Origin of the sequence: Streptomyces marinisediminis (assembly GCF_026262575.1) — a bacterium.
GTDB classification, from domain to species: Bacteria; Actinomycetota; Actinomycetes; order Streptomycetales; family Streptomycetaceae; genus Streptomyces; species Streptomyces marinisediminis.
The window spans coordinates 170,878-228,548 of record NZ_JAPKFL010000002.1 but is presented as its reverse complement, the minus strand read 5'-3'; the positions used below and the strand labels follow the sequence as shown (position 1 = coordinate 228,548).

Genomic DNA, 57,671 nt, shown 5'->3' with positions numbered 1-57,671 from the left:
ACCGGCTCGACGCGCGTCGAGGTGCGCTCCCTGGACTCCGGCGCCAACCCCTACCTCGCCTACGCCGTGCTGCTGGCCGCCGGGCTGAAGGGCGTCGAGGAGGGCTACGAGCTGCCCGCGGGCGCCGAGGACGACGTGTGGGCGCTCTCGGACGCCGAGCGCCGCGCGCTGGGCATCAAGCCGCTGCCGCAGAATCTGGGCGAGGCCATCGACCTGATGGAGCGCAGCGAGCTGGTCGCCGAGACCCTCGGCGAGCACGTCTTCGACTTCTTCCTGCGCAACAAGAAGCAGGAGTGGGAGGAGTACCGCTCGGAGGTCACCGCCTTCGAACTCCGCAAGTCCCTGCCCGTCCTGTGACGGCCGGACCCGCCGACGCCCCCGGCCCGCCCACCGGTGGCGGCCGCCGCCGCAGCGCCTCCGGGCAGCTCCTGCGGTACGGCTTCACCGACCCGGCCGCCGCCGCCCGGCTGCTGGCCGCGCCGGAGCTGGCCGCCCAGCGCGACCACCCGCTGCTGCTGGACGCGCTCGGCGCCACCGCCGACCCCGACCAGGCGCTGCGCGGCCTGCTGCGCCTGCTGGAAGCCCAGCCCGAGGGCGGGGCGCAGGTGCTGCTGGACGCCGTGCTGTCGGCCAAGCCGCTGCGGGACCGGCTGCTGGGCGTGCTCGGCGCGTCCGAGGCGCTCGGCGACCACCTCGTCGGGCACCCCGGGGACTGGCGCTCGCTGCTCACCTACGAGGCGGCCGCCGACCTGCACCCGGGCGTCGCCGAGTTCGAGTCCGCGCTCGCCGGGGCCGACACCCCCGACGCGCTGCGCGTCGCCTACCGCCGGGCGCTGCTGGCGATCGCCGCCCGCGACGTGTGCGACACCACCGACGTCGCCCAGGCCGCCGCGGAACTCGCCGACCTGGCCACCGCCACCGTGCGCGCCGCCCTGGCCATCGCCTCCGCCGCCGCCCCCGAGGACGCCGCGGCCTGCCGGCTGGCGGTCATCGGCATGGGCAAGTGCGGCGGCCGGGAGCTGAACTACGTCTCGGACGTGGACGTCGTCTTCGTCGCCGAGCCCGCCGAGGGCCACGAGGAGACGGCGGCGCTGCAGGCCGCGACCCGGCTCGCCGCGCACCTGATGCGGGTGTGCTCCGACACCACCGCCGAGGGCACCATCTGGCCCGTCGACGCCAACCTGCGCCCCGAGGGCCGCAACGGCCCGCTGGTGCGCACCCTCGCCAGCCACCTGGCCTACTACCAGCGGTGGGCCAAGACCTGGGAGTTCCAGGCGCTGCTGAAGGCCCGGCCCGTCGCGGGCGACGCCGAACTGGGCGCCGCGTACTGCGCCGCCGTCGCGCCGCTGGTGTGGCACGCGGCCGAGCGGGAGAACTTCGTCACCGACGTGCAGCAGATGCGCCGCCGCGTCATCGCGGGCATCCCCGCCGCGCACGTCGAGCGCGAGCTGAAGCTCGGCCCCGGCGGGCTGCGGGACGTGGAGTTCGCCGTGCAGCTCCTCCAGCTCGTACACGGCCGCACCGACGAGTCCCTGCGCAGCGCCACCACGCTGGAGGCGCTCGGCGCGCTCGCCGCGGGCGGCTACGTGGGCCGCCAGGACGCCGGCGACCTCGACGCCGCCTACCGCTTCCTGCGCACCGTCGAACACCGCATCCAGCTCCACCGCCTGCGCCGCACGCACCTCATGCCCGAGGACGAGGAGGCCCTGCGGCGGCTGGGCCGGGCGCTGGGTCTGCGGACCGAGCCGGTCAGCGCGCTGAACCGGGCGTGGAAGCGGCACGCCGCGGCCGTGCGGCGCCTGCACGAGAAGCTGTTCTACCGCCCGCTGCTGGACGCCGTCGCGCAGCTCGCGCCGGGGGAGACGCGGCTGTCGGCCACCGCGGCCCGGCAGCGCCTGGAGGCCCTCGGCTACGCAGACCCGGCCGGTGCGCTGCGCCACCTGGAGGCGCTGTCCTCCGGCGTCAGCCGCAAGTCCGCCATCCAGCGCACCCTGCTGCCGGTGCTGCTCGGCTGGTTCGCCGACTCCGCCGACCCCGACGCCGGGCTGCTCGGCTTCCGCCAGGTCTCCGACGCGCTCGGCAAGACCCCCTGGTACCTGCGGCTCCTGCGCGACGAGGGCGCGGCGGCGGAGAACCTCGCCCGCGTCCTGTCGGCCGGGCGGCTCGCGCCGGACCTGCTGATGCGCGCCCCCGAGGCCGTCGCGCTGCTGGGCAACGCCGAGCACCTCGCGCCGCGCAGCCGGGCGGCGCTCACCCAGGAGGTGCTGGCCGCCGTGGGCCGGGCCGACGACGCCGAGCAGGCCGTCGTCGCCGCCCGCGGGGTGCGCCGCCGCGAGCTGTTCCGCACCGCCGCCGCCGACATCATCGCCGCCTACGGCACCGAGGAGTCGCCCGTCGCGGACGACCCCGGGCCCGCGGTGGACCGCGTGGGCCGGGCGATCTCCGACCTCAACGCCGCCACCCTGGCCGGCGCCCTGCGCGCGGCGACCCGCGAGCGCTGGGGCCCGACCCTGCCCACCCGGTTCGCCGTCATCGGCATGGGCCGCTTCGGCGGGCTGGAGCAGGGCTACGGCTCCGACGCGGACGTGCTGTTCGTCCACGAGCCGCGCGAGGGCGTGGACGAACGGGAGGCGTCCGAGGCGGCGCTCGCCGTCGCGGGCGAGATGCGGCGCCTGCTCCAGCTCCCGACGGCCGACCCGCCGCTGGTCATCGACACCGACCTGCGCCCGGAGGGCAGGTCGGGCCCGCTGGTGCGCAGCCTCGCCTCCTACGCGGCGTACTACCGGCGCTGGTCGCTCACCTGGGAGAGCCAGGCGCTGCTGCGCGCGGAGCCCGTCGCCGGGGACGCGGAGCTGGGCCGCCGGTTCATCGAGCTGATCGACCCGCTGCGCTACCCGGCGGGCGGGCCCGGCCCCGACGCGGTGCGGGAGATCCGGCGGCTGAAGGCGCGCATGGAGTCCGAGCGGCTGCCGCGCGGCGCCGACCCGACGCTGCACGCGAAGCTGGGCCGCGGCGGCCTGTCCGACGTGGAGTGGACGGTGCAGCTCGTGCAGCTCCGGCACGGGCACGAGGTGCCGGAGCTGCGCACGCCGCGCACCCGGGCCGCGCTGGCGGCCGCCCGCGAAGCGGGGCTGGTCGCCGCCGCCGACGCCGAGGTGCTGGACGACGCGTGGCTGCTGGCCACGCGCGTGCGCAACGCGGTGATGCTGGTGCGCGGCCGGCCCGGGGACACCTTCCCCTCCGAGCCGCGCGAACTGGCCGCGGTGGCGCGGTACCTGGGGTACGAGCCCGGGCACGCCGGGGAGCTGCTGGAGGACTACCGCCGCACGACCCGCCGGGCCCGCGCCGTCGTGGAGCGCCTGTTCTACGAGTGAGCCGCAGGGGTCCGGCCGGTGAGCGCACGTCTGCGGCGGGTGGGCGCACGCCTGCGACGAGCGAGCCGCCCGCGCCGCCCGCGTGACGTGCGCCCGCCCGGTGCGCGACGCCGGGCCGGGCCCGGCCCCCCGGCGGCCTCGCGGCTACGACGCGGGCGGCGGCTCCGTCTCGTGCACCGTGGCCACGTCGGCCAGCCCGGAGATGGTCAGCACCGGGGCCAGCAGCGGCGTCGCGAGCAGCTCGATCCGCTCGGCCCGGGCGAAGAACACGCTGAGCCCCGCGCTGTCGAGGTAGTCGACGCCGGTGAGGTCGACGACGACCAGGCCCGGCGCGGCGTCCAGCGCGTCGGCGAGGGTGTCCGCGTTGCTCATGTCGATCTCGCCCACGGCGGTGAGCGTCGCGGCGCCGTCCGGGCGGCGACCGGGGGTGAGGGCGAGCGGAGTGGTCATCGGCTGATCCTCGTGTGCATGTCGACGGTGGTACCGGTCGGCCCGGGGGTCACGGTGACCTGTTGCATCAGCGCCCGCATGAGGCGCAGGCCGCGGCCCCGGTGGGCGGTTCCGTCGGGCTGCGGGGGCCGCGGGGGCTTCCAGCGGCCGCTGTCGGTGACGGTCACCGACAGCTCGTCGACGTGGGCCTCGGCGCGCAGCCGCACGGTCTGGCCGGGCGCGTGGCGGTGGCCGTGCTCGACGGCGTTGGCGCACGCCTCGCCCGCGGCGACCAGCACGTTCTGCACCGTCTGCCGGGGCAGGCCGCACCGGTCGAGCCAGCCGCGCAGCGCCGTGCGGACCGGGGCGAGCTGCGCGGAGCGCGCCGGGAAGGACACCTCCAGCGGGGCCGGGTGCCGGTAGAGCAGCAGGGCGACGTCGTCGTCGAAGCCGCCGGAGGGGGCCAGCCGGGACATGACGTGCGTCGCCAGGTGCTCGATCGCGGTGTCCCGGCCCTCCTGGAGCGCCCGGCCGGCCTCGTCGATGCCCACGGTCAGCGAGCGGCGGCGGCGCTCGACCAGGCCGTCGGTGTAGAGCAGCAGCGTGGCCCGGGGCGGGAGGGTGCACTCCGCCTGCGGGCGCGGCGCCCCGGGCCGGACGGCCAGGGGCACGAACCGGCCGCCCCGCAGCAGCTCGGTGGAGCCGTCGGCACCGGCCAGGATGCCGGGCGGGTGCCCGGCACTGGAGTAGGTGAGGCGGCCGCTGTCCGGGTCCAGTACGCCGCAGAAGACGGTGGTGCACGCCGCGCCCGGTGTGGTGGCGGCGAAGTGGTCCAGCGCCATCAGCGTGCGCGCCGGCTCGGGGTCCTGGAGCAGCAGCGCCCGGCAGGCACTGCGCAACTGGCCCATGACGGTGGCCGCTTCCAGCCCGCGGCCCACGCAGTCGCCGACGACGATGCCGATGCGCCCGTCCGCCAGCGTCACGGTGTCGTACCAGTCGCCGCCCACCTCCAGCGGGCGCGCGGCGGGCTCGTAGCGGACGGCGAAGCCCGCGGGCAGCCGGGCGGGGCCCAGGATGGCGCGTTGCAGGGTGACGGCGGCCTCGCGGTGCTGGTCGATCTGGTGCGCGCGGACCAGGCCCTGCGCGAGATGGCCGGCGAGCAGGGACAGCAGCGTCTGGTCCTGGTCGGTGAAGGGGCGCCGGTGCCCCAGGTCGAGCCAGAGGACCAGCCGCCCGTGCGGGTGGTCCAGCGTGACGCCCGCGCCCCCGGCGTCGGCGACCGGGGACAGCGGCGGCCTCTCCCGCAGCGCGGTCACCGCCGCACGGTGCGGGGCGGGCAGGTCCGCCCACGCCAGGCCGGGCTCGGTGGCGGTCAGCCCGGGGTCCCCGGCGCCGTCGAAGAGGACGGCCAGCACCCGCTGGGCGCGCCACTGCTCCCTGAGCTCCCGCAGCGCCCCCGCGACCGTCTCGGGCAGGCTCGCGGCCCGGGACAGCCGCACGGTCAGCGCCGCCACCGCGGTGTCGCGCTGGATCGCGTGGTGCTCGGCGGTGACGTCGCGGAAGGTGCCGACGACCACCTCGCGGCCGGAGTCGGGGTCGCGCACCTGGTTGTAGGTGGCGCTGACCCACAGCCGGTGCCCGTCGCGGTGGGAGACGGGAATGGTGTAGCTGCCGCGGGGCTGCGCCAGCAGCTCGGCGAAGGCCACCTCGACCTGGCGGTGGGCCTCCGGGTCGCCGACCGGGTCCGGCCACCAGGGGTGGCGCGGGGGGTACGGCAGCCCCTCGGGACCGTAGCCGAGGATGTCGGCGAAGGTGGCGTTGATCTCGATGACGGCGCCCTCCTCGTCGCAGACGAAGAACGCCTCCTGGAGCGAGTCCACGAGCGCCGTGCGCCAGCGGGCGTGGTGGTTGCGCAGGTGCGCCAGCTCCACGCTGGCCCGCACCCGGGCGAGCAGCTCCGCCGCGGTGAAGGGCTTGACGAGGTAGTCGTCGGCCCCGGCCCGCAGCCCCTCGATGGAGGCCTCCTGCCCGGCCCGGGCGGACAGCAGCAGCACCGGCACGGCCGCGGTGCGCGAGTCCGCGCGCAGCTCGGCGACGAGCGACAGGCCGTCCAGGCGCGGCATCATCACGTCGCTGACCACCAGGTCGGGGGCGTGGGCGCGGACGGCGGCCAGCGCCTCCACGCCGTCGGCGACCGCGGCGACGCCGTACCCGGCGCCGGTGAGCAGGCGGGTGAGGTACTCGCGCATGTCGGCGTTGTCGTCGGCGACCAGCACGTGCGCCGCCGGGGCGCCCGGCGCCTGACCCGGGTGGCCCGGGTGGCCCGGGCCCGGGGCCCCGTCGGCGGCCCGGTCGGCCGGATCGCCCGGCAGCCAGCGCAGCGCCTCGTGCACGTAGGGGTCGGCGGAGGCGGTGGCCGGCGCGGACGCCTCCACCACGGCGTCGGGCGGCAGGTGGGCGGAGCCGAAGGGCAGCCGGATGGTGAAGCAGGTGCCCTCGCCCTCGGCGCTGTCGGCGGTGATGGTGCCGCCGTGCAGGCCGACCAGCTCCCGCACCAGGGCCAGCCCGATGCCGCTGCCCTCGTTCGAGCGCGACCGGGCGTTCTCGATCCGGTGGAACCGCTCGAACAGGCGCGGCATCTCGTCCGCGGGCACCCCGACGCCGGTGTCGCGGACGGTGACGACCGCCTGCCCGTCCCGCTCGCGCACCGCGACCCGCACGGTTCCCTCGAAGGTGAACTTCAGCGCGTTGCTCAGCAGGTTGAGCACGACCTTCTCCCACAGGCTCCGGTCCAGGTACACCGGGCGGCCCAGCGGCGGGCAGTCCACCTCGAAGGCCAGGCCCGCCCGCTCGACGGCGGAGCGGAAGACGCTGGCCAGGTCGGCGGTGACGGCCGACAGCTCGGCCGGGCCGTAGCTCGCCCGCATCCGGCCCGCCTCGATGCGGGAGAAGTCCAGCAGGGTGGTGACGAGTTTGCCCAGGCGCAGCCCGTTGCGGTGGATGACCTCCAGCTCCTCGCGCACGCGCTCGTCGGCCGTGCCGAACCGGCTGCGCAGCTCCTCCAGCGGGCCCATGATCAGGGTGAGCGGGGTGCGGAACTCGTGGCTGATGTTGGAGAAGAACGCCGTCTTGGCGCGGTCCAGCTCGGCCAGTTCCTCCGCCCGCCGCTGCTGCTCCCGGTAGCTTCGGGCGCTGGCCACCCCGGTCGCGACGTGTCCGGCGGCCAGCTCGACGAACCCGCGGTAGCCGTCGTCCAGCGGCCGGTACCGGTTCAGCGCGGCCACCAGGAAGCCGTAGGGCGGGCTGCCCTGCTGGAGCAGCGGCACCACCAGCGCCCGGGTGGGCGGCTCCGGCCAGTCCCCGGTGGGCAGGGCGGTGAACGGGGCGCCGTCGAGCGCCACCAGCGCCGACTCGCCCCGGGCGAGCGTCGCCGTGGGCCACACCGCGCCCGCGGCCCGCGGCGGCCCGGCGGCTGCCGCGCTCCCTTCGTCGGCGTGGGCGTGGGCGTCGGCGTGGGCCCCGGCGGGGTCGGCGGCCGCCGTGGGGGCGGGCAGGACCGGTGGCGCGGCCGGGTGGCCGTCGGGGAGCCCGCTGGCGCCCGTCAGCCGGGCGGAGCCGTCGGGCTCGAACAGGTAGGTCGCGGTGAACGGCAGGTCCCGGGGGTTGCGGCCGAGCTGCCGACTGGCGAAGGCCAGCATCTCCTGCTCGGTGCGCACCACGCTGGGGTCGGAACCCAGGTCCCGCAGCGTGGCCATGCGCCGCTCGCCGATGACCCGCACGGTGTCCTCGCTGACCACGCACAGCATGCCGACCACCGAGCCGGCGTCGTCCCGCAGGGGGCTGTAGGAGAACGTGTGGTAGGTCTCCTCCGGGTAGCCGGAGCGCTCCAGGAACAGCAGCAGCGCCTCGTCCCAGGTCGCCCGGCCCGTGGTGAGCACGGTGCGGATGCGCGGGCCGATGTCGTCCCAGATCTCCGCCCACACCTCGCTCGCCGGACGGCCCAGTGCCCAGGGGTACTTGCGGCCCAGGGTGTCCCGCCGGTAGGAGGCGTTGCAGAAGAACGTCAGCTCCGGTCCCCACGCCATCCACATCGGGAAGCGGGACGAGAGCAGGATGCTCACCGCCGTCCGCAGGCTCTGCGGCCAGTTCTCGGGGGGCCCGAGCGGTGTCGCGGTCCAGTCCACCCGGGCCAGGTCCAGCCCGACCTCGCCGCCCGCGGTGAAGACACCCGGCACCGGGGAGGCCGTCGGTCCGTCCGTGGCGTCATCGGATCGTGTCACTGCGCACCCCTGCCGTTCCGCCTGCTCCGCCCCGCCTGCCCGTGCCACGGACGCCAGTCCGGTGACGCGGTACGTAGGATAGGTCAGTCGCCCGGCCGGGCGAGCACCGCACGACCGACCGGAGAGGGGCGGGGGATGAGGGGGACGGACGCCACCGCCGCCGCCCGACCCGCGGATTCGGCCCCCGGGCCGACCGGAACGGACGAGGAGCGGCGCGTCGCCGCGACCGGCCGACCCACCGCAGCCCCGGCCCCCGACGGCGCCCCCCACCGCGCGGAGGGGACGGCGGCGGCCCCGGCCGGAACGCCCCGGGACGAGGCCGTCGGCCCGCCGACCGCCGTGCGGAAGTTCCCGGCCGACCCGGTCGGCGGCGTGGGCGACGAGACCGCCGCGCGCCCCCCGGCCGCCCCAGCCCACCATGACGCCCCCACCCGAACAGGAGACCCGGTGTCCGAGCGCTCCCTGACCGTCGCGACCCAGCCCCATCCCGCCGGAGCCCGGGTGGTGACGGTGACCGGCGAACTCGACCTGGACACCGCACCCCGGCTCCGCGACACCGTGGAGGAGCTGGCCTTCCACCCCGGGGCCCGCACCGTCTTCGACCTCACCGGCCTCACCTACTGCGACTCCACCGGCATCACGGTCCTCGTCACCGCCCACCAGCGCGCGCAGGCCGCCGGCAGCTCGCTGCACTTCGTCGGCCTCAGCTCGGACCTGCTCCGCGTGTTCCAGATCGTCGGACTGGACCAGGTCTTCTCCCTGCACCCGAGTCTCGACCAGGCACTGGCCTGACCACGGGGGCCGCCCCCGGCCACGGGGCCCGCCGGGGCGCCGGGCGGGCCGGCGCCGGGCGGTGCCGCCGTCGTCACACCGGGTGCCTGGCCAGGGCCGGTTCCTCGCGGGGGGAGGGGATCGTGCGGGGCAGGGCCGGGAGCTGGGCTCCGTACCACCACCAGGCGAGCGCGAACCCGACGGCCAGGCACAGCACGCCGCCGACCGCGTCCAGCCAGAAGTGGTTGGCGGTGGCGACGATGACCACGAGCGTCAGCACCGGGTAGAGCGCCCCGAGCGCCCTGACCCACAGCGGACGCGCCAGCAGCACCAGCAGCACCCCGCACCAGGTGGACCACCCGATGTGCATGGACGGCATCGCGGCGTACTGGTTGGAGACGTTGGCCATGTTGCCCGAGGCCATCGAACCCCAGGTGTCGTGGACGAGCACGGTGTCGACGAAGCCGCCGCCCGTCATCAGGCGCGGCGGGGCCAGCGGGAAGAAGTAGTAGCCCAGCAGCGCGACGCCCGTGGTGACGAACAGGGCCGTCCGGGCGGCGGCGTAACGGCCGGGCTGCCAGCGGTAGAGCCACACGAGCACGCCGATCGTCACGACGAAGTGGAGCGTGGCGTAGTAGTAGTTCATCGTCACGATGAGCCACGTCACGCTGTTGACGGCGTGGTTCACCGCGTGCTCGAACCCGAGCCCCAGGGCGCGCTCGACGTCCCAGATCCAGTGGGCGTTGCGCATGGCGATGGCCTGGTGCTCGGGCACCGCGTTGCGGATCAGGGAGTACACCAGGTAGCTGACGGCGATGAGGGCGAGTTCGAACCAGATCACCGGTCGCCCGGGGGCGCGGCGTACGGCTCGCCCGTCCTGCGGTGTGTCTGCCGCGTCCGCCTCCGGCGGCGTCGCCGTGGCCACTCGGTCGTCACCCTCGCGTCGCGTTGTCGGTACCCCCATGTCGGGTCAGTCTGCCAGACCGCCGCGCGGCCCCGATCATCCTCCCGGGGGGTTCGGGCCGCACCCGGTCCTCCCCAGGGGGTAGGGGTGCCGTGCGGGTTCCCCGGGAACACCGCGCAGGCCCGCGGCGGACGCCGCACGGGTCCCGCCGCGGGCGCCGCACGGGTCCCGCCGCGGGCGCCGCACGGACCCCGCCGCGGACTCCCGGCGGACGCGGGCGGGTCCCAGGGCCGCCCCCGCGGTGGCGCCTCCCACGGCAGCCGTCGGCCGTACCGGGGTCGCCGTGTGTGTTCGCGGCAACCGGACCACCGGGCGTAGCGTGGTGCAGAGCTGGACCGCACGTCGCCGAGCGCGGAAGGACGGACCTGATGACCGGCGCCCTGTCTCCTCCGCTCCCGCCCCGCACCCGCCCAAACGGGCCCACCGTGCGGACCGCTGCCGATGCCTGAGGGTCCCCCCGTGCCCGCCGCCGGACTCTCCCCTCCGCCCGAGCCCGCCCCCAGCGGCGAGCCGGGCCGTCCGTCCGGCGCCGCGGCGCCGGACTCCCGCCGCTGCCCGGACCACGGCACCCCGCCCCCGCCCGCCGGGGGCGGCGCGCCGGAACCGGAACTGCTGGACCTGGTGGACCAGGCCGTCGTGGTGTGCGACGCAGCCCGCGTCGTGGTGCGGCGCAACCGCAGCGCCGCGGAGCTCTTCCCGCGCCTGTGCGTCGGCGAGGTGCTCAGCGAACCGGTGGCCGGACCCCTGGCCCGCGCGGCCGCCTCCGGCCGGGAGCGCTTCGACGCCGACTTCGGCGGGCGGCGGCTGGCGGGGCACGTCCGCCGCTGGCGTGGGCAGCGGGTGTGGCTGGTCCGCGACGACAGCGCCGTGCGCGAGCGCGAGGACGCCCTGCGGGCGGAGCGCTCCCGCGCGGCCTTCCTCACGGACGCGGGCAAGCGGCTGGGGGCCACCTTGCACCACGGCCGCACCGCCCGCACGGTGGTGCGCCTGGCGGTGCCGGTGCTGGCCGACGCCGCCACGGTCGTCCTGCCCCTGCACGGTCGCCGCACCGCCTGGCACCGCTACGACGGCGCGGAGACCGGCGGCAGCCTGGGCGGTCCCGCCCTGCGGCGGGCGCCGCGGCTGGCGGACGCCCTGTCCGGCCTGGACCCCCAGCCGGTGGAGTGCACGGCTGCGGAGCTGGCCCCGCTCGGCGACGCGGTGCCCGGTGCCCTGGCCGACGGCGGCCAGGGCCTGGTGGTACCCCTGCCCGGCAACGGCGTGCCCGCCGGCGCGCTGCTGCTCGTGCGCGGCCCCGGCCGGGAGGCGTTCTCCGAGACCGACCACCAGCTCGCGGGCCGGTTCGCCGCGCGGGCCGGGATCGCGCTCGCGGCGGCGGCGTTCTACACCGCGCAGTCCCACACCGCGTCGGTGCTCCAGGCCGGACTGGAGCCCGAGCCGCTGCCCCGCGTCCCGCGCCTGCGCCTGGGCGCCGCCTACCGTCCCGCCCAGGTGGCCCTGTACATCGGCGGCGACTTCTACCACGTGACGCCCAGCGCCGCCGGGGGAGTGGACTTCTTCTTCGGCGACGTGTGCGGCAAGGGCGTCGAGGCGGCCGTGCTCACCGGCCGGGTCCGGCAGAGCCTGGCGGCGCTCGCGCTCGTGGAGACCCGCCCCGTGCGCAGCCTGCACCTGCTCAACCAGTCGCTGCTGGACAGCGGGAACGAGCGCTTCACCACGCTCGTGACCGGCTCGGCGCGCCCGGCCGCGGACGGCGGCGTCGAGGTCACCGCGGCCGGCGGCGGGCACCTGCCGCCGCTGGTGCTGCGGGCCGACGGCACCGTGGAGGCCGTGGAGGTGGGCGGCACCCTGGTCGGCATCCTGCCCGACCCGGTGTTCGACCAGGTGCGCGTCCGCCTGGCGCCGGGCGAGGTGCTGGTGCTCTACAGCGACGGCGTCACCGAGGCGCGCGGCGGCCCGGAGGGCGACCGGATGTTCGGGCAGGAGCGGCTGACGCGGCACCTGGCCGAATCCTGCCGCGGGCTCCCGGCCGGTGCGGTGGCCGAGCGGGTCGAGCTGCTCACCACCGAGTGGCTGGGGGACCGGCCGCACGACGACATCGCCGTCCTGGCCCTCCAGGCCCCGCCCGCGCGGGGGGCCCGCCCGTGACGGCCACCCCGGCGCCGGACGGCGCTCCGGACGCCGCCGTGGTGGCGGCCGCCCCGGTGGACGCCGGCGGACCCGTGGTCACCGACGCGGTGCGCGCGGCCTTCGACGCCTGCCTGGCCGACGCCGACGAGGACGGCGCCCGCGCGCTCGCCCTGGAGCTGCTGGACCGGGGCAGCGGCGCGGAACGCGTGCTGCTGGAGCTGGTGGCCCCGGCCCAGTTCAGCGTGGGCGAGCGGTGGGCGGCCAACGAGTGGAGCGTGGCCCAGGAGCACGCGGCCACCTATGTCAGCGAGCAGGTCGTCGCCGCCCTGGCCGCCCGGACCCGCGCCCGGCCCGCTACGGGCGCGGTGGGCAGCGTCGTGGTGACCTGCGCGGACGGGGAGTGGCACGCGCTGCCCGCCCGCATCCTGGCCGAAGTGCTGCGGCTGCGCGGCTTCGCCGTCCGGTTCCTGGGCGCCCACGTCCCGGCCGCCCACCTGGTGTCCTACCTGCACCAGCACGGCCCCGACCTGGTGGCGCTGTCCTGCATGCTGCCGGTGCGGCTGCCGGCCGCACACCGCACGGTCCAGGCCGCCCGGCTGACCGGCGTGCCCGTGCTGGCCGGGGGCGCGGGCTTCGGCCCGTCCGGCGTGTGGGCCCGCACGGTGGGCGCCGACCTGTACGCCACCGGCGCCGCCGAGGCCGCCGACCTGCTGAGCGCCCGGTGGCCGCCGCCGCTGAGCGGCCACCCCGCCCTGGCGCACCTGGCCGACGACGAGTACACCCGGCTCGCCCGGTCGCGCGGCGACCTCCTGCGGCAGCTCACGGAGGGCCTGGAGGCGCGCCTCCCCGCGATGCGCCACTACGACGAGCGGCAGCGCGAGGCCACCGTGGAGGACCTGGGCCACCTGCTGGACTTCCTGACGGCGGCCGTCTTCGTCGACGACGCCCGGGTCCTCACCGCCTTCCTCACCGCCAGCGCCGGCATCCTCGCCGCGCGCGGCGTGCCCCCGGCCGGCCTCGACTTCGCGGTGGCCGGTCTGCGGGAGCCGCTGCGCGCCTTCCCCCGGTGCCTGGGCATCCTGGACGCCGCCCACCGCCACCTGGCCGACGCCGGGCACACCCACCCCGCCCCCTGAAACCCCGACGGGATCGCCCGTCCCGCCCGTGGACGGCACCGCGCCGCGCTCCGCCGCCCGGCCCGCGCCCCGCCCGCCGCCTCCCGTCCTGACCCGGCGGCCCGGACCCGGCGCGTCCGCCCCGTGCGGTGTCCGTCCCGGCCCCGCGCCGCGTCCGCCCCGCCGCTCGCGGTCCACCGAGCGCGACCGCGCCCCGGGCCCGTCAGGGCGCGACGGCGGCCCAGACCTCCTTGCCGTCCGGCAGGTGGCAGACTCCCCACGCGCTGCTGAGCCGCTCCACCAGGTGCATGCCGAAGCCGCCCTGGAGCCCCGGCTCGCGCACGGCCGGCGCCCGCACGCTCGCGTCCCCGACGGCGACCCGCACGAGCCCGTCCCGCAGGCACAGCTCCAGTTCCGCCGGGCCGCCCGCGTGCCGGTGCACGTTCGTCACCAGCTCCGAGACCAGGAGCACCACCGTGCCCGTCTGCTCGCGCGGGCAGCGCCACTCCGCCAGCACCCGGCGCACGTGCTCCCGGGTGCGGGCCAGCGCACCGCGCTCGTGCGGCACCCGGCACCGGAAGGGGGGTACGTCGAACGGGTGGGCCATGGCGGAGTCAGACATCGCGGACCGCTTCCCCGACGGTGGCGTACCGCGGCAGGCGGCCCCGCACGCCCGTGGTGGCCAGTACCGTGTCGATCTCCGGACGGACGCCCACCAGCGCCACCCGCCCGCCACCGGGCACCACGGCACGCCACGCGGTCATCAAGGTGTTGATCAGCGACGAGTCACCGAACTTCACACCGGAGGGGTCCACCACGAGCCGGGTGGACCCGGCGGCGACCGCGTCGGCCACGGCGCGGCGGAGGGCACCGACACCGTCGTGGTCCACCTCACCCGTGACCACCATGAGCGCCCGCCCGGCGCGGATATCGACGTTCACATCCACATCCACACCCACACCCGGTACGTCGTCCCAGGGCCGCTCCACCTCGACTCCACCTCGACCGATCCTTCCCGCCGGTTCCGTACTTTCCAGCGTCGCCACCACAGTAAACACCGCCCGCGTCGTACGCCCGCGCGCGCTCCCCGGAGCGCTTGGGGCGCGCGGTTGGCGTCGCGCCCGGAGGACTGTCTAGGCTGCTGGGCGCCCATGATGCCTCCGCTCGGCTCCGCCGCAAGGGATCGGCCCGCTGCAAGGATGAGGTGACACGTCGATGCGCCAGCAGGCTCCGGCGGCGGGCGACGCGCGCCGGGTGCCCAGACCCGCGCCGCCGCCCGAGGACGCGGAGGGCGCGCGCATGGCGGCGGTGCGCCGGTACGGCCTCCTCGACGCCCCGCCCGAGGGGGTCTTCGACCGGCTGGCCGCGCTGGCCGCCCGCCTCCTCGACGCGCCGGTGGCCACCGTGTCGGTCGTCGACGCCGACCGGGTCCGGTACAAGGCCGCCCGCGGCCTCGGGGGCCTCACGCACGTCGACCGGGAACCGGGCCTGTGCGCGTCCGCCGTCCTCCAGGACGCCCCCCTGGTCGTCCCGGTCGCGCGCGCCGATCCGGTCGCGCGCCACCACCCGCTGGTCACCGGGCCCCCGGGTGTCCGGTTCTACGCCGCGGCGCCCCTCGTCACCGAGGACGGGCACCGGCTGGGCACCGTCAGCGTCATGGACACCCGCCCCCGCCACCCCACCGAGGCCGACACCGCCACACTCGTCGACCTGGCGGGGATCGCGATGGACGCCCTCCGGCTGCGGCTGTCCGCCGTGCAGACCACGCGTCGCGCGCGGCACCGGGTCGCCGCCGAGCAGGAGCAGACGGCCGTGCAGGAGCGCCGGGCCGCCACCGAGCGCGCCGCGCGCGAACAGGCCGAGGAGGACAAGGCGGCTCTGGCCTCCTTCGCCTCCGCCCTGCAACGCACCCTGCTGCCCCCCGCGCTGCCGGGCGTGCCGGGCCTGGAGCTGGCCTGCCACTACCACGCCGCCTCCACCGACCGGGTGGGCGGCGACTTCTACGACGTCTTCCCGCTCGCCGACGGGAGGTGGGCGTTCTTCCTGGGCGACGTGTGCGGCAAGGGCGTCGAGGCCGCCGCCGTCACCTCGCTGACCCGCCACACGCTGCGCGCGGCGGCGCACTTCGACCCCCGCCCCCGGACCGTCCTCACCTCGCTCAACACCGCGCTGCTGACCGACGTCTCGGCCGGCAGCCGCTTCTGCACCGCCGTCTTCGGCACCCTCGCACCGCGGTCCGGGGGCGGGTTCACCGTCTCGGTGGCCACCGGCGGCCACCCGCCGACCTACCGCCTCCTGCCCACCGCCCCCGGCGACGCCGCTCCCGTCCGCGTCGAGGAGGTGCCGCTCAGCGGCGGCATGCTCGTCGGGGCCTTCCCCAGCGCCCACTTCGCCGAGACCACCTTCGACCTCCTGCCCGGGCAGGCCCTGCTGCTCTACACCGACGGCCTCACCGAAGCGCGCACCCGGGACCAGGCGATGCTCGGTGAGGAGGGGCTGGTCGCCTTCCTGGCCCGCCGCACCGGAGCGCAGCGCGCGAGCGCGCTCATCGAGGACACCACCGCCCTCGTCGACTCCCTCCCCGACGGCGCGCAGGACGACGTCGCGCTGCTCGCCCTGTCGGTCCCCACCGTCCCCACCACCACCGCCGCCGACGTGGTCGCGACCACGCACGCCACCCCTGCGCCCCACCCCGACGGCCCGGAGCACTGAGCACAGCCATGGACGAGCACCTGACCATCCGCCTGCACCACACCCAGGGCGCCGTGGTCGTCGCCCTCAGCGGCGAGGTGGACATCGACACCGCGCCGGACCTGCGCCGCAGCGCCCACCAACTGGTGGAGGAGGGGCACCAGGACCTGATCATCGACATGGGCGGCGTCACCTTCTGCGACTCCACCGGGCTCAGCGCGCTGATCGGCATCTGGCACACCACTCGCGAGGCGGCCGGGACCATGTCGCTGGTCGCCATACCGGACCGGCTGCACCGCATGATCACCGTCACCGGCATCAGCGAACTGCTGCCCACCTACCCGACGACCGCCGCCGCCCTGACGGCCCACCCGCCGCCCGGCGCCGGGCCCGCCACCGGGCGCTGACCGGCCGGCGTCCTCAGCCCGGGCCGCCCCCGACGGCACCGACGGGCGCCGCGGCCGTGGACCCGCGCACCACCAGCTCCGGGAGGAAGACGAACTCGCTGTGCGGGGCCGGGGTCCCGCCGATCTCCTCCAGCAGCGCCCGCACCGCCGCCTGGCCCATGGCCGTCACCGGCTGCCGGATCGTGGTGAGCGGCGGATCGGTGAAGGCGATGAGCGGGGAGTCGTCGAAGCCGATGACCGAGACGTCCCCCGGCACCGCGAGGCCGCGCTGCCGGGCCGCGCGGATCGCGCCCAGCGCCATCATGTCGCTGGCGCACACCACGGCGGTGCAGCCCCGCTCCAGCAACGTGGACGCCGCCGCCTGGCCGCCCTCCAGGGTGTAGAGCGAGTGCTGTATGCACGCCTCGGCCTCCGGGCCGCGCACGCCCAGGCGCTCGTCGAGCGAGCGGAGGAACCCCTCGATCTTGCGCTGCACCGGCACGAACCGCGCCGGACCCAGCGCCAGCCCCACCCGCCGGTGGCCCAGCGAGGCCAGGTGCGTCACCGCCAGCCGCATCGCGGCCCGGTCGTCGGGCGAGACGAAGGGCGCCCGCACCTTGGGCGAGAAGCCGTTCACGAGCACGTACGGCACGCCCCGCGCGCGCAGTCGCTCGTAGCGGCGCATGTCGGCGGTGGTGTCGGCGTGCAGCCCGGAGACGTAGATGATGCCCACGACGCCGCGCTCCACCAGCATCTCGGTCAGCTCGTCCTCGGTGGACCCGCCGGGGGTCTGCGTCGCCAGCACCGGTGTGTACCCCTGCCGCGTCAGCGCCTGCGCGATCACCTGGGCGAACGCGGGGAATATGGGGTTCTCCAGCTCCGGCGTGATCAGGCCGACCAGGCCGGCGCTGCGCTGCCGCAGCCGCGCGGGGCGCTCGTACCCGAGCAGGTCGAGTGCCGTCAGGACGGATTCGCGGGTGGCGGCGGCGACTCCGGGCTTGCCGTTGAGCACCCGGCTGACCGTCGCTTCGCTGACCCCCGCCTGGGCTGCGATGTCAGCTAGTCGTGCGGTCACGGAATGGGACTGTACCGCCACGGTGCCGCACTGCCTACTTCGGCCGCCTCCCCTCCCGCCCCCCTCCTGCCCCGCGCCGTCTTCCGGGTCCGCGGGCCCGCGGACCCGGAAGACGGCGCGGGCCCGCCCGTTCCCGTCCGCCGGGGTGCGCGGGGCGCGCTGATGGGCGCTCGGGGCCGCGGGTGCCCGCTATGCCGCTTCTGCTCGGTTGTTCGCGCGCTCGCTCGGAGGAGGTACGGGGGTGCGCGGCGGTCGCGCGAGGATGCAAGCTCTTGCGGAAAACGGCGCAAGATCGGTTGCAGAAAATTGCGGCAAGGTCTTTCGGATCGGTTCCAGCGCTGTTACGTTCCTGGTCAGCCCGGCGCCGCGAGAGTGCGCGGCCCGAGTGGGAGCGGTCAGGGCTCCCCCGCACATCGGGCATATCACCGTGGAGGACTTGAACATGCGGCGTGCTATAGGCACCACCGCCCTGGTGGCGGCGCTCGCTCTTGCGGCAACGGCTTGCGGTGGCGGGGGCGGTGAGGAGGGCGGCGACGCCGCGTCCGGCGAACTGTCCGGCACCGTCACCTTCTGGGACACCTCGAACGACGCGGAGAAGGCCACCTTCCAGCGGATCGCCGAGGACTTCGAGAACAAGCACCCCGGGGTCGACGTCGAGTACGTCAACATCGGCTTCGACAACGCCCAGAACAAGTTCAAGGACGCGGCCAACGCGGGCGAGGCCCCCGAGGTGATGCGGACCGAGGTCGCCTGGGTCTCCGACTTCGCCAGCCTCCAGATCATCGAGCCGCTGGACGACCTGGCCGACGACGCGGGCGACCACGTGCCGCAGGCCTGGGGCAGCACCCAGTACGACGGCCGGACCTACGCGCTCCCGCAGGTCATCGACACCCTCGCGCTGTTCTACAACAAGCGGATTCTCGACGAGGCCGGCGTCGAGGCGCCCTCCTCGATCGCGGAGCTGAAGGACTCGGCCGCCGCCATCGAGAAGACCGGCGCGACCCCCTTCTACCTGCGCGGGGACGACGCCTACTGGTTCCTGCCCTACCTCTACGGCGAGGGCGGCGACCTGGTGGACGCCCAGGCGCGCGAGGTCACCGTCGACGACCCGGCGGGCGCCGCCGCCTTCGCCACCGTCGAGGACCTGCTGGACTCCGGCGTGGCGACCACCGACATCAACGACGGCTACGCCAACCAGCAGAAGGCCTTCAACAACGGCGAGGCCGCCATGATCGTCGACGGACCGTGGGCCATCGCCGGCACCCTGGCCGGCGCGGAGTTCAAGGACGACCCGGACAACCTCGGCGTCGCCCCGGTACCGGCGGGCAGCGAGGACCAGGGCGCCCCACAGGGCGGCTGGAACCTCTCGGTCTACGCGGGGACCGCCCCCGAGAACATGGACGCGGCCAAGGAGTTCGCCCGGTACATGTCCTCGGCCGAGGTGCAGCAGCGCACCACCGAGGAGCTGAGCCTGCTGCCGACGCGCACCTCCGTCTACGAGGAGCCCTCGGTCCAGGAGAACCAGATGGTGCGGTTCTTCAAGCCCGCCGTGGACAAGGCCGTGCAGCGCGCCTGGATTCCGGAGGCCGCCGGCTTCTTCGACCCGCTGAAGGAGCAGCTCGCCCGGGTCGTCAAGGACGCGGCCACGCCCGAGGAGGCCGCCGAGTCCACCGGCGAGGCGTACCGCGAGCTGCTGCCGGACTGGAAGTGAGGGCACCGGCCGGGCAGGACACGAGGAAAGGCTGACTGAACGACCATGGCAGTCGAGACCGGCCGACCGGCGCAGCCGGCCGCGAGCGGTGGACCCACCGCCCGCGGCCGCGGGCGCGGGGCCGACGTGAGGAAACCCGCACGGGCGCGCCGGGTGCTGAGCACCCACTGGTACGCCTGGGCCATGATCGCTCCGGTGGTGCTCGTCCTCGGTGTGATCATCGGCTTCCCGCTGCTCCGCGGCGTCTACCTGTCGCTGACGAACGCCGACGAGCGCAACGTCGGCCGCACCATCGGCGCCCGCACCCTGGAGCCCACCTACGAGTTCGTCGGGCTGGACAACTACGTCGAGGTGCTCACCGGCGACGTCTTCTGGGGGCGGCTGGCCTGGACGGTCGTGTGGACCGTGGCCTGCGTCAGCCTCACCTTCCTCATCGGCCTGGCCCTGGCCAACATGCTCAACCGCGCGGTGCGCGGCCGCACGCTCTACCGCATCGCGCTGATCCTGCCCTGGGGCATCCCCGCGTTCGTCTCCGTCTTCGCCTGGCGCCTGCTCTTCGCCGGGGACGGGATGTTCAACGCGGTGCTCACCGGCGGCGGCATCGAGGGCGTCGACTGGCTGGAGCACCCCACCTGGGCCAAGCTGGCCGTCATCACCGTCAACATCTGGATCGGCGTGCCGTTCATGCTCGTCGCCACCCTGGGCGCCCTGCAGTCCGTCCCGGGCGAGCTGTACGAGGCCGCCGAGATGGACGGCGCCGGGCCCTGGCAGCGATTCCGCAACATCACGGTGCCCGGCATCCGCTCCGTCAGCGCCACGGTGATCCTGCTCAGCACCATCTGGACGTTCAACATGTTCCCGGTGATCTTCCTGCTCACCGGCGGCGGCCCCTACGGCTCGTCGGAGATCCTGGTCACCGAGGCGTTCAACCTCGCCTTCGTGCGCAGTCCGCGCGACTTCGCGACCTCGGCCACCTGGGGCGTGCTGATCCTGCTCCTCCTGGTCGCCTTCGCGGTCCTCTACCGCCGTTCGCTCCGCAAGCAGGGAGAGGTGTGGTGACGAAGATGCCGGACCACGCAGTGCAGCAGCCGTCCACCCGGACCCGGGACGAGGCGCTGGAGAAGGTGCCCGCCACCCCGGCCAGGGCCGTGCCCGTGACGCCGCCCGCCCGGCCCGGGCGCCGGGTGCGCCGGCGCGGCGAGCGCGCCCCGCTGGCCTCGGTGGGCCTGCACCTGGGGCTGGCGCTGGCCACCGCCGTCGCCGTCCTCCCGCCGCTGTGGCTGCTGGTGACCTCCTTCAAGCCCAAGCACGAGGCCTTCACACTGGATCCGGTGAAGGACTTCACTCTCGACAACTACACCCACGTCCTGGGGGCGACCGAGTTCGTCACCTGGTTCGGCAACTCGGTGTTCGTGGTCGTGCTCACCGTGGTCCTGGGCGTCTTCATCTCCTCCACCACCGGCTACGCCCTCAGCCGCTTCCGCTTCCCCGGCATGCGCCCGCTGCTGTGGACGCTGCTCGTCACGCAGATGTTCCCGATGGCGGTGCTCATCGTGCCGCTGTACAACCTGATGGCGCGGATGGGGCTGCTGAACCAGCCCGTCGGCCTGGTGATCACCTACCTCACCATCGCGGTGCCCTTCTGCGCCTGGATGATGAAGGGGTTCTTCGACACCATCCCCATCTCCATCGACGAGTCCGGGCGGGTGGACGGGCTGACCCCGTTCGGCACCTTCTGGCGCCTGATCATGCCCCTGGCCAAGCCCGGCCTGGCCGTCACCGGTTTCTACAGCTTCGTCACGGCCTGGGCCGAAGTCGCCTACGCGTCGGCGTTCATGACCGGTGAGGACAAGCTCACCCTCGCCCGGGGCCTGCAGACGTTCGTCAACCAGTACACCCAGGACTGGGGCTCCATGACGGCCGCCGCGGTGCTCATCGCGGTGCCCGCCGCCCTCGTCTTCGGATTCGCGCAGCGCTACCTGATCTCCGGGATGACCGCCGGAGCCGTCAAGTCCTGAGCGGGCGCCCGCCCGCCTCCGCTCGCCACTACACACCAGGGATGACATGACCAAGCACCTCGCCGCACCCACGACCGGCGCCGCCGCAGCGAGCGACCGCCCCGGCTGGTGGCGCGACGCCGTCATCTACCAGGTCTACCCGCGCTCCTTCGCCGACGGCAACGGGGACGGCATGGGCGACCTGCCCGGCATCCGCCGCCGGCTGCCCTACCTGGCCGAACTCGGGGTGGACGCCGTCTGGCTGAGCCCCTTCTACGCCTCCCCGCAGGCCGACGCCGGCTACGACGTCTCCGACTACCGGGCCATCGACCCGATGTTCGGCGAGCTGGGCGACGCCGAGGCCCTCATCCGGGACGCCCACGGCCTGGGCCTGCGCGTCATCGTCGACCTCGTGCCCAACCACTCCTCCGACCAGCACGAGTGGTTCCAGCGCGCGCTGCGGGAGGGGCCGGGCTCGCCGCTGCGCGCGCGCTACCACTTCCGCCCCGGCAGGGGGGAGCGGGGCGAGGAGCCGCCCAACGACTGGGAGTCCATCTTCGGCGGCCCCGCCTGGACGCGCGCGAAGAACCCCGACGGCACGCCGGGGGAGTGGTACCTGCACCTGTTCGCCCCCGAGCAGCCGGACTTCAACTGGGACCACCCGGCCGTGCGCGACGAGTTCCGCTCGGTGCTGCGCTTCTGGCTGGACCTGGGCGTGGACGGCTTCCGCATCGACGTCGCGCACGGGATGGTCAAGGCGCCCGGCCTGCCCGACATGGGCCACGGGGAGCAGCTCAAGCTGCTGGGCAACCAGGTGCTGCCCTTCTTCGACCAGGACGGCGTGCACGAGATCTACCGCTCCTGGCGGCTGATCCTGGACGAGTACGGCGGCGACCGCATCGGCGTCGCCGAGGCGTGGACGCCCAGCGCCGACCGCACCGCCCTGTACCTGCGCCCGGACGAGCTGCACCAGGCGTTCAACTTCCACTACCTGAACACCGGTTGGGACGCGGTCGCGCTGCGCGCCGTGATCGACGAGTCGCTGGGCTCCCTGCGCCCGGTGGGCGCCGCGACCACCTGGGTGCTGTCCAACCACGACGTCGTGCGCCACCGCACCCGGCTCGGCGGCGGCCTGCCCCGGGCCCGCGCGGCGACGCTGCTGATGCTCGCGCTGCCCGGCTCCGCCTACGTCTACCAGGGCGAGGAACTGGGCCTGCCGGAAGTCACCGACCTGCCCGACGAGGTGCGCCAGGACCCCTCGTTCGCGAAGTCCGACGGCCAGGACGGGCTGCGCGACGGCTGCCGCGTGCCGATCCCGTGGACCCGGGGCGGCACCTCCCACGGCTTCGGGGAGGGCGGGAGCTGGCTGCCGCAGCCGGAGGGGTGGGGCGAGCTGAGCGTCGAGGCGCAGACCGGCGACCCCGACTCCACGCTGGAGCTGTACCGCACCGCGCTGCGGCTGCGCCGCGAGCACCCGGACCTGGGTGCCGGGGACGCGGTGCGGTGGCTGGACGCACCCGAGGGCGTCGTCGCCTTCCGGCGCGGCGCGTTCGTGTGCGCCGCCAACACCACCGGGCGCCCCGCCCCCTTCCCGGCGCCGCCGGGCCGGGTGCTGCTGACCAGCGGCCCCTACGGCGGTGGCGACCTGCCCGCCGACACCACCGTGTGGTGGTCCGCGTGAGCGTCACCGAGCCGGGCGCGGCGACCCTGCCCGCCCGGCTCGCCGACCTCGCGGCGCAGGCCGAGGTCAGCGAGGCCACGGTCAGCCGGGTGCTGAACGGCAAGGCGGGGGTGGCGGCCGGGACCCGGCAGAAGGTGCTGGCCGCGCTGGACGTGCTCGGCTACGAGCGCCCGGTGCGGCTGCGGCAGCGCAGCGCGGGGCTGGTGGGCCTGGTCATCCCGGAGCTGACCAACCCCATCTTCCCCGCGTTCGCCCAGGTCATCGAGCAGGCCCTCGCGGGCTACGGGTACACCCCGGTGCTGGGCACGCAGATGCCCGGCGGCGTCACCGAGGACGAGCTGGTGGACCAGCTCGTCGAGCGCGGCGTCACCGGCGTCATCTTCATGTCGGGCCTGCACGCCGACCTCGCCGCCGACCCGGCCCGCTACGCGCGGCTGGCCGGGCGCGGCGTGCCGTTCGTGCTCATCAACGGCTACAACGCGCGCGTCGACGGCACCTTCGTCTCCCCGGACGACGCCGCCGCCGCGCGCATGGCCGTGCGCCACCTCGCCGACCTGGGCCACCGGCGGGTCGGGCTGGCCGTCGGCCCGAACCGCTTCGTGCCCTCGCTGCGCAAGGCCGACGGGTTCACGGCCGCCGTCGCCGAGGCCGGTCTCACCGGGCACGTGCGGCACACCCTGTTCACCGTCGAGGGCGGCCACGCGGCGGCCGGCGCGCTGCTGGACGCGGGCTGCACCGGCGTCGTCTGCGGGTCCGACCTGATGGCGCTCGGCGCCGTGCGCGCCGCCCGGGCCCGCGGCCTGGACGTGCCGGGGGAGGTGTCCGTGGTGGGCTACGACGACTCCGAGCTCATCGCCTTCACCGACCCGCCACTGACCACGGTCCGGCAGCCGGTGCGCGCCATGGCCCACGCGGCGGTGCAGTCCCTGCTGGAAGAGGTCGGCGGCAACCCCGTCCAGCGCACGGAGTTCGTCTTCCAGCCGGAGCTGGTGGTCCGCGCCTCGACGTCCCTGGCCCCCGACCGCTGACACCCCGGCCCGGGCCGGGGGACGCCGGCGCCCCCCGCGCCGGTGCCGCCCGCGGTCCCGGGCCGGGCGCACCGCGCGGCGGGCGCGTCCGGCGGGGGACGCGGCGCGCGCCGCGGGCCGGGGCGCCGGAGGCCACCCCGCGGGCGCGCCGCCGCACGCCCGCGGGGTGAGTTCCCCACGCCGCCCACCGCGGCCCGCGCGGCGCGTACGGGTCCCGCCCTAGCCGGCCTGCCACAGCGCCGGGGCGTTCGGCGGCTCCCAGCCCGGCTGGGCGGTGTGGCCCTGGCGGCAGACGTAGCCGCGGCCGCCGTAGGTCACCTTGTCCCCGGGCCGGTAGGCGGTGCCCACCGCCCACGTGCCGCCGGGCGGCGTCGGCTCGGGCCCCGGCCCGCCGTCGTCGGGCACGTTCAGCACGAAGTCGAAGGACGCCTCCCGGCCGCCGCCCGCGTTGCGCACGGTCATCAGCAGCCGCGGGTCGTACAGCGAGTCCGTGCCGTTGCGCGGCTCCCCGGGGAAGTAGAGCTGCGTGGTCAGCACCGGCCGGTTCGGGGCCTGGAGCTTGACGTGCAGGTGCCGGGTGCGGCCCGGGTACAGCCCCGGCACGATCGTGGTGAGGGTGAACGCGCCGTCCGCCCCGGTGAACTGGTGGCCGCGGAACCGGTACCCGACGTTGTCGTAGGCCCCGTTGGCGTCGGCCTGCCAGAAGTCCAGCAGCACGCGGTCGAGCGCCTGGCAGCCCAGCCCGAACACGTACCCGGTGACGGTCAGCGGCGTGCCGGGGGTGCCCGGCTGCACCAGGTTGGTCCGGCGCGGGGAGTTGGGCTTGAAGTAGGGGCCCTCCATCTGCGGCGGCGTCGGGTCGTCGCCGTCGTCGCACATCGGGGTGGGCTCCAGGGTCTGGCCGCTGGAGCCCAGGCCGCGGGCCAGCGCGGGGGCCCCGGTCAGCAGGGCCGGCGCGGCCACACCGGCCGCGAGCGCCGCACGGAGCACCGTCTTGCGGCTGGGGTGGGCGGTGCCGCTCGGGCCGCTGGGTGTCTCGCCGTCCATGGCTGCTCCTCGTGGGGGGTGCTGGGGTGACGGCGAAGACGCTACGCAGACGGCTCGGGGCGGGCGATGGACTCGACGCGGTGGTCGTGGTGAATATCGCCGCCGCGCCGGAAGTCGCCCGGGCTCAGGCCCGTCTCCCGGCGGAAGAAGCGGCAGAAGTACGCCGGGTCGGCCACCCCGACCCGGGCGGCCACCTGGCGCACCGTCAGCTCCGTGCGCACCAGCAGCCGCTTCGCCTCGTGCACCCGCGCCGCCCGCACGAGCTGCCCCGGCGTCCGCCCCGTCGCCGTCTTGACGGCTTCGGCCAGGTACCCGGTGCTCACCCCCAGCTCGTCCGCGCAGCGGCGCACCGACCACAGCGCCGGGTCGACGCGCGTGAGCAGCGCGGTGAACCCCTCCGCCAGCGTGCGCGGCCGGCCCGCGCCCGGGCCGGGCGGCGGCGCCGTCACCCGCGCGGCGCGCACCACCAGCACGTGCAGCAGCGCCGCCAGCACGCTGGCGAACCCCTCGGCGCCGCGCCGGTACTCCTCGTCCAGCTCGGCCAGCACGCGCCGCAGGTCGGTGTCGGCGCGCGCGTCCAGGTCCACCCACGGGCGCTCGGCCAGCCGCCGCAGCACCTCCCGGTCTCCGGGGTGGTCCAGCAGGAAGTCCTCGGTGAACAGCACGACGGTGCCCTCAAGACCCGCCGCGTCCTCCCAGTGGTGCACCTGGCCGGGGGCGATGACGCCCAGGTGCGGTGGCCGCAGCGGCCACCGGGCGACGTCGATGACGTGGTGCCCGGTGCCGCCGGTCACGTGCAGGATCTCGTAGAAGGTGTGCCGGTGCGGGAAGGCCGCCCGGGACAGCGGGCCGATGGTGTCGAACGTGCCGATCGCGAAGGGCAGGACGTTGGGCATCGGCACCGCCAGCCGGTGCATGGGCAGCGCGCCGTCCCCGCCCGCCGCGTCGCAGGCCGTCCCCGGTAAGACAGTGGTCCCGCGCATCGTCCGCTCCTCCCGTCAGGTACAGACCAATGGACGCGGCCCACCATGGCACGGCCACCGCCCCGGCGGAACAGCGTCACCCGCCCCGCTCCCGCACCCGCGCCGCCGTCGTGCGCGGCCGTGTGCGGGGGGCGGTCGGGGAGCGGCCGCGTCGGCGGTCGCTCCCCGCCGGGCGGGGCGGGCCGAACGCCTCGGCGGCCTCGTCGTAGCGGAGGGCGACGAGGCGGGCGAGCACGTCGTGCGCCCCGAGCGGGGCGGAGACGAGCGCGGCACCGCAGCGCGCGGTGCGGCGGGCGAAGAACCCGGGGCCCAGGAGGTACGCGGCGACGGCGACCCGCGGATGGCCCCGGGCGCGCAGGGCGGCGACGGCCTCGGCGGGGGTGGGCCGGGCGGCGCACAGGTAGGCGGGGACGACGTCGGGCGTGCCGGGGAGGCGGGCGCGCAGCAGGGCGGCCATGGCGGCGGTGTCCGCGTTGGCACCGGCGTCGGTGGAGCCCGCCGCCGCCAGGACCACCGGATGGCCGCCGCGCCACCCGGCGCCGTGGAGGCGGTCGGTGAGGACGTCGGCCAGCAGCGGGTGCGGGCCGAGGGCGCGGGCGACCCGGGCGCGCACGTGCGGCGCGTCGGCGAGGGCGTCGGGGATGTCGGTGCGCAGGTGGTAGCCGGTGCCCAGGAGCAGCGGCACGAGCACCACGTCCCCGCTGAGCCGGGCCAGCGCGTCCGGCAGGGACGGAGCGGCCAGGTCGAGGAAGCACCGCTCCACGCGCAGCTTGGGGCGGAGCGCGCGGACCCGCGCGAGCAGCGCCTCGGTCACCGCGGCCCCGCGGGCGTCACGCGTGCCGTGTGCGACGGCGAGGAGGGACGGCGGCGCGGCGGGCGCCCCGGCCGGGGCCGTCACGACGCCGCCAGGCGGTAGCCGCGCTTGGGCACGGTCTCGATCAGGCGGCCGTGGGGCCCGAGCGCGGCGCGCAGCCGGGCGACCGCGGCTTCGACGGCGTGCTCGTCCGCGTCCGTGTCCGCCCAGACCCGGCGCAGCAGGTCCGGGCGGGAGCGCACCCGGCCGGGCCGCTCGGCCAGCGCGCGCAGCAGCGCCGCGCCCCGGGAGGAGAGCCAGCGGCTCTCCCCGTCGGCCAGGAGCGCGCTGCCCTGGAGGATCAGGACACGGCCGGCGAGACGGAGTTCCCGGCGGCCACGCGGGGGCAGCGTCTGGGTCAGGACGCGGACCAGCGCGCCCAGCCGACCGCGCTCGGGCCACACGACGGGCAGCCCGGCGTCCAGCAGGGGCCGTGCGCACACGGGTCCGACACAGGCCGCCAGCACGTCGCCGGACAGCGCCTCCAGGGCGTGCCGGTACCGCCCCCCGGCCGCCGCCGTCTCCAGGAAGGCGGTGACCGCGGGCGCGCTGGTGAAGGCCAGGGCGTCGACCTCGCGGCGCAGGGTCCGCTCGACCAGGCGCCGGAACGCCCCGGGGTCCTCCGGCGGCGCCCACCGGTAGACGGGGACCGGGACCACCTCCGCGCCCCGCTCCCGCAGGGCCGCGACGAACGCCGTGAGCGGCAGGCCGTGCTCCTGGACCGCGACGCGGCGGCCGGCCAGCGGCCGGCTCAGCAGCCAGGCCAGGAGTTCGTCGGTGGCCTCGCTGCCCGGGGAGTGGGTCTCGGTCAGCCCGCTGGCGCGGACCGCGCCGGTCGCCTTCGGCCCCCGGGTCAGGACGGCGGCGCCCTGGCAGGCGGCGACGAGTGCCCCGCCGCGCCCCCAGCCGTCGGCCGCGCTCATCCACCCGCGCCAGCCGACGCCGGTGGTCGCCACGACGTAGTCCAGGGGCGCGGCCAGGCACGCCTCGGTGGCGTGGCGCAGGGCGGCGTCGTCCTGGAGCGGGATGATGCGCAGAGCCGGTGCCTGGACGACGCGGGCCCCGCGCCGGGTCAGCATCGCGACGAGTTCCTCGCGGCGGCGCGCCGCGGTGACGCCGACGGTGAAGCCGGTCAGCGGGCCCGGCGGCGCGGACGGGACGGAGCTGGCTGGGGTACCCATGAAGGCAGGGTCGATGCGCGCGATGACGGTCGTGTTGCCCCGGTGTCACCGGCGCGTGAGACCACCGCAGCGCGGTGTTACGGCGTGTTTCCCCCACCGCACGCGGCCTCCCGCGCCGGGTGAGGGACCCGTACCGCGGGCGCAACACGGGCGACAACGCGGCGCAACGCCCCGGCGCCAGGGTCGTGGCCATGACGACCGCGACCGATACGCACTGCCCGTACTGCTCGTTGCAGTGCGGTATGCGCCTGGCCACCGACGGCGCACATCCGCAGGTCGTGGCACGGCCCGGCTTCCCCGTCAACCGGGGGGCGCTCTGCGGGAAGGGCCAGTCCGCCGCCGCGCTGCTCGGGCGAGCCGGCCGGCTGACGGCTCCGCTGGTGCGTGAGGGGGGCGCCCTGCGGCCCGCCGGCTGGGACGAGGCGCTGGACCGGGTCGCCCGCGGCTTCGCCGCCCTCCGCCAGACCCACGGCCCCGACGCCGTCGGCGTCTTCGGCGGCGGTGGGCTGACCAACGAGAAAGCCTACCTGCTGGGCAAGTTCGCCCGTGTCGTGCTGCGCACCGCCAACATCGACTACAACGGCCGCTTCTGCATGTCCTCGGCGGCGGCCGGGAACAGGCTCGCCTTCGGCCTGGACCGGGGGCTGCCCTTCCCCCTGGAGGACATCCCGCGGACCGAGTGCCTGATCCTCGTCGGCGGCAACCCGGCGGAGACGATGCCGCCGGCCCTGCGCTACTTCCGCGAGCTGCGGGAGAACGGGGGCACGCTGATCGTGGTCGATCCGCGCCGCACCCGGACCGCCGAGCTGGCCGACCTCCACCTCCAGCCGCTGCCCGGCGGCGACCTGGCGCTCGCCCTCGGCCTGCTGCACGTGCTCATCGCCGACGGCATGGTCGACACCGCCTTCGTCGAGGCGCGGACCAGCGGCTTCGCGCAGGCGCGGGCCGCCGCGATGGCCCAGTGGCCCGAGCGCGTCGAGCGCCTCACCGGTGTCGCGGCGTCCCGGCTGCGGGAGGCGGCGCACCGCTTCGGCCGGGCCGCGACCGGCATGGTGCTCACCGCGCGGGGCCCCGAGCAGCAGAGCAAGGGCACCGACACCGTCAGCGCGTGGATCAACCTCTGCCTGGCGTCGGGCAAGGCCGGGCGGCTCCACTCCGGCTACGGGTGCCTGACCGGGCAGGGCAACGGGCAAGGCGGACGGGAGCACGGCCAGAAGGCGGACCAGCTCCCCGGCTACCGCTCGATCGAGGACCCGCGGGCACGCGAGCACGTCGCCCGGATCTGGGGCGTCACCCCCGAGTCCCTCCCCGGCGCGGGCCGTTCGGCCTACGAACTGCTGGACGGCCTCGGCACCCCCGGCGGCGCGCGGGGGCTGCTGGTGATGGGCTCCAACCCCGTCGTCTCCGCCCCGCGGGCGGCGCACGTGACGCGTCGGCTGCGCTCCCTGGACCTGCTCGTCGTCAGCGATCTGGTGCTCTCCGAGACCGCACGGCTGGCCGACGTCGTCCTGCCCGCCGCCCAGTGGGCCGAGGAGACGGGGACGATGACCACACTCGAAGGCCGGGTGATCCTGCGCCGGCGCGCCGTGGACCCGCCCGAGGGGGTGCGGGACGACCTGTGGCTCCTGGGCGAACTGGCCCGGCGGCTGGGCGTCCGCAGCGGTTTCCCCGACGACGCGGAGGCCGTCTTCGGGGAACTGCGCCGCGCCTCGGCCGGCGGACAGGCGGACTACGCGGGCATCACCTACGCGCGCATCCGCGCCGCGGACGGCGTCTTCTGGCCCTGCCCGGACGAGGACCACCCGGGCACCCCGCGGCTCTTCCTCGACGCCTTCGCCACCCCGGACGGCCGGGCCCGCTTCGTGCCGGTCACCCACCGCCCCGCGGCGGAGGAACCCGACGCGGCCTACCCCCTCCACCTGACCACCGGGCGGGTGCTGGCGCAGTACCAGAGCGGAGCGCAGACCCGGCGCGTGGAGGCGCTCAACGCCGCCGCGCCGGGGCCGTTCGTGGAGCTGCACCCGCTGCTCGCGCGGAAGCTGGCGGTGCGGGAGGGGCAGCCGCTGGCCGTGGTCTCCCGGCGGGGCCGTGCCGTCGCGCCGGCCCGGATCACGGACGCGATCAGACCGGACACGGTGTTCATGCCCTTCCACTGGCCGGGCGCGGGCCGGGCCAACACCCTCACCCACCCCGCTCTCGACCCCACGTCGAAGATGCCCGAGTTCAAGGTCTGCGCGGTGCGCGTGGAGCGGGCCCGGCCCGGCGAGGAGGGCACGACGTGAGCGCGCACCGGATCGCCGTCGTCGGAGCCGGCATGGCCGCGGCCCGTTTCGCCGAGCGCTACCACGCCCGGGGCGGCACCGCCCGGGTCACCCTCTTCGGCGCCGAGACCCGGCCCCCCTACAACCGCGTGCTCCTGGCCGACGTGCTGACCGGGCGTTACGCCCGGGAGGCGATGGCCCTGCCGACCGGCGGCGCCGAGGTGCGGGCGGGGTCGGAGGTCGTGGCCGTGGACCTCACCGCGCGGACGCTGACGCTCGCCGACGGAGGCGCCGAGGGCTGGGACGAGCTCGTCCTCGCGACCGGCGCCAACCCGGTCCTGCCCCCGGTGCGCGGCGTGCGGGACCCCGCCGGCGGCCTGCGCGGCGGCGTGCACGCCGTGCGCACCCTGGACGACTGCGCGCTGCTCGCCGCGGACGCCGGCCGCGCGCGGCGTGCGGTGGTCGTCGGCGGCGGTGTGCTCGGGGTGAGCACCGCACGGGCCCTGGCCGCCCTCGGCCTCGCGGTCGAGATCGTCCACCAGGGGCCGCACCTGGCCGAGCGCCACCTCGACGCCGGCGCCTCGGCCGCGCTGCGGAGCGCACTGCGGCGCCTGGGCGTCGAGTCCTACCCGGGCAACCGCGCCCGCGCCGTCGTGGACGCCGGGAGCGGCCGCGCCGTGGAGCTGGCGAACGGCCACCGCCTGAGCACCGACCTCGTCGTCCTGGCCTGCGGGGCCCGGCCGCGTACCGGGCTCGCCCACGCCACCGGGCTGCGCGTCGGCGGCGGCGTCGTCGTCGACGACCGGCTGGCCGCCTCCGCGCCCGGCGTCCACGCCATCGGGGACTGCGCCGAACACCGGGGCACGGTGTACGGCCTGGCCGGACCGGCGTGGGAGCAGGCCGACGTGCTCGCCGCGCGGCTGTCCGGCGCGGACCCCACCGCCCGCTACCGGGGCTCGCGCCCGCTGGCCCGGCTCACCGCGGGCCCGCTGGAGTACGCGGCCTTCGGCGAGGTGCACCTCGACGCCGAGGACGTGGCCGCCGACCCCCGGCTGCGGGTGCTCCGGCTGGCCGACGCCACGCGGGGCAGCTACAAGAAGCTCGTGCTGCGCGGCGAGCGGCTGGTGGGAGCGGTCCTGTTCGGCGACCTGGCGACCGCGGGCGACCTCGCCCTCGCCCGCGAACGCGACGAACCACTCTTCGATCCGCCCGTCCACCTGCTCACTTCCCACGGAGCCGCCCGATGACGCGTCACGCCACGCTCCCTCCGCCGCCCCGCCGGGCGCGGGATCTCGTCCTCGTCGGCCACGGCATGGTCGGCCAGCGCTTCCTGGAAGCCCTGGTCGACCAGCCCGGGGCCGCCGCCTGGCGGATCACCGTGCTCGCCGAGGAGCCCCGCCCCGCCTACGACCGGGTCCACCTGACCTCGTGGTTTGCCGGCACCGGCGCCGAGGAACTCGCGCTCGCCGCGCCGGGCTTCCTGGCAGACCACGGCATCGACCTGCGCCTGGGAGACCCGGCCGCGGCGATCGACCGCGCCGCGCGGACCGTCACCACGGCCTCCGGCCGGGTGCTGGCCTACGACGCGCTGGTGCTCGCCACGGGCTCCTCCCCCTTCGTGCCGCCGGTCCCCGGCCACGACGCGGCCGGCTGCCACGTCTACCGGACGCTTGAGGACGTGGAGGCGATCAGCGCCGACGCCCGGCGGGCCCGGACCGGCGCCGTCGTCGGCGGCGGACTGCTCGGCCTGGAGGCGGCGGGCGCGCTCACCGCGCTCGGCCTGGAGACCCACGTCGTGGAGTTCGCGCCCCGGCTGATGGCCCTCCAGGTCGACGAGGGCGGCGGCCGGCTGCTGCGCCGCAAGGTCGAGGAGCTGGGCGTCCGCGTGCACACGGGGGCCGCCACCGAGGCCGTCCTCACCGGCGAGGACGGGCGGGTCAGCGGCATGGTGCTCGCCGACGGGCGGGAGCTGCGGACCGATCTGGTGGTCTTCTCGGCGGGGGTGCGCCCGCGCGACGAGCTGGCCCGGGGCAGCGGCCTCGCGGTCGGCGAGCGCGGTGGCGTCGCCGTCGACGAGCACTGCCGCACCTCCGACCCCTGCGTCTACGCGATCGGGGAGTGCGCGCGGGCCGCGGACGGCCGGGTCTACGGCCTGGTCGCCCCCGGGTACGCCATGGCGGAGACCGCCGCCCGCGCGCTGGCGGGAACGCCGGGCGAACGGGACGTCTTCACCGGTGCGGACACCTCGACCCAGCTCAAGCTGCTCGGCGTCGAGGTCGCCAGCTTCGGCGACGCCCACGGGGCGGCCGAGGGCGCCCTCGACGTCGTCTACAGCGACAGCCGCTCCGGTGTCTACAAGAAGCTGGTCGTCGGAGGGGACGGCCGCCTGCTCGGCGGCGTGCTCGTCGGCGACACCGAGTCCTACGGCCGGCTGCGCCCGCTGGCGGCCGGTGGCGAGCCGCTGCGGACGCCCCCCGAGCAGTTGGTGCTGCCCGCCGCCCTCGGCTCCGCGGGAGCGGACGTGCCGCCCGAGGACGCGGTGGTCTGCTCCTGCCACAACGTGAGCCGGGGGCGCGTCCGGGAGGCCGTCCGCGAGCAGGGCTGCGTGACCGTCCCCGAGGTCAGGAAGTGCACCCGGGCGGGGACGGGGTGCGGAAGCTGCGTCCCCGCCCTGGGCGCCCTCGTCGCCGAGGAGCTGGAAGCCGGGGGCGCCGGCGTCGACACGCGCCTGTGCGAGCACTTCGCGCACACCCGGGCGGAGCTCTACGAGATCGTGCGGATCACCGGGATCACGTCCTTCTCCGCCCTGGTCGACGGGCACGGCACCGGCGAGGGGTGCGAGGTCTGCAAACCCGTCGTCGCCTCGATCCTGGCCGGCCTCGACGACGGGCACGTCCTGGACGGGGAGCGGGCGGCGCTGCAGGACACCAACGACCACGTCCTGGCCAACCTCCAGCGCAACGGATCCTACTCGGTGGTGCCGCGCGTGCCGGGCGGTGAGATCACCCCGGCCGGGCTGATCGCCATCGGGGAGATCGCCCGTGACTTCGGCCTCTACACGAAGATCACCGGTGGCCAGCGCATCGACCTCCTGGGCGTCGCCGTCGACCAGTTGCCCCTGGTCTGGCGGCGGCTGGTGGACGCCGGCTTCGAGTCCGGTCACGCCTACGGCAAGTCGCTGCGCACGGTGAAGTCCTGCGTCGGCGAGACGTGGTGCCGGTACGGCGTGCAGGACTCGGTGGGCCTCGCGATCGAACTGGAGCTGCGCTACCGGGGGCTGCGTTCGCCGCACAAGCTGAAGTCCGCCGTCTCCGGCTGCGCGCGCGAGTGCGCCGAGGCGCGGGGGAAGGACTTCGGGATCATCGCCACCTCCTCCGGCTGGAACCTCTACGTCGGCGGCAACGGCGGCACCACGCCGCGCCACGCCGACCTGCTCGCGGCCGACCTGGACCGGGAGACCCTGATCCGGACCATCGACCGGTTCCTGATGTACTACATCCGCACCGCGGACCGGCTGGAGCGGACCTCCGCCTGGCTGGAGCGCGTCGAGGGCGGCCTGGACCACGTGCGGGCGGTCGTGATGGACGACGCCCTCGGCATCTGCGCGGAGCTGGACGCGCTGATGGAGCGCCACGTCGACGGCTACCGGGACGAGTGGCGCGCGGTGCTGGAGGACCCCGAGCGGCTGCGCCGCTTCGCGTCCTTCGTCAACGCCCCCGGCACGCCCGACCCCGCCGTCACGTTCGTCCCGGAACGGGGTCAGATCCGCCCGGCCCGACCCGGCGAGCGGGGGCTGGCCCGCACCCCGGCGCTGGTCGCCGGCCCCGGTCTGGAGGTGCGTACCGCATGACCGGTGACGTGGAGGTCTTCGACGGCGCGAACTGGACGCGAATCTGCGCCTACCGGGACCTGACGCCGGGGCGCGGGGTGGCCGTGCTCACCGCGAGCGGCGACCAGGTGGCGGTCTTCCGCGACCGCGCCGGGGCGGTGTACGCGGTCGACAACCGCGACCCCTTCAGCGGCGCGCACGTGATCTCGCGGGGCATCCTGGGCAGCCGCGACGGCGCCCCGACGGTGGCGTCGCCGATGTACAAGCACGTCTTCGACCTGCGCGACGGCCGCTGCGTGGACGAGGACACCGCCCCCGACGGCACCCCGGCGGTGCTGCGGGTCTGGCCCCTGCGCGGCGGAGCCGGGGCGGCGGCACCGCCCGCCGGAGGCGGCGTGCGCGAGCCGTAGCACGGCCGGGCCCCGCGCCGGCGCCCGCCTTGAGCGCGCCGCCCCCCCGTCACCGGCACGACCTCCCCCCTTCCCTCCTTCCCCCTTCCCCCAACGGACGAACGAGCGGGTGAAAGCTGATGAGCACTGCCGTCGGACCACAGAGCGCGGCCGAGGAGGCGTCGAAGGACGCCGCGGCACCACGGGGGCCGGCGGGCGCCCGCCGGTCCCGGGTCATCGCGGACTGGCGCCCGGAAGACGAGGAGTTCTGGCGCGCGACCGGTGCGCGGATCGCGCGGCGGAACCTGGCCCTCTCGGTCTTCTGCGAGCACATCGGCTTCTCGGTGTGGAGCCTGTGGTCGGTGCTCGTGCTCTTCCTGGGGCCCGAGTACGGGATCGACGCGGCGGGGAAGTTCACGCTCACCGCGCTGCCGACGGCGCTCGGGGCGGCCCTGCGGCTGCCCTACGCCTTCGCGGTGGCGAGGTTCGGCGGCCGCACCTGGACGGTCGTCAGCGCCCTGCTCCTGCTGGTGCCGTCGGTCCTGGCCGGGGTCGTGCTCCGGCCCGGCGTCTCCTACGGGACCCTGCTGGCCGTGGCCTGCCTGGCCGGCGTCGGCGGCGGCAACTTCGCCTCGTCGATGGCGAACGTCAACGCGTTCTACCCGGAGCGCCTCAAGGGCTGGGCCCTGGGCGTCAACGCGGGCGGCGGCAACCTGGGCGTCCCGGCCGTGCAGGCGGTGGGTCTGCTGGTGCTGGCCACGGCGGGCGCCGCGCACCCGCGACTGGTCGCGCTCGTGTACCTCCCGCTGATCGTGCTGGCGGCCCTGGGCGCGGCCCTGGGCATGGACGACCTCCCCGCGCCGGGGAACGCCCGGGGCACGCTGCGGGAGGTGGTCGCGGAGCCGCACAGTTGGGTCGTGTCGCTGCTCTACGTCGGCACCTTCGGTTCGTTCATCGGGTTCTGCTTCGCCTTCGGGCAGGTGCTCCAGGTGCAGTTCCACGAGCAGTTCGACACCCCGGTGAAGGCCGCGTACCTGACCTTCCTCGGCCCGCTGCTCGGGTCCGTCGTGCGGCCGTGGGGCGGGAGGCTGGCGGACCGCTGGGGCGGCGCCCGGGTCACGCTGTGGACGTTCGCCGCGATGGCGGCGGGCACGGCCGTGGTCCTGGTCGCCTCGCGCCACGCGTCGCTGCCGATGTTCCTGGTCGGCTTCGTGGCCCTGTTCGTCCTCAGCGGGCTCGGCAACGGCTCCGCCTACACGATGATCCCGGCGATCTTCCGGGCCAGGGCGCGGGCCGCGGTGCGGGCCGGAGCGCGGGCGCGGACCGCCGAGCGGGACGCGCGCCGCCGGACGTCGGCGCTGATCGGACTGGCCGGAGCGATCGGGGCGTTCGGCGGGGTGCTGGTGAACGTGGCCTTCCGCCAGTCCTTCCTGGCCGGTGGGAGCGGCGAGGCCGCGTACGGGGCCTTCCTGGCGGTGTACGCCGTGTGCTGCGCCGTGACCTGGGCGGTCTACCTCAGGCCGCGGCCGGGAGCGCTGACCGGGATCTGAGCCGTGCGGTGGCCCCGGGCCGGCCGCCGCCGGGGCGCGGGCGAGGTCCCCGAAGCCGCGGAGCCCCGGCCGGCGGGGGCCGGCCGCGCCCGGCTCCGCCCCGTGTCGGCCTGGGCGCGGTCGGCATCTCCCCGGACCCGCGCGTCTATGCTCGGCCGAGGGCCGCTGCACTGCCCCACGAGGACGCGGCCGACCTGGTCGGCCCCCGGCGGAAGAGGTAACGGTGCGCAGGCACGTCGCAGGCCGGGTGTCGGTCACCCGGCGCGAGAGCGGCTACGACAGCTACCACAGCTACCACAGCTACGGCGCCAGCGGCGCCGGAAGCCGCCGGGAGGCCGGTGCGCAACCCTCCGGCGTCGCTCCCGCGCGGGGCGGCAAGGCACCGCACGCTCCCGCGGGGACGTGCGCGCCGGTGGCCGGGTCCGGTGCCGTCGCCGACGCGGCCCACCGGGGGGTGGCGTGAGGGAGCACGCGGGGGCGGGGCCGGGGCGAGGCGGAACGTCCCGGCCGCGGCTCGGGACGCCGCCGGTGGTCGCCGCCGCGCTGACGGGGACGGTCGCGCTGCTCATGGCGCTGATCGCCTTCGGCAACATCACGGACTTCGGCACCAACCAGCAGTTCGTGCGGCACGTGCTGGCCATGGACACCACCTTCCGTGACCCGGACCTGATGTGGCGCGCGGTGGAGTCCCGGGCGCTCCAGGACGCCGCGTACGTCGCCATCGTCGGCTGGGAGACGGTCACCGCGCTCGTCCTGCTGCTCGGCACGGCCCGGTGGGCGGTCGCGCTCGTGCGCCCGGCCGCCGACCCGGCCGCGCGGTACGAGCGGGCGCGGCGCACCAGCACGCTCGGGCTGCTGATGGTGCTGCTCCTGTTCGGCGTCGGCTTTCTGGCCATCGGCGGCGAGTGGTTCGCCATGTGGCAGTCGCAGGACTGGAACGGGCTGGGCGCGGCGACCCGCTACTTCACCGTCGCCGCCCTGGTGCTCGTCCTGCTGCACCTGCCGTACCGCCCGTGGCCGGCCGCCACTCCGCCGGACGCCGCGCACCGGCCCGACCCCGCGCCTCCGCCGGGCGCCGCGCCTCCGCCGGGCGCCGCGCCTCCGCCGGGCGCGCCGTCCCGCTGAGGCCGGGGCTCCGCCACGGCGCGTCGCCGGGCAGGTCCGGTGCTCATGACCATGACATGATTACGCTGCGACACGGGCGCCGCGGGTGCGGGCTCCGCGAGGAGAGGGTAGGGAGTGACGTCCGTGCTGCTGGCGTTCGCCGTGGTGCTGCTGATCGCCGTGCTGGTGTCCGGCCTGGCGCACCGCACGATCCTGTCGACCGCCGCGCTGTTCCTGGTGGCCGGGTTCCTGCTGGGGCCCGGGGTCGGTGAGGTGCTGGACCTCACGCCCGAGTCGCCGCTCGTCTCGACGCTCGCCGAGCTGGCGCTGTTCGCCGTGCTCTTCACCGACGGCATGCGGGTGGGCTGGGGCGACCTGCGCTCGGCCTGGCGGCTCCCGGGGCGCGCGCTGGGCTGGGGGATGCCGCTGACGCTGGGCCTGACCGCCCTGCTCGCGCACTTCGTGGTGGGACTGCCCTGGCCGGAGTCGCTGCTCATCGGTGCGGTACTGGCGCCGACCGACCCGGTGTTCGCCGCCGCGCTCGTCGGCAACGACCGGGTGCCGGCGCGGCTGCGGCACCTGCTGAACGTGGAGTCCGGCGTCAACGACGGCCTGGTGCTGCCGTTCGTCATCATCTTCCTCGCCGTCTCCCAGGGCTCGGGCGACCTGCACCTGGACGAGCTCGCGCTGGAGTTGGGGCTGGGCGTGCTGATCGGCGTCGCGGTGCCGTGGCTGGCCGTCAAGCTGGAGCAGTCCCGGTTCTTCTCCGCCTCCACCGCGTACGCGCCGCTCAACGGGCTGGCGATCGGCCTGGTCGTGCTGGGACTCGCGCAGGCCACGCACGCCAACCTCTTCCTGGCCGCCTTCGCCGCGGGCGTGACCGTGGCGACCTTCGGACCGCGCCAGCGCAAGGCGTTCGAGGAGTTCGGCGAACTGGCGGCGGAGCTGCTGAAGCTGGCCGCGCTGCTGGTCTTCGGCGCCCTGATGTCCCCGGAGTTCCTGGGCGACATCTCCTGGCAGGGCTGGCTGTTCGCCGTCCTGGCGCTGGTCGCGGTGCGACCGGTGGCGCTGGCGGTGTCCTTCGTGCGCTCCCGGCTGTCCCGGCGGGAGCAGTTGGCCGCCATGTGGTTCGGACCCAAGGGGTTCGCCTCGGTCGTCTACGGGCTGCTGGTGCTGAACTCGGGCATCGCGGAGGCCGACCTCATCTTCCACCTGGTGGCCGTCACCATCGTGTTGTCCATCCTGGCCCACTCCTCGACCGACATCGTCGTCGCGCGCTCCTTCGACGACCCGCGGGAGACGCCGCGCTGGCAGGGGCCGGACCCACGCGAGGAGGAGGACCGCGCACAGGAGGCCACCCCGGACAGGTGACCCGCGTCCCCGGACAGGTGACCCGCGTCCGCTCCGGGCGGGGCCAAGCGCGGCTCCGGACGGGGCCACCGGCCGCTGCGAGCGGGGCCACCGGCCGCTCCGGACGGGTGGCCGCAGGCCGTGCCCCCGGGTTCCGCGCCGCCCGGGAGCCGTGCCCCGCCCTGACGAGCGCGCCCTGACGAGCGCGCCGGCCCGCGCCCCGGGCGCGTGGGGCCCGGCGGGCCCCCGGGACGACTCGGGCCGGGGAGCGGCACGAACCTAGCAGCTTGCAAATTCTTGCAACAGGGATGCCGGGGCGGTGACGCCCTCTTCTCCGGTATGTGCGCACAGCCTTGACCGGTCGACACGGGCCGCTTACGGTCACGTGCCGGAAGAGTTTCCACAATCTTTCAGTATGCTTCAGCGGCTCCTCGGAGCCGACCCCCACGGCCTTTCCGGGCGCGGCGCGTTGCCCCGCGAGGTTGTCCGCATCGGTTCTTCCCTCTCAGGCAGGAGGACTCGTGGCACCCAGAACCACGGCCGCCGCGCTCGCCCTCGTGGCGGGCGGCGTCGGCGCACTCGCCCCCCAACCCCAGGCGCAGGCCGCTCCCCCCGGCGTCAAGGACGTCACCGCGGTGATGTTCTCCTGGGCGTTCGACTCCGTGGCCGAGGCGTGCACGGAGACCCTGGGCCCGGCCGGGTACGGCTACGTCCAGGTGTCACCGCCCCAGGAGCACATCCGGGGCGAGCAGTGGTGGACGGCGTACCAGCCCGTCAGCTACCGCGTCGCCGGCCGCCTCGGTGACCGCGCCGACTTCCGCGCCATGGTGGACGCCTGCAACGGCGCGGGCGTCAAGGTCGTCGCGGACGCCGTCGTCAACCACATGAGCGCCGGTTCCGGGACCGGCACCGGCGGCTCGCCCTACACCAAGTACGACTACCCGGCGGCCGGTTACCGCGACGGCGACTTCAACGACTGCCGCGACGACGCGATCGACTACCGCGACCGCCACCAGGTGCAGAACTGCGAGCTGGTGGGCCTCTCCGATCTCAGGACCGGCTCCGAGCACGTACGCCAACGCATCGCCGACTACCTCAACGACCTGCTCTCCCTGGGCGTCGACGGCTTCCGGGTGGACGCGGTCAAGCACATACCCGCGCACGACCTCGCGGCGATCAAGGCCAAGCTCAGCGACCCGGGCGTCTACTGGAAGCAGGAGGCCATCCACGGCGCCGGCGAGGCCGTCTCCCCGGACGAGTACCGGGGCACCGGGGACGTCCAGGAGTTCCGCTACGCGCGCGACCTCAAGCGGATGTTCCAGCACGAGCGCCTGGCCCACCTGGAGAACTTCGGCGAGGACTGGGGCTACCTGCCCAGCGGGCAGGCGGCCACCTTCGTCACCAACCACGACACCGAGCGCGTCGGCGACACCCTCACCTACCGCGACGGCGCCGCCTACACCCTCGCGCACGTGTTCATGCTGGCCTGGCCCTACGGCTCGCCCGACGTGCACTCCGGGTACGGGTTCAGCGACAAGGACGCCGGGCCACCCGGCGGCGGCACCGTGCGCGCCTGCCACCAGGACGGCTGGGAGTGCCAGCACGCCTGGCCGGAGATCGCCGCGATGGTCGGGTTCCGCAACGCCGCCCACGGACAGGGCGTCACCGACTGGTGGGACAACGGCGACGACGCCATCGCCTTCGGGCGGGGCTCCGCCGCCTACGTCGCCCTCAACCACGAATCCGGGCCGCTCACCCGCACCTTCACCACCTCCCTCGCCCCGGGCACCTACTGCGACGTCCAGCGCGACACCCCCGTCACCGTGGACGGCTCCGGGCGCTTCACCGCCACCCTGCCCCCGCACACCGCGCTCGCCCTGCACACCGGCGCCCGCACCTGCGGCGACGGGGGCGGCGGACCCGGCCCGCAACCCGGCGGCACCGGAGCCGCGTTCGCCGTCGAGGCCACCACCCGGTGGGGCCAGAACATCCACGTGACCGGGGACTGCGCGGCGCTCGGCGGCTGGAACACCGCCGCCGCGCCCCGGCTCGACCCGGCCGCCTACCCGGTGTGGAAGCTCGACGTGGACCTCCCGGCCGGTACGTCGTGCCGGTACAAGTACCTGCGCGTGGACGACGGCGGCGCCGTCACCTGGGAGAGCGGCCCGAACCGCACCCTCACCGTCCCCGAGAACGGCCGGGTCCCGCTGACCGACACCTGGCGCGACTGACCACACCCCGCCACCTCCCTCCACCCCCGCCGCGCACCGCCCCACCCCGCCCGGCCGCCCGGCCCGCGTCCCGCACCCTCTCGCTGACGCGGCCGGGCGGCCAGGCCACCGCGCCGAAAGCGAGCCCCCTGCCCCGAGCCGTCCGCACCCCAGCGGCCATGCGGCTCCGAATCATCCCCGCATCTCCTGAGCCCCCGCGTGTCAAGGCCCGACCGGCGTCGAGTAGTGCCGCGTCGCCGGTCCCGATACGGCACCCCGCTGGCTCTCTCCATAGCATTGTCGCGTGGTGAGCTATAAAGATGGTCCGCGATGGCCCGGTCGAATTTGAGCACGTGAGGAGATTGAGCGTTCTCACTCATCTCCTCAACGGGCGACTACGAGGGCGGAATGTATGACCGTCGCGGTAGTGTAACCACGCTCCCTGCTCGCAGCGCGGGAGCTTCGTGGTCACCTGTCGTGCCGCTCTCGTGCTGCCTAACGCCCTGGCTTGAGGCTGATCGGTACCCGAAGGTGTGAGATGCGAAGAATGCACAGCTTTGCTGCGTTCGCCCTTGTTGCTGGTTTTGAACTGGTCTGCCTTGGGGTCGCAAGTATTCTGCTGGGGTTTCCAGGCGAGGAGTGCTACGGCTGGCGTTGTGAAGTCAGTGCTGCTGCTCGTGAAGAGCAGCTCGTGGGACTGGCAAGAGGGGCAGTTGGCCTGGTGGGTGGGTTGGCGCTGGCGATTCCGGGTATTATTCTTTGCGCCAAGGTTGTTGTCGAGAATGATATTCGACTACCTTTGCAGTCTTTCATTGCGCCTTACTGTTCAGCATGGGGTGCGGGAGTCACGGGATACGCCGCACTGGTCGGACAGCGGGTGGTGTTCGTTGCGATCAATGCTTTCCTGGGTGCTGTCTTTTTGGTATTGTGTATTTTTCTTCTCGTGCGCACCATGCGGAGGCCCGGCGAGGGTGGTGTCAGGGCGGCGGTACGTACGTCAACCCACGCGGTCGGGGAAAGTGATTTCCGTACGCCAACGCCTGAAACGGGGCCACTTAGCTCTTTTGAGCGACGACATCACACGGCACTTGCGCTGGGCGTCATCGCTGGTGTGCTCGCTCACGTCGCCGTAACGCAACTGATCAGTTGATACCGACGCCTCTCCACTCTGAACATCTGTCGGGTTCGCGGGCAACGGCGGCTCGGACGATGGCGGTGGTCCGCGGGCGGCGTCGCGGCGGAGGTTCCGCAGGATCCGTCGGCGCCTGAGAGGGCTACGGGGCGTGTGCCGAGGCTGTGGGACTTCGCGTGGTCTCGGTTGTGTCCAGGGCCTCGCCGCGCTTGAGCAGGGCTCCGGCGGTCGCGCCGCACCAGTGCCCCGCGTCCGTGCTCCGGCGACGCGCGGGGACGGGGTCGCGGTGCCGGGGCGCGTGAGTCCGGGCCGGGAGGTGGGGGCGCTCGCGCCCGTGTGTAACAGTACGATTACCGACTACGCACTTTCGCCTCGGTGGGTGCACGCGCCGCTAGGTTGAGCCCTCCCCCCCACACCGCCACGTCTTGCGAGGGGTTCCTTTCGTGCGTCACATTCGTCGACCCGCCGCCGTCCTGCTGAGCGCCTGCGCGCTCGGGCTGCTGCCCACCGCCGCCGCTGCCCACGACGGCGCCCACCCGTTCGAGAACTGCACGGCCGCCTACGAGGCGGGCTACGCCGACATCCCCGCGGGCGACCCGCACTACGGCGAGCACCTCGACCGCGACCGGGACGGCACCGGCTGCGATCAGCCGCCCGCCGGGTTCGTCCCCGCCGACGACACCGACGACGCCTCCGGCGGCACGACCGACGACGCCGCGTCGCCGGGCCCGGACAGCAGCGCCCCCGCGTCCGCCCCGGGCGGCGGCACGGAGCCGGACGCCTCGGAGCTGGCCGAGACCGGCGGGGACGACGCCACCCCCTACCTCGCCGGAGCCGGTGGCGCCGTGCTCCTCGCGGGCGCCGCCGTGCTCTTCACCGTCCGCCGCCGCCGCGCCGAACGCTGACCCACCGCCCCACCCGACGGCCCGCCCCCGCCGACCGGGGGCGGGCCGCCGCGTGCGGAGGCGTGACGGGCGGGGCGGCGCAGGGCATGGTGGGGGAATTCACGGATCTTCGGGAGGAACACATGGCGGTGGACGGCGCAGGGGCGGCGGGACGGGAGTTCCGGGCGGCACGGGACTTCCTGCTGCGGCACCGGGAGGACTACGACGCGGCGTACGCGGGATTCACCTGGCCCCGGCCGGAGCGGTTCAACTGGGCGCTCGACTGGTTCGACGCCATGGCCGAGGGCAACGACCGCCCGGCCCTGCACATCGTCGAGGAGGACGGCAGCGAGACGCGGGCCTCCTTCGCGGAGCTGGCGCACCGGTCCAACCAGGTGGCCAACTGGCTGCGCGAGGTCGGCGTCGGCGCGGGGGACCGGGTGCTGGTGATGCTCGGCAACCAGGCCGAACTGTGGGAGCTGGCGCTCGCGGCGATGAAGCTGCGCGCCGTCGTCACGCCCGCCACGCCGCAACTGGGCCCCGCCGACCTGCGCGACCGGGTGGAGCGCGGCCGCGTCGCCCACGTCGTCGCCCGCTGTGAGGACACCGCGAAGTTCGACGCCGTGCCCGGCGGGTACACCCGCATCGCCACCGGTGCGCCCGTCACCGGCTGGCTGTCCTACGCCGCCTCCGCCGGAGCGCCCGCCGCCTTCACCCCGGACGGCGAGACCCGCGCGGACGACCCGCTGCTGCTCTACTTCACCTCCGGCACCACCGCCCGCCCCAAGCTCGTCGAGCACACCCACGCCTCGTACCCGATCGGCCACCTGTCCACCATGTACTGGATCGGGCTGCGGCCCGGGGACGTGCACCTCAACATCTCCTCGCCCGGCTGGGCCAAGCACGCCTGGTCCAACCTCTTCGCCCCCTGGAACGCCGAGGCGACCGTCTTCGTCCACCACTACACCCGCTTCGACCCGGTCCGCCTCATGGCCGAGATGGACCGGGTGGGAGTGACGTCGTTCTGCGCGCCGCCGACCGTGTGGCGCATGCTCATCCAGGCCGACCTCGGCCTGCTGCGCACGCCGCCGCGCGAGGTCGTCGCCGCCGGGGAGCCGCTCAATCCCGAGGTCATCGAGGCGGTGCGGCGCGGCTGGGGCGTGGTGATCCGGGACGGCTTCGGGCAGACCGAGACCTCCGTCCAGGTGGCCAACACCCCCGGCCAGGAGCTGAAGCCGGGGTCGATGGGCCGTCCGTGCCCGGGTTTCGCCGTCGAGCTGCTGGACCCGGTCACCGGGCGGCCGGGCGCGCGCGAGGGCGAGATCTGCCTCGACCTCGCGCGGCGTCCGGCCGGCCTGATGACCGGCTACCACGGCGACCCGGCCCGCACCGACGAGGTCATGGCCGACGGCTACTACCGCACCGGTGACATCGGCACGCGCGACGACGCGGGCTACATCACCTACGTCGGCCGGTCCGACGACGTCTTCAAGGCCTCCGACTACAAGATCTCGCCGTTCGAGCTGGAGAGCGCGCTGCTGGAGCACGCGGCGGTCGCCGAGGCGGCCGTCGTGCCCGCGCCCGACCCGGTGCGGCTGGCCGTCCCCAAGGCCTACGTCGTCCTCGCGGCGGGCTGGGAGCCCGGCCCGGAGACCGCCCGCGAACTGTTCGCCCACGCCCGCGAGGTCCTCGCGCCCTACCAGCGCATCCGGCGGCTGGAGTTCGGGGAGCTGCCCAAGACCGTCTCCGGCAAGATCCGCCGCGTCGAGCTGCGCGAGCGCACCGCCGCGGGCTCCCCGGCCGAGTACCGGGAGGACGCGCTCTGACGCCGCCCGGTCCGCGCGGCGGCCACCAGCGCCGCGCGGACCGCACGCGGCGGTGCCGCCCGGGGGCCGCCCGGGCCCGCGCCGGTCAGCGCTCCCGCGGCGCCAGGGCCGGCAGGCGGTCCACCAGCTCGGCGAACGGTCCGTCGGCCGGCTCCCGGGCGAGCACGCCGCGCACCACGGCCGCCGACTCCTCGTCCGAGACCGCCGCGACGGCCAGCAGCGCCAGGAAGTCGTGCACGAGCTGCCGCTCCAGCTCCGCGCGCCGGATCGTCCGGTCGTCCAGCCAGGTCAGCGCCGTCGTCTCGGCGAGCCCGACCCAGGAGCGCACCACCAGCGCCAACCGGGGCCCGGGTCCGCTCACCCCCAGGTGGGCCAGGAGCTCCCCGTACGCCCGCTGCCGCACGTCGTCGATCACGGCGTTCGCCCGGGGGGAGCCCACCGCCGCGCCGCCGCGCAGGAGCGCCGAGAAGCCGGGCCCGTGCTCGGAGACGAAGTCGAAGTAGCGGTGCACCACGCGCAGCAGCCGGGCGCCCAGCGGCCCTTCCCGGGGCTCCTCGAACCGGCCGGCCAGCTCGTCGGCGGCCACCCGTACCGCCGCTTCGTACAGGCTGTACTTGCCGGGGAAGTAGTGGTAGACGAGCGGGCGCGAGATCCCGGCGGCGCAGGCGACGTCGTCGATCGACACCTCCTCGGGGGAGCGCCGGCTGAACAACTCCAGCGCGACGGAGATCAGTTGCGCCCTGCGCTCCGCCACGCCCATCCTGCGGCGCACTCCGGTCGTCATGCGCTCACCCTACCGACCGGTCGGACGCCCCGGGAGGAGCGGACCGCCTCCGACCGGCCCGCTCCCACCGCGCGCGGGGCACGCCGCCGGGAAGCACGTACCGCGCGCGGGCCGGACGCGCGCGGGCCGGACGGACCGCGTCGCACAGGGCGCGCCCCGCCACAGCCGGCCCACCACCGCCGCGCCGCCGCCTACCGGGCGAGGGGGCGGAGCGTGCCGCCGCCCGTCAGCTTCGCGGTCAGCTCCGCGCTCGCGCCCCGCGCGGCCTCGGCGGCCAGCCGGCGGCCCTCCGCCGTGGCGTTCACGTCACCCGACGCGGTGATGGAGGTGACGTCCTCGCTGCCGGCCGCCAGCAGGTACCAGGTGTCGCCGGTGGACTTCCACAGCACGCCGCTCACCACCCGGGGCGCGCGCGGGCCGCACGCCGGGGCGTCCTCCGCCTGCGCGGCCAGGGCGGCCGGTGCGGCCGGGTCCTCGGCCGGAGCATGGAACTGCACCAGCGCCTTCGCCCCGGCGCCGCGCCACGTCTCCGCCCGGGTGCACACCCAGCGCGCGGTGCCGTTCCCCTCCGGCAGCTCCTGGGTGGCGAACGCCCAGGTGTTCACCGCCCGGACGCCGCCCGCCGCCACCGACGTCAGGTGGCACGCGCCGCGGGCGAGCGCCGCCCGCGCCTCGCCGCCCGCCGCGGCGCCCGGCTCGGCCGCCGGGTCACCGTGCGTGAGGAGCGCGGGCGTCAGCTCGCCGAGGTCGGTCAGCAGGTACGGGTCCTCGCGCCCGGCCGAGGTGACCTGGAGCGCCGGCCACGCGGTGCACTCGTCGGCGCCGAGCGGCGGGCTGGTCACCGGGTCCGTCACGCCGTCCGCGCGGCGCTTGACGGCGGTGGCCTCCGCGCCGGGCCGCAGCAGGTCCGTCACCGCCAGCCCGCCGACCCAGGGGGCCAGCAGGTACCGGGCGTTGCCGTCGCTGCGGGTGAGCAGCACCGCGCTGGAGCCCTCGGCCCCCGCGGCGTCCACCCGGGCGAAGTCCAGGGCCACCGGGCCCGCCGCGCCACCCTGGGGCTCGGCGTACCGCACGACGCGCAGGCCGTCGTAGAGCAGCACCACCGAGGCGCCGTCCACCTCGCCCGCGTACAGCAGGTGCGGGGGGCCGGCGGCGGGACCGGCGTGCGTGCCGGGCGTGGCCGTCACGTTCACCTCGCCGCCCGGGCGGGCCCACACCGCCAGCGCCCGGCGCAGCAGCTCCTCGTCCCCGGCCAGGTCGCCGCGCGCGGGCCAGGCCGTGAAGTCGGTGCGCGCGGCGTTCCGCCAGGCGGCGGCCTCCACCCGGACCAGCTTGCCCGGGTCCAGCGCCCGCTCGGCGGCCGGGTTCTGCGCGTACACGGGCGCCGCCGCGCCGTCCGGACCCCAGGTGTCGCCCGGCAGCCCCAGCAGCGCGCCGCACACCCCGAGCGCCGCGACCGCGACCAGCGCGGCCCGCCCGTGCTGCCGACGGCGCATCAGGTCCGTGGGGCGGGCCCGCAGCGAGCAGGCGTCGAACTCCGGGGACTCCAGCAGCGCCCGGTCCCGGCTGCCCGCGGGCGTCCGCACGCCACCGGCCTCCGCGAGCGCCTCCTCGGGCTCCGCGACCCCGGCGGCGTCCAGCAGCCGCACCACGTCCCCGTCCGCCAGCCGCTCCAGGCCGCGCAGCACGAACGCCGCCCGCCCCGCGGCGCTGACGGCCGCCAGCGCCTGCTCCAGCGCCACCTCGTCCGCACTGCCCGCGCCGGGGAACAGCCGCAGGCCCACGACCTGCGGCAGCACCGGCCGGGCCTTCGGTACCCAGCCCAGCTTCCAGGGCCCGAGCCGCGCCGGACGCGTCGCCTCCAGCGCTCCGCGCACCACTCGCAGCCGCAGGTAGGCGTAGTCCGAATCCTCGGCGCCCGCCCCGCGTTCCGCGTCGGTCTCGCCGCGTTCCGCGTCACTCGCCCCGCGTTCCGCGTCGGCCGCCCCGCGTTCCGCGTCGGGCTCGCCGCGCTGCCCCGGCAGCGGAGGGTCCTCCTTCGCCGCCTTGCCGCGCGGCAGCGCCCGCTGCGCCAGGGCGTGCGCGGTGAGCGCGCGCCGGTGGCGGCTGAGCGAGGGCGGCAGCAGCAGGTAGCCGAGCCGCACCAGCCGCGGGTAGTGCTCGACGAGCGCCGCCTCGGCCCGCTCGACGTCCACGGGGCCGGCGGAGGAAGACTGGGGGGAGGTCGCGTCCTTCAGAGCCACGCGCTGGGCAACGACCGGCGAGCCGATCGGTCACGCCCCGCCGCCGCGCTCACCGCGTGTCCAGGTACGCCAGGACGGCCAGGACCCGGCGGTTGTCGTCGTCGGAGACGGGCAGGCCCAGCTTGGCGAAGATGTTCGAGGTGTGCTTGGCCACCGCGCGCTCGGTCACCACCAGGCGTTCGGCGATGGCCGCGTTCGACCGGCCCTGCGCCACCAGCTCCATCACCTCCCGCTCGCGCGGCGTCAGCGTCTCCACCGGCCGGTCCCGCCCGCCCCGGGCCAGCAACTGCTGGATCACCTGCGGGTCCATCGCCGTGCCCCCGGCCGCCACCCGGCGCACGGCGTCGGCGAACTGGTCGGCGTCGAACACCCGGTCCTTCAGCAGATAGCCGACGCCGCCCGTGCCGTCCGCCAGCAACTCTTGGGCGTAGAGCTGCTCCACGTGCTGCGAGAGCACCAGTACGGGCAGCCCCGGCCGCTCGCGCCGGGCGGCCAGCGCGCACTGCAGGCCCTCATCGGTGAAGGACGGCGGCAGCCGCACGTCCACGACGGCCACGTCCGGGCGCAGTTCGCGCAGCGCGCGGCTCAGCTCCGGGCCGTTGTCGACGGCGGCGGTGATCTCGAAGCCGTACGCCTCCAGCATCCGCACCAGGCCGTCGCGCAGCAGGAAGAGGTCTTCGGCGAGGACGACGCGCACGCGGTGACTCCAGGGGGCGGGTGGCGGGCGGGGCCGGGGGCGAGAAGCGGGGCCGGGGGCGAATCTACCGTGGCCCGCCGGGCGCCGGGCACGGGACGTCCAGCGTGACCTGCGTCGGACCACCAGGCGGACTGTCCACGCTCAGCGTGCCGTCGAACTGGCCGAGCCGCCGCTCGACGCCGCGCAGCCCGCTGCCCCGGGCCGGGTCGGCGCCGCCGTGCCCGTCGTCCAGCACCGCGGCGTGGAGCAGACCCGCCTCGGGCACGTGCCGCAGCGTCACCCACGCCCGCCGCGCCCCGGCGTGCTTGACGGCGTTCGTCAGCAGCTCGCTCACCGCGAAGTACACCGCGGCCTCCACCGGTTCGGCCAGGCGCCGCGGCACCTCGGCCGTCACCTCGACCGGCAGCGGCAGGCGCAGCGCCAGCGCGCGCACCGCGTCGGCCAGCCCGCGCTCGGCCAGCACCGGCGGGTGGATGCCGCGCACCAGGTCGCGCAGCTCGGTCAGCGCGTCCGCCGAGCTGCGCCGCGCCTGGGCCAGCACCGCCTTCGCTTGCGCGGGGTCCTTCTCGATCAGCGCCTCCGCCGTGGACAGGCTCATGCCCATCGCCACCAGCCGCGCCTGCGCGCCGTCGTGCAGGTCCCGTTCGATGCGGCGCAGTTCGGCGGCCGAGGAGTCCACCGCGTCGTGCCGGGTCTGCTGGAGCCGCGCCACCCGGCGGGCCAGCGCCGCCCGCCGCGTCGGTCGCAGCAGCACGGCGTCCAGCCTGAACACCAGGCTCAGGAGCGCGGGACCGAAGCGCAGCCCCAGCGCGATCCACCCCAGCCCGAGCAGCGCCGCGTAGTTCGCGGTGCCCTGGGAGTCCACCGGGACGAACGCGTACCAGTAGACGCCGCCGTCCTGCGCGCCCGCCACCGGCTCCCACAGCCCCGCCGCCAGCAGGACGCCGAACACCCCCTCGGCCGGCAGCGCCAGCGGGAGCAGGGCGGGCAGGGCCCCGGCCACCGTGCCCGCCAGCAGCCAGTGCAGGTCCCGCCACGTCGCCGGATCGCGCAGCAGGGCCAGGCAGCGGCGTGCCCTGCCGCCCGGGCCGCCCGCCCGTGCCTCCGGCGGCAGCGGACGGTAGGGCCGGCCGACGGCGGCGAGCCCGCCCCACGTCCGGCACAGCTCGCGCCGCTTGTCCGCGTGGGCGCGGACGGCGGCCAGGAGCGGCGGGGTGGTCAGCAGGCCGATGCCCAGCACGGGGACGAGCGCGATCGACACCGCCGTCAGCGAGAACAGGACCGTGCCCGCCACGATCCCGCTCACCGCCAGCCACAGCCCCCGCACCGCCGCGAGCCCCGCCGCCGCGAGCCCGTTCGAGAGCGGCGCGGGGGACGGCGCGGGTGCCGCCGCGGTGGGCGTCGGGGCGGGCGTCGGCCCGGCGGGTGGCGCCGCGTCCGTCACCGTGTCCGTCACCGTGTCCGTCACCGGGGGCGGCGGCGGGCCGTCCGGCGGAGTGTTCCCCGGTGTGCCGTCGGCTGTCTGCGGCGTCCCCGTCATGCCCCGTGCTCCCTCGTTCGCCTCCGTGGCGGCCCGGCGGCCGCCGCCCCCAGTCTGCAAGGCTGCCCACCGGCGCGGCAGCGGCCGGGGCACCCGGTGGGGGGTGTACCTGGCGACACCCTCGCCGGGCGGGTGTGGGCTCCGCGGGCCCAGCTCGGTGGGGGTACGTCCTGGCGTCCCACGCCGCGGTTCTCGCTCGGCGTGCCGTTCCGCACCGTCCTGCCGCCGCCCGGCCCCGGCGGCGTGGCGCTCCCGCGCTCGCCCGTCCGCCGGGCGGCCGCGGACGGGCGGGTCGACGCTGGCGGCGACCAGTGGGGGATGGCGTGGGGGGAGTGACATGAACGTGGCCGGGGTGGAACTGTCGGCGGGCACCGTCGAGTACGAGGACACCGGCGGCGGCGGGCCGGTGGTCGTCCTGCTGCACGGCGTCGCCATGCACCGGACGCTGTGGCGCCACGTCGTGGCGGACCTGCGGGACGACTACCGCTGCGTGGTGCCGACGCTGCCGCTCGGCGGCCACCGCAGGCCGATGCGGCCCGACGCCGACCTGTCCGGGCTCGGCGTGTCCCGCCTGGTGGCCGAGTTACTGGAGCGGCTGGACCTGCGCGACGTCACGCTCGTGCTGAACGACTGGGGCGGTGCCCAGTCCCTCGTCGCCGACGGCCGGGCCGGCCGCGTCGGGCGGCGGGTCCTCACCTCCTGCGAGGCGTTCGACAACTACCCGCCCGGCCTGCCCGGCCGCAACCTGTACGCCTCCGCGAAGCTGCCGGGCGGCATCGCGGCCGCCTTCGCGCTGCTGAAGGCCCGTCCGATGCGGCGGCTGCCGATGACCTGGGGGTGGATGAGCAAGCGGCCCGTGCCGCCCGCGGTGATGGACGGCTGGTTCGCGCCGCCGTGGTCGTCGCCGGAGATCCGCCGCGACCTGCGCCGGTACGTGCTCGGCGTCCCGCCCCGCGGTGAGCTGCCGGCCTGGGCGGAGGCACTGCGCGGCTTCGACCGGCCCGCGCTCGTCGCCTGGGCGGCGGAGGACCGGGTGATGCCGCCCGAGCACGGCCGCCGGCTGGCCGGGCTCCCGCCCCGCGCGACGCACGTGGAGATCGCCGACAGCTACACCCTGCTGCCCGAGGGCCAGCCCCGGCGGCTCACCGGGCACCTGAGGACGTTCCTGCGCGACAGCGCCCCGCCGGCGGGCTGACCCGTGCCCGCCCGGCACGGCGGGCGGGAGCCCGCCCGGCGTCGGTGGCGGGCGGGGGACCGGTGCGTCAGCGCCGGACGCGGGCGCCCCGTGCGGGCCGGGTGCGAGGCCGGGCACGGGGTCGGGTGATGACGGGGCGCCTCGGGGGTACCGGCAATAGGCTGGCCCCCGTCCGCGCGCCGCCAACCAGGAGGAACACCGTGCCGCAGATCACCGTCGACTACGCCGGCCCGCTCGCCGCCGCCTTCGACCGCCACGCCTTCGGCCTGGAGCTGCACGCGGTCACCGAACGGACCATCGGTGCCTCCGTCGCCGCCTGCAAGACCCGCTTCCGCCGCATCGAGGAGTGCGTCATCGCCGACGGGACGGGCGGCGTCGACATGGTGCACATCGAGGTCGCCGTGCTCTCCGGCCGCACCCAGGAGGCCAAGACGGAGCTGGCCCGCGCCGTGCTCGACCTCGCCCGCCGGCGCGTCCAGCCCGCGCCCGGCCGGCGGCTGGACCTGTCGGTGCACATCTCCGACATGGACCGGCAGGCCTACGTCGCCCACCAGGAGGACGCCCGCGACGAGGGGGTGCCCGCGTGAGGTTCGCCCTGCTGGGCACCGGACCGTGGGCCACCCGGGTGCACGCCGCCGCGCTCGCCGCGCACCCCGACGCGGAACTGGTCGGGGTGTGGGGCCGTCGCCCGGAGGCCGTCGCCGCGCTCGCCGACCGCCACGGCGCCCGCGCCCACGACGACGTCGACACGCTGCTGGCCGACTGCGACGCCGTGGCCGTGGCGCTGCCGCCCGACGTGCAGGCCCCGCTCGCGGTGCGGGCCGCCGAGGCGGGCAGGCACCTGCTGCTGGACAAGCCGCTGGCCACCACCGTGCCCGGCGCCCGCCGGGTGGCCGACGCCGTCCAGCGCACCGGCGTGCGCTCGGTGGTGTTCTTCACCCTGCGCTTCGCCACCACCTCGGCGCGCTGGATCGCCGAGCAGACCGTCACCGGCGGCTGGCTGACGGGCCGCGCGGAGTGGTACTCGCCCGTCTTCGGCGGCGCCGACAGCCCCTACACCGCCTCGCCCTGGCGACGGGAGAAGGGCGCGCTGTGGGACGTGGGCCCCCACGCGCTGTCCGTGCTGCTGCCCGTGCTCGGTGACGCCGACCCCGCCGACGTCACCGCCGCGCGCGGCCCCGGCGACACCGTCCACCTGGTGCTCCGGCACGCTGGCGGGGCGTCCAGCACGGTCGCCGTCAGCCACACCGTGCCGCCCGCCGCCGCGGGCGTCACCGCCGAGCTGCGCGGCACCGCGGGCGTCGTCGCCCTGCCCGAACGCGACGCCCCCGCCGAGGACGCCTACGCCCGCGCCGTCGACGCCCTGCTCGACCCCGCGCCGCACCCCTGCGACGCCGCGTTCGCCCTGCGCGTCACCCGGCTCCTGGCCGCCGCCGAGGCCCAGCTTCCCCCGGCCCCGCCGACCGCGTGACCCGGCGACCGTCCCGCCCGCGGGCGTGCGAGGCGGGCGGGACGGCGGGCGGGTGACGCCGTGCTAGCCCGGACCGGGGCCGCCCCGGTCGGCGAAGTACGCGCGCACCGGCGGCGCGCCGTGCTGCTCCAGGCGCTGTTCGAAGTCGCGGACGGCGTCCAGGGCGCGGGCGGAGCGCATGTCCGCCGCCGCCCGGGCCGCCTCGGCGCCCACCGCGCACGCCGCCTCCACCTGCCCCTGGCTCAGCCGCGCGGTGGCCAGGGCGACCCGGGTGAGCACCCCGTCCCGGGCGTGGCCGGGGCCGCGCAGCCGCAGGGCCCGCTCCAGGTGTTCGGCGGCCGTGCCGGACCGGCCGAGTGCCTGGTGGCAGTGGCCGTACTCGTCGGCGAATTGGGCCGCGTCGAAGGAGCGTGCCCAGGGCGGCACCTCGGCGCCGTCCGCCGTCTCGGCCAGCGCCGTCTCCGCCCGGGCGAGCGCCGCCACCGCCGCCCGGGTGTCGCCCAGGACGCCCTGCCCGCGCGCCTCGGCGGTGTGCAGCATCGCCTGCACCGGCCCGGGCACCGGAGTGCCGCCCAGGCCCTGCTGCGCCACGCGCGCGAGCTGCACCGCCTCCCGGCCGTGGCCGAGGTGCACCGCCTGGCGGCTCATCGTCACCAGCACGTACGCGCCGTACGCCCGGTCACCGGCGGCCTGCGAGAGCCGCAGCGCCTGCACGAAGTAGCGCTGGGCCAGGCCGTGCGCGGCGATGTCGTACGCCGTCCACCCGGTCAGCCGCGTCAGGTCGGCCGCCGCCGCGAACAGGCGGCGGCCCACCTGCTCGCCGTAGCTGCCGCGCAGCATCGGCTCGGCCTCGTGCTCCAGGTAGCGCACCAGGGCCTGCCGGGCGTGCCCGCCGCCGTAGGCGCGGTCCAGCGAGCGGAACAGCTCGGCGACGGAGCGCAGCGCCGTCACGTCCCCCGGGGTGACGCGCTGGCCGGGGGAGCGTTCCCCCAGCTCCGGGGCCGGGGCCGGCCTGCGCCCGCCGCCGCGCGCCTGCACCGGGAGGCGGACGGGCGGCCCGCCCTCGCCGCGGGCGACCCGCTCGTCCGGGCGGCCGATCAGCCAGTCCCGGCTGGGCACCACGAGCCCCGCCGGGGTGAAGGCGATCTTGCGCAGCTCCCGCTGGCTGCCCGCGTCCTTGCGCCACAGCCCGCTGACGATGTCCACCGCCTCCGTGCTCGACCCGGCGAACTCCAGGCCCGCGTAGACGGGGGAGCACGGGTCCAGGCCCACGTCCTGCGCGGACAGGCGGCGTCCCAGGCGGCGGGTGAACACCTCGGCGATCAGCGCGGGCGTCGTGCCGCGCGGCTGCTGCCCGCGCAGCCAGCGGGTGACGGAGGTCTTGTCGTAGCGCAGGTCGAGCCCGTGCTCCAGACCGAGCTGGTCGACGCGGCGGGCGAGGCCCGCGTTGGAGAACCCGGCTTCGGAGATGAGGGCAGCGAGCTGACGGTTGGGGGTGCGGTGTGCGGTGGAGCGGGGGCTCCCGGCTCGTTCCGTCGGCATCGGCTGTGCGGTCTCCTGCCCGTCGCTCGGTCACCCGTCGGTCCGCCGGGCGCCCCGCGGCGCGACGGCGTAACCGGCGTGAATGTAACCCCCTGACCAGCGCCGTCGGGCGCTTGCGGCCGGTATTCATCCGTACGTGTGAGCCGGGGAGCCCCGCGGGCCGCCGCGGCCGCCGCCGTACAGTGGTCGGGGTACGCGGCGTGGAGACCCCGCGCGCGGACCGTCTCACACGAGGGTCGAGAAGGAGAGCCGCCGTGAGCGAGCTGCGCTATGTCCACCTGGGCTTCGGCGAGGAGGCCGTGGAGTACCGCGAGGCCTGGCAGCGGCAGCGCGAGGTGCACGCCGCGCGGTTCGCCGACGAGGCCCCCGACACCTGCCTGCTGCTGGAGCACCAGCCCGTCTACACCGCCGGACGCCGCACGCTGGACAGCGAGCGCCCGCTGGACGGCACGCCGGTCGTCGACGTGGACCGCGGGGGCAAGATCACCTGGCACGGCCCCGGCCAGCTCGTCGGCTACCCGATCCTGAAGCTGCCCCGCCCCGTCGACGTCGTCGCCCACGTGCGCCGGCTGGAGGAGGCGCTGATCCGCACCTGCGCGGAGTTCGGCGTCGGGACCACCCGGGTGGAGGGCCGCAGCGGGGTGTGGGTCCTGGGCGACGCCACCGACGCGGGCGCGGGCGGGGACGGCGCGGGCGGTGGCGACGGGGGCGGCGCGGCGCTCGGCGGGCTCGCGCTGGACTTCGACCCCCGGCTGCGGACGGGCTCCGCCCCCGCCCCGGAGGCGGACGAGGAGTACGACCCGCGCCTGGCGGGACCGGAGTACGCGCCGTCCAACGCGGGCCAGCGCGGCGAGGACCGCAAGCTCGCGGCCATCGGCATCCGCGTCGCCAAGGGCGTCACCATGCACGGCTTCTCGCTCAACATCGCCGCCGACAACACCTCCTTCGACCGCATCGTGCCCTGCGGCATCCGCGATGCCGGGGTCAGCTCGCTCTCCGCCGAGCTCGGCCGCGACGTCGCCGTGGGCGAGGTGGTGCCCGTCGTCGAGAAGCACCTGCGGGCGGTGCTGGAGGAGTCGGCGCCGCTGCCCCGGGCCGTGTGACGCCCGCCCGGCGCGCGGGAGTTACCAGATGGTAGCGCCCGCCTTGTTTCCCTGGGCCCACCAGGGGGGAAGTGGGCGCGAGCTGGGGGCGTACCCTGGGACGCGCCGAGGAATCGAAAGCTGAGGAGCCGGACGTGTCCGCTGTCGCACCCGACGGTCGCAAGATGCTCCGCCTGGAGGTCCGCAACAGCCAGACCCCCATCGAGCGCAAGCCCGAGTGGATCAAGACCCGGGCGAAGATGGGCCCGGAGTACAACGCACTCCAGTCCCTGGTGAAGCGCGAGGGTCTGCACACCGTCTGCCAGGAGGCGGGCTGTCCCAACATCTTCGAGTGCTGGGAGGACCGCGAGGCCACGTTCCTCATCGGCGGCGAGCAGTGCACCCGGCGCTGCGACTTCTGCCAGATCGACACCGGCAAGCCCGCCGAGCTGGACCGCGACGAGCCGCGCCGCGTCGCGGAGTCGGTGCAGCAGATGGAGCTGCGGTACGCCACGATCACCGGCGTCGCCCGCGACGACCTGGAGGACGGCGGCGCCTGGCTGTACGCCGAGACCGTCCGGCAGATCCACGCGCGGATGCCGGGCACCGGCGTCGAGCTGCTGATCCCGGACTTCAACGCCGTCCCCGAGCAGCTCGCGGAGGTCTTCTCCTCCCGTCCCGAGGTGCTCGCGCACAACGTGGAGACCGTCCCGCGCATCTTCAAGCGCATCCGCCCGGCCTTCCGCTACGAGCGCTCCCTGGAGGTGCTCACCCGGGCCCGCGAGGACGGCCTGGTGACCAAGTCGAACCTCATCCTGGGCATGGGCGAGACCCGCGAGGAGGTCAGCCAGGCCCTGCGCGACCTGTACGACGCGGGCTGCGAGCTGATCACCATCACCCAGTACCTGCGGCCCACGCCGCGCCACCACCCCGTGGAGCGGTGGGTGAAGCCGCACGAGTTCGTCGAGCTCCAGGAGGAGGCCGAGGAGATCGGCTACGCGGGCGTCATGTCCGGGCCGCTCGTCCGCTCCTCCTACCGCGCCGGGCGCCTCTACCAGCAGGCGATCGACCGCCGCGAGGCGAGGAACGCCGAACCGGCCGCCTGACCCCCGGCACCCCGGCCCGGCACCCCGGCCCGGGGCCCGCACCGCGCCGCGCGCCTCCGGCCGGGGCCGGCCGCTCCGGTGGGGCGCCTGCTCCGGTGGGGGCCTGTTCCGGTGGCTCCCTGCTGTGGTGGAGCCTCCAGCCGTCCGGCCGGACCAGCGTCTCCCGCCCGGAGCCCCCGCGCCCGCTGTGTCGCGCCTCCCGTCCGCGTGCTCCGAGTACCGGAGCGCCGCGCCCCCGGCGGCCGCCGAGCCCGCGTCCCGTGTGCCCGGCGGCAGTGTGCCCGGGGCGCCCCGCGTCCGGCGCACCGTGCCCCGCCGCGCCGAGCCGTGTGCCCGGACGCCGGGGCCGGGGCGCCCGGGGCGTGTGTGCCGCGCTGCCACCGGGTCGTCGGCCCGGGTGGGCTGCGGCGCCCCTGCCGCGCCGTGGGCCGGGCGGCCGTACGGCGCGTCCGGCGTGGTCGGGCAGGGGCAACGTTGGTCCCGTTTTGACCGCCCTGTCATCAGGTGGTAACACCATAGGGTGACGCTGGAGCCACGCGTCGCGACGGGGGCACGGCGTCGTCGGCGGAGTGCCGCCAGGAGCGCCGTCGCGGCACCCCGCCGTCCCACGTCACACCACGTCAGCGCACCCTCGGTCACCACCCTCGGAGGACTCCCGCCATGGCCACGCAGGCTGTCCCGCCCCCGCCGCCCGCGGTGCCGGCCGACGCCGTCACGCTGACCGTCGAGCGTCCCACGCTCACCGACGCCCTGCGGGCCCTGGAGACGGTGCTGCTGCGCGGCGGCCACCGCACCGCCCGCCGCAACGCCTGGGCGGCCGTGCTCGCCGACCGGCGGCGGGCCAGGGACCGGCAGGATGCCGTACGCGCTCTGGAGGCCGCGGCGGAAGGGTCGCCGTCGGCCACGTAAACTTCCTCCCATGGCGAGGAAGGAACAATCCGAGAACCCAGGGCGCCTCAAGCAGATCGCCCTGACCTACCAGATGACCCGGCGTGCCGATCGCTGGATCGGGTTCATCCTGATCGGCGTGGGGCTGGTCACCTTCGGCGTCGTCCTCGGGATCGGCTTCCTCATCGGGCACCCGGTCTATCTCGGCATCCTGGGTTTCCTGCTGGCCTTCCTCGCGGTCGCGATCGTCTTCGGGCGGCGGGCCGAGCGGGCGGCGTTCGGGCAGATGGAGGGCCAGCCGGGCGCGGCGGCGGCGGTGCTGGACAACATGGGACGCAACTGGGTGGTGACGCCGGCCGTGGCCGTCAACCGCAGCCAGGACGTCGTCCACCGCGCGGTCGGCCGCGCCGGGGTGGTGCTCGTGGGCGAGGGCAACCCGAACCGGCTGCGCAACCTGCTGTCCTCCGAGCGCAAGAAGATGACCCGGCTGCTCGGCGACGTGCCGGTGCACCAGATCGTCGTCGGCGACGGGGAGGACCAGGTGCCGCTGAAGAAGCTGCGCAACACGATCGTCAAGAAGCCCCGCGTGCTGGCCGGACACCAGGTCACCGAGGTCAACGACCGGCTGCGCGCGGTGGGCGACCTGATGAGCAACATGCCGGTCCCCAAGGGCCCCATGCCGAAGGGCATGCGCATGCCCAAGGGCCCCAGCGGAGGCCGCCGCTGATCCCAGCGGACCCACTGGACCGGGCCGGGACGGCCCGCGGACGCCGACGTGGCTCCACGTCGGCGTCCGCTGCGTTACGCCCCCGCGACGACGCGGCGTCCCGCACGCCAGAGCGACGACCCGACGCGAGCCGGGAGCCGAGGGGCCGGAGCCGGGGCGAGAGGG

Annotated in this window: 46 protein-coding genes (1 of these 46 running past the window's edge); 31 read left to right on the top strand and 15 right to left on the bottom strand. The window is 75.9% G+C overall.

The features are described from left to right. On the top strand, nt 1-357 hold the end of the coding sequence (gene glnA2 / locus OSB71_RS02650; RefSeq protein WP_265943703.1) for a gamma-glutamylpolyamine synthetase GlnA2. 1,005 nt of this gene lie to the left of the window's left edge; only the last 357 of its 1,362 coding nucleotides appear in the window; its start codon lies off the left edge, out of view; it ends in the stop codon at nt 355-357. Next, complete coding sequence (locus OSB71_RS02645) at nt 354-3,374, top strand: bifunctional [glutamine synthetase] adenylyltransferase/[glutamine synthetase]-adenylyl-L-tyrosine phosphorylase (protein ID WP_265943700.1); 3,021 nt, start codon at nt 354-356, stop codon at nt 3,372-3,374. The genes glnA2 and OSB71_RS02645 overlap by 4 nt, the downstream gene beginning before the upstream one ends. A 144-nt stretch (nt 3,375-3,518) precedes the next feature. Here OSB71_RS02645 and OSB71_RS02640 read toward each other — a convergent pair whose 3' ends face one another. Both OSB71_RS02640 and OSB71_RS02635 read right to left on the bottom strand, forming a co-directional pair. Next, a complete protein-coding gene (locus tag OSB71_RS02640) occupies nt 3,519-3,824 on the bottom strand; it encodes an STAS domain-containing protein (protein ID WP_265943698.1) in 306 nt (101 codons plus the stop codon). After that, nucleotides 3,821-8,083, bottom strand: a complete 4,263-nt coding sequence (locus tag OSB71_RS02635; protein WP_265943696.1) for a SpoIIE family protein phosphatase — start codon at nt 8,081-8,083, stop codon at nt 3,821-3,823. The genes OSB71_RS02640 and OSB71_RS02635 overlap by 4 nt, the downstream gene beginning before the upstream one ends. Before the next feature lie 135 nt (nt 8,084-8,218). On the opposite strand from OSB71_RS02635, the gene OSB71_RS02630 reads away from it, so the two are divergent. Next, entirely contained in the window at nt 8,219-8,875 is a 657-nt protein-coding gene (locus OSB71_RS02630) for an STAS domain-containing protein (RefSeq protein ID WP_265943694.1), read from the top strand. Nucleotides 8,876-8,948: 73 nt separating this feature from the next. On the opposite strand, the gene OSB71_RS02625 is transcribed toward OSB71_RS02630, so the two are convergent. Next, entirely contained in the window at nt 8,949-9,818 is an 870-nt protein-coding gene (locus OSB71_RS02625) for a phosphatase PAP2 family protein (protein WP_265943692.1), read from the bottom strand. 441 nt (nt 9,819-10,259) lie between these two features. Here OSB71_RS02625 and OSB71_RS02620 point away from each other — a divergent pair, with 441 nt between their 5' ends. Next, complete coding sequence (locus tag OSB71_RS02620; protein WP_265943690.1) at nt 10,260-11,966, top strand: PP2C family protein-serine/threonine phosphatase; 1,707 nt, start codon at nt 10,260-10,262, stop codon at nt 11,964-11,966. Continuing rightward, nucleotides 11,963-13,084 (top strand): cobalamin B12-binding domain-containing protein, encoded by a 1,122-nt coding sequence (locus tag OSB71_RS02615; protein ID WP_265943688.1) that lies wholly within the window; start codon nt 11,963-11,965, stop codon nt 13,082-13,084. The genes OSB71_RS02620 and OSB71_RS02615 overlap by 4 nt, the downstream gene beginning before the upstream one ends. A 202-nt stretch (nt 13,085-13,286) precedes the next feature. On the opposite strand, the gene OSB71_RS02610 is transcribed toward OSB71_RS02615, so the two are convergent. Together OSB71_RS02610 and OSB71_RS02605 are read right to left on the bottom strand one after the other, a co-directional pair. Next, the gene (locus OSB71_RS02610) at nt 13,287-13,685 is read right to left on the bottom strand and encodes an ATP-binding protein (RefSeq protein WP_265943686.1); all 399 of its coding nucleotides are present in this window, start codon (nt 13,683-13,685) and stop codon (nt 13,287-13,289) included. After that, nucleotides 13,678-14,112, bottom strand: a complete 435-nt coding sequence (locus OSB71_RS02605) for an STAS domain-containing protein (protein WP_265943684.1) — start codon at nt 14,110-14,112, stop codon at nt 13,678-13,680. Before OSB71_RS02605 ends, OSB71_RS02610 begins: the two co-directional genes overlap by 8 nt. A 166-nt stretch (nt 14,113-14,278) precedes the next feature. Between OSB71_RS02605 and OSB71_RS02600 the strand changes: the two genes are divergently transcribed. Next, complete coding sequence (locus tag OSB71_RS02600; RefSeq protein ID WP_265943682.1) at nt 14,279-15,775, top strand: PP2C family protein-serine/threonine phosphatase; 1,497 nt, start codon at nt 14,279-14,281, stop codon at nt 15,773-15,775. An 8-nt stretch (nt 15,776-15,783) separates the two neighbouring features. Beyond that, complete coding sequence (locus OSB71_RS02595; RefSeq protein ID WP_265943680.1) at nt 15,784-16,161, top strand: STAS domain-containing protein; 378 nt, start codon at nt 15,784-15,786, stop codon at nt 16,159-16,161. A 13-nt stretch (nt 16,162-16,174) separates the two neighbouring features. On the opposite strand, the gene OSB71_RS02590 is transcribed toward OSB71_RS02595, so the two are convergent. Beyond that, on the bottom strand, nt 16,175-17,215 hold the full coding sequence (locus OSB71_RS02590; RefSeq protein WP_265943678.1) for a LacI family DNA-binding transcriptional regulator: 1,041 nt from the start codon (nt 17,213-17,215) through the stop codon (nt 16,175-16,177). A 442-nt stretch (nt 17,216-17,657) separates the two neighbouring features. Here OSB71_RS02590 and OSB71_RS02585 point away from each other — a divergent pair, with 442 nt between their 5' ends. From OSB71_RS02585 to OSB71_RS02565, 5 genes are read left to right on the top strand one after another with little or no spacing between them, the layout of a single operon-like run. After that, the gene (locus OSB71_RS02585) at nt 17,658-18,926 is read left to right on the top strand and encodes an extracellular solute-binding protein (RefSeq protein WP_265943676.1); all 1,269 of its coding nucleotides are present in this window, start codon (nt 17,658-17,660) and stop codon (nt 18,924-18,926) included. Between the two features lie 45 nt (nt 18,927-18,971). After that, nucleotides 18,972-19,985, top strand: coding sequence for a carbohydrate ABC transporter permease (locus OSB71_RS02580; RefSeq protein ID WP_265943674.1), 1,014 nt, complete (start codon nt 18,972-18,974; stop codon nt 19,983-19,985). 5 nt (nt 19,986-19,990) lie between these two features. Continuing rightward, nucleotides 19,991-20,944, top strand: coding sequence for a sugar ABC transporter permease (locus OSB71_RS02575; RefSeq protein ID WP_265943672.1), 954 nt, complete (start codon nt 19,991-19,993; stop codon nt 20,942-20,944). A gap of 46 nt (nt 20,945-20,990) precedes the next feature. Continuing rightward, nucleotides 20,991-22,604, top strand: coding sequence for a glycoside hydrolase family 13 protein (locus OSB71_RS02570; protein ID WP_265943670.1), 1,614 nt, complete (start codon nt 20,991-20,993; stop codon nt 22,602-22,604). Then, on the top strand, nt 22,601-23,632 hold the full coding sequence (locus tag OSB71_RS02565; protein WP_265943669.1) for a LacI family DNA-binding transcriptional regulator: 1,032 nt from the start codon (nt 22,601-22,603) through the stop codon (nt 23,630-23,632). The genes OSB71_RS02570 and OSB71_RS02565 overlap by 4 nt, the downstream gene beginning before the upstream one ends. 219 nt (nt 23,633-23,851) lie before the next feature. Here the strand turns inward: OSB71_RS02565 and OSB71_RS02560 are convergent, their stop codons facing one another. The 4 genes from OSB71_RS02560 to OSB71_RS02545 all read right to left on the bottom strand — a co-directional run bounded on the left by OSB71_RS02560 (nt 23,852) and on the right by OSB71_RS02545 (nt 27,696). After that, entirely contained in the window at nt 23,852-24,679 is an 828-nt protein-coding gene (locus OSB71_RS02560) for a dioxygenase family protein (RefSeq protein ID WP_265943667.1), read from the bottom strand. A 41-nt stretch (nt 24,680-24,720) separates the two neighbouring features. After that, nucleotides 24,721-25,662 (bottom strand): helix-turn-helix transcriptional regulator, encoded by a 942-nt coding sequence (locus OSB71_RS02555; protein ID WP_265943665.1) that lies wholly within the window; start codon nt 25,660-25,662, stop codon nt 24,721-24,723. Nucleotides 25,663-25,738: 76 nt separating this feature from the next. Further along, a complete protein-coding gene (locus tag OSB71_RS02550) occupies nt 25,739-26,560 on the bottom strand; it encodes a sirohydrochlorin chelatase (protein WP_265943663.1) in 822 nt (273 codons plus the stop codon). Further along, on the bottom strand, nt 26,557-27,696 hold the full coding sequence (locus OSB71_RS02545) for a uroporphyrinogen-III synthase (protein WP_265943661.1): 1,140 nt from the start codon (nt 27,694-27,696) through the stop codon (nt 26,557-26,559). Before OSB71_RS02545 ends, OSB71_RS02550 begins: the two co-directional genes overlap by 4 nt. Nucleotides 27,697-27,887: 191 nt before the next feature. Here OSB71_RS02545 and OSB71_RS02540 point away from each other — a divergent pair, with 191 nt between their 5' ends. From OSB71_RS02540 to OSB71_RS02485, 12 genes are all read left to right on the top strand, one after another. Beyond that, nucleotides 27,888-29,978, top strand: a complete 2,091-nt coding sequence (locus tag OSB71_RS02540; protein ID WP_265943659.1) for a molybdopterin oxidoreductase family protein — start codon at nt 27,888-27,890, stop codon at nt 29,976-29,978. Further along, on the top strand, nt 29,975-31,204 hold the full coding sequence (locus OSB71_RS02535; protein WP_265943657.1) for an NAD(P)/FAD-dependent oxidoreductase: 1,230 nt from the start codon (nt 29,975-29,977) through the stop codon (nt 31,202-31,204). The genes OSB71_RS02540 and OSB71_RS02535 overlap by 4 nt, the downstream gene beginning before the upstream one ends. After that, nucleotides 31,201-33,807 carry a nitrite reductase large subunit NirB gene (gene nirB / locus OSB71_RS02530; RefSeq protein WP_265943655.1) on the top strand — a complete coding sequence of 869 codons (2,607 nt, stop codon included), beginning with the start codon at nt 31,201-31,203 and terminating at the stop codon, nt 33,805-33,807. Before OSB71_RS02535 ends, nirB begins: the two co-directional genes overlap by 4 nt. Continuing rightward, the gene (gene nirD / locus OSB71_RS02525) at nt 33,804-34,196 is read left to right on the top strand and encodes a nitrite reductase small subunit NirD (protein ID WP_265943653.1); all 393 of its coding nucleotides are present in this window, start codon (nt 33,804-33,806) and stop codon (nt 34,194-34,196) included. Before nirB ends, nirD begins: the two co-directional genes overlap by 4 nt. A gap of 119 nt (nt 34,197-34,315) precedes the next feature. Next, the gene (locus OSB71_RS02520; protein WP_265943651.1) at nt 34,316-35,725 is read left to right on the top strand and encodes a nitrate/nitrite transporter; all 1,410 of its coding nucleotides are present in this window, start codon (nt 34,316-34,318) and stop codon (nt 35,723-35,725) included. A gap of 223 nt (nt 35,726-35,948) precedes the next feature. Further along, nucleotides 35,949-36,188 carry a hypothetical protein gene (locus tag OSB71_RS02515; protein WP_265943649.1) on the top strand — a complete coding sequence of 80 codons (240 nt, stop codon included), beginning with the start codon at nt 35,949-35,951 and terminating at the stop codon, nt 36,186-36,188. Nucleotides 36,189-36,253: 65 nt separating this feature from the next. Continuing rightward, nucleotides 36,254-36,850, top strand: coding sequence for a DUF2165 domain-containing protein (locus OSB71_RS02510; protein WP_265943647.1), 597 nt, complete (start codon nt 36,254-36,256; stop codon nt 36,848-36,850). A gap of 114 nt (nt 36,851-36,964) precedes the next feature. Further along, complete coding sequence (locus OSB71_RS02505) at nt 36,965-38,200, top strand: cation:proton antiporter (protein WP_265943644.1); 1,236 nt, start codon at nt 36,965-36,967, stop codon at nt 38,198-38,200. 500 nt (nt 38,201-38,700) lie between these two features. Then, the gene (locus OSB71_RS02500) at nt 38,701-40,410 is read left to right on the top strand and encodes a carbohydrate-binding module family 20 domain-containing protein (protein WP_265943642.1); all 1,710 of its coding nucleotides are present in this window, start codon (nt 38,701-38,703) and stop codon (nt 40,408-40,410) included. 517 nt (nt 40,411-40,927) lie between these two features. Then, nucleotides 40,928-41,539 (top strand): hypothetical protein, encoded by a 612-nt coding sequence (locus OSB71_RS02495; RefSeq protein WP_265943640.1) that lies wholly within the window; start codon nt 40,928-40,930, stop codon nt 41,537-41,539. A 425-nt stretch (nt 41,540-41,964) separates the two neighbouring features. Further along, nucleotides 41,965-42,426, top strand: coding sequence for an excalibur calcium-binding domain-containing protein (locus OSB71_RS02490; protein WP_265943638.1), 462 nt, complete (start codon nt 41,965-41,967; stop codon nt 42,424-42,426). A 122-nt stretch (nt 42,427-42,548) separates the two neighbouring features. After that, on the top strand, nt 42,549-44,231 hold the full coding sequence (locus OSB71_RS02485) for an AMP-binding protein (protein ID WP_416237181.1): 1,683 nt from the start codon (nt 42,549-42,551) through the stop codon (nt 44,229-44,231). An 85-nt stretch (nt 44,232-44,316) separates the two neighbouring features. Here the strand turns inward: OSB71_RS02485 and OSB71_RS02480 are convergent, their stop codons facing one another. From OSB71_RS02480 to OSB71_RS02465, 4 genes are all read right to left on the bottom strand, one after another. Continuing rightward, nucleotides 44,317-45,015 (bottom strand): TetR/AcrR family transcriptional regulator, encoded by a 699-nt coding sequence (locus tag OSB71_RS02480; protein ID WP_265943634.1) that lies wholly within the window; start codon nt 45,013-45,015, stop codon nt 44,317-44,319. A 191-nt stretch (nt 45,016-45,206) separates the two neighbouring features. After that, the gene (locus OSB71_RS02475; protein ID WP_265943632.1) at nt 45,207-47,258 is read right to left on the bottom strand and encodes a hypothetical protein; all 2,052 of its coding nucleotides are present in this window, start codon (nt 47,256-47,258) and stop codon (nt 45,207-45,209) included. A 49-nt stretch (nt 47,259-47,307) separates the two neighbouring features. Further along, complete coding sequence (locus tag OSB71_RS02470) at nt 47,308-47,955, bottom strand: LuxR C-terminal-related transcriptional regulator (RefSeq protein ID WP_265943630.1); 648 nt, start codon at nt 47,953-47,955, stop codon at nt 47,308-47,310. Nucleotides 47,956-48,019: 64 nt separating this feature from the next. Then, nucleotides 48,020-49,495 (bottom strand): sensor histidine kinase, encoded by a 1,476-nt coding sequence (locus tag OSB71_RS02465; RefSeq protein ID WP_265943628.1) that lies wholly within the window; start codon nt 49,493-49,495, stop codon nt 48,020-48,022. A 343-nt stretch (nt 49,496-49,838) separates the two neighbouring features. Here OSB71_RS02465 and OSB71_RS02460 point away from each other — a divergent pair, with 343 nt between their 5' ends. The 3 genes from OSB71_RS02460 to OSB71_RS02450 all read left to right on the top strand — a co-directional run bounded on the left by OSB71_RS02460 (nt 49,839) and on the right by OSB71_RS02450 (nt 52,161). Beyond that, a complete protein-coding gene (locus OSB71_RS02460; RefSeq protein WP_265943841.1) occupies nt 49,839-50,690 on the top strand; it encodes an alpha/beta fold hydrolase in 852 nt (283 codons plus the stop codon). A gap of 200 nt (nt 50,691-50,890) precedes the next feature. Continuing rightward, nucleotides 50,891-51,277 carry a 5-carboxymethyl-2-hydroxymuconate Delta-isomerase gene (locus tag OSB71_RS02455; RefSeq protein ID WP_265943626.1) on the top strand — a complete coding sequence of 129 codons (387 nt, stop codon included), beginning with the start codon at nt 50,891-50,893 and terminating at the stop codon, nt 51,275-51,277. Beyond that, entirely contained in the window at nt 51,274-52,161 is an 888-nt protein-coding gene (locus tag OSB71_RS02450; protein WP_265943624.1) for a Gfo/Idh/MocA family protein, read from the top strand. Before OSB71_RS02455 ends, OSB71_RS02450 begins: the two co-directional genes overlap by 4 nt. Before the next feature lie 63 nt (nt 52,162-52,224). On the opposite strand, the gene OSB71_RS02445 is transcribed toward OSB71_RS02450, so the two are convergent. Continuing rightward, on the bottom strand, nt 52,225-53,703 hold the full coding sequence (locus tag OSB71_RS02445) for an NsdA family TPR-like regulatory protein (RefSeq protein WP_265943622.1): 1,479 nt from the start codon (nt 53,701-53,703) through the stop codon (nt 52,225-52,227). 254 nt (nt 53,704-53,957) lie between these two features. Between OSB71_RS02445 and lipB the strand changes: the two genes are divergently transcribed. The 4 genes from lipB (at nt 53,958) to OSB71_RS02425 (ending at nt 57,506) form a co-directional block, all read left to right on the top strand. Continuing rightward, nucleotides 53,958-54,806: a lipoyl(octanoyl) transferase LipB gene (lipB, locus tag OSB71_RS02440; RefSeq protein WP_265943620.1), complete on the top strand. Its 849-nt coding sequence runs from the start codon at nt 53,958-53,960 to the stop codon at nt 54,804-54,806. A gap of 134 nt (nt 54,807-54,940) precedes the next feature. Further along, nucleotides 54,941-55,891 carry a lipoyl synthase gene (gene lipA, locus OSB71_RS02435; protein WP_265943618.1) on the top strand — a complete coding sequence of 317 codons (951 nt, stop codon included), beginning with the start codon at nt 54,941-54,943 and terminating at the stop codon, nt 55,889-55,891. 660 nt (nt 55,892-56,551) lie between these two features. Continuing rightward, nucleotides 56,552-56,800 carry a hypothetical protein gene (locus OSB71_RS02430; protein ID WP_265943616.1) on the top strand — a complete coding sequence of 83 codons (249 nt, stop codon included), beginning with the start codon at nt 56,552-56,554 and terminating at the stop codon, nt 56,798-56,800. A gap of 10 nt (nt 56,801-56,810) precedes the next feature. Further along, the gene (locus OSB71_RS02425) at nt 56,811-57,506 is read left to right on the top strand and encodes a DUF4191 domain-containing protein (RefSeq protein WP_265943614.1); all 696 of its coding nucleotides are present in this window, start codon (nt 56,811-56,813) and stop codon (nt 57,504-57,506) included. The last annotated feature ends 165 nt before the right edge of the window (nt 57,507-57,671 follow it).

What these genes read in the sequence shown, in the direction of transcription:
- OSB71_RS02570 (WP_265943670.1), top strand. Translation starts at nt 20,991, where the DNA reads ATGACCAAGCACCTCGCCGCACCCACGACCGGCGCCGCCGCAGCGAGC.
- OSB71_RS02445 (WP_265943622.1), bottom strand. Translation starts at nt 53,703, where the DNA reads ATGCCGACGGAACGAGCCGGGAGCCCCCGCTCCACCGCACACCGCACC.
- OSB71_RS02555 (WP_265943665.1), bottom strand. Translation starts at nt 25,662, where the DNA reads ATGCGCGGGACCACTGTCTTACCGGGGACGGCCTGCGACGCGGCGGGC.
- OSB71_RS02545 (WP_265943661.1), bottom strand. Translation starts at nt 27,696, where the DNA reads ATGGGTACCCCAGCCAGCTCCGTCCCGTCCGCGCCGCCGGGCCCGCTG.
- OSB71_RS02580 (WP_265943674.1), top strand. Translation starts at nt 18,972, where the DNA reads ATGGCAGTCGAGACCGGCCGACCGGCGCAGCCGGCCGCGAGCGGTGGA.
- OSB71_RS02495 (WP_265943640.1), top strand. Translation starts at nt 40,928, where the DNA reads ATGCGAAGAATGCACAGCTTTGCTGCGTTCGCCCTTGTTGCTGGTTTT.
- OSB71_RS02425 (WP_265943614.1), top strand. Translation starts at nt 56,811, where the DNA reads ATGGCGAGGAAGGAACAATCCGAGAACCCAGGGCGCCTCAAGCAGATC.
- OSB71_RS02640 (WP_265943698.1), bottom strand. Translation starts at nt 3,824, where the DNA reads ATGACCACTCCGCTCGCCCTCACCCCCGGTCGCCGCCCGGACGGCGCC.
- nirB (WP_265943655.1), top strand. Translation starts at nt 31,201, where the DNA reads ATGACGCGTCACGCCACGCTCCCTCCGCCGCCCCGCCGGGCGCGGGAT.
- OSB71_RS02540 (WP_265943659.1), top strand. Translation starts at nt 27,888, where the DNA reads ATGACGACCGCGACCGATACGCACTGCCCGTACTGCTCGTTGCAGTGC.
- OSB71_RS02620 (WP_265943690.1), top strand. Translation starts at nt 10,260, where the DNA reads ATGCCTGAGGGTCCCCCCGTGCCCGCCGCCGGACTCTCCCCTCCGCCC.
- OSB71_RS02610 (WP_265943686.1), bottom strand. Translation starts at nt 13,685, where the DNA reads ATGTCTGACTCCGCCATGGCCCACCCGTTCGACGTACCCCCCTTCCGG.
- OSB71_RS02575 (WP_265943672.1), top strand. Translation starts at nt 19,991, where the DNA reads ATGCCGGACCACGCAGTGCAGCAGCCGTCCACCCGGACCCGGGACGAG.
- OSB71_RS02465 (WP_265943628.1), bottom strand. Translation starts at nt 49,495, where the DNA reads ATGACGGGGACGCCGCAGACAGCCGACGGCACACCGGGGAACACTCCG.
- OSB71_RS02520 (WP_265943651.1), top strand. Translation starts at nt 34,316, where the DNA reads ATGAGCACTGCCGTCGGACCACAGAGCGCGGCCGAGGAGGCGTCGAAG.
- OSB71_RS02595 (WP_265943680.1), top strand. Translation starts at nt 15,784, where the DNA reads ATGGACGAGCACCTGACCATCCGCCTGCACCACACCCAGGGCGCCGTG.
- OSB71_RS02630 (WP_265943694.1), top strand. Translation starts at nt 8,219, where the DNA reads ATGAGGGGGACGGACGCCACCGCCGCCGCCCGACCCGCGGATTCGGCC.
- nirD (WP_265943653.1), top strand. Translation starts at nt 33,804, where the DNA reads ATGACCGGTGACGTGGAGGTCTTCGACGGCGCGAACTGGACGCGAATC.
- OSB71_RS02600 (WP_265943682.1), top strand. Translation starts at nt 14,279, where the DNA reads ATGCGCCAGCAGGCTCCGGCGGCGGGCGACGCGCGCCGGGTGCCCAGA.
- OSB71_RS02585 (WP_265943676.1), top strand. Translation starts at nt 17,658, where the DNA reads ATGCGGCGTGCTATAGGCACCACCGCCCTGGTGGCGGCGCTCGCTCTT.
- OSB71_RS02625 (WP_265943692.1), bottom strand. Translation starts at nt 9,818, where the DNA reads ATGGGGGTACCGACAACGCGACGCGAGGGTGACGACCGAGTGGCCACG.
- OSB71_RS02480 (WP_265943634.1), bottom strand. Translation starts at nt 45,015, where the DNA reads ATGACGACCGGAGTGCGCCGCAGGATGGGCGTGGCGGAGCGCAGGGCG.
- OSB71_RS02485 (WP_416237181.1), top strand. Translation starts at nt 42,549, where the DNA reads ATGGCGGTGGACGGCGCAGGGGCGGCGGGACGGGAGTTCCGGGCGGCA.
- OSB71_RS02430 (WP_265943616.1), top strand. Translation starts at nt 56,552, where the DNA reads ATGGCCACGCAGGCTGTCCCGCCCCCGCCGCCCGCGGTGCCGGCCGAC.
- OSB71_RS02560 (WP_265943667.1), bottom strand. Translation starts at nt 24,679, where the DNA reads ATGGACGGCGAGACACCCAGCGGCCCGAGCGGCACCGCCCACCCCAGC.